At 71.3% G+C, this 57,671-nt stretch carries 46 protein-coding genes and 1 pseudogene (2 of these 47 running past the window's edge); 26 read left to right on the forward strand and 21 right to left on the reverse strand.

Annotation, left to right across the window (positions count from 1 at the left end; translation table 11 throughout):
• On the reverse strand, nucleotides 1-358 hold the 5' portion of the coding sequence (sodN, locus tag ACZ7L9_RS07440; RefSeq protein ID WP_072483792.1) for a superoxide dismutase, Ni. It extends 38 nt beyond the left edge of the window; the window shows 358 of its 396 coding nt (coding positions 1-358); the start codon lies at nucleotides 356-358; the stop codon falls past the left edge of the window.
• Nucleotides 359-538: 180 nt separating this feature from the next.
• On the opposite strand from sodN, the gene sodX reads away from it, so the two are divergent.
• The gene (gene sodX, locus ACZ7L9_RS07445; RefSeq protein WP_471413339.1) at nucleotides 539-997 is read left to right on the forward strand and encodes a nickel-type superoxide dismutase maturation protease; all 459 of its coding nucleotides are present in this window, start codon (nucleotides 539-541) and stop codon (nucleotides 995-997) included.
• Here the strand turns inward: sodX and ACZ7L9_RS07450 are convergent.
• Complete coding sequence (locus tag ACZ7L9_RS07450; RefSeq protein WP_471413340.1) at nucleotides 901-1,530, reverse strand: CGNR zinc finger domain-containing protein; 630 nt, start codon at nucleotides 1,528-1,530, stop codon at nucleotides 901-903. The genes sodX and ACZ7L9_RS07450 overlap by 97 nt on opposite strands.
• An 89-nt stretch (nucleotides 1,531-1,619) precedes the next feature.
• On the opposite strand from ACZ7L9_RS07450, the gene ACZ7L9_RS07455 reads away from it, so the two are divergent.
• Nucleotides 1,620-2,381: a class I SAM-dependent methyltransferase gene (locus tag ACZ7L9_RS07455; RefSeq protein ID WP_471413341.1), complete on the forward strand. Its 762-nt coding sequence runs from the start codon at nucleotides 1,620-1,622 to the stop codon at nucleotides 2,379-2,381.
• Between the two features lie 75 nt (nucleotides 2,382-2,456).
• Here ACZ7L9_RS07455 and ACZ7L9_RS07460 read toward each other — a convergent pair whose 3' ends face one another.
• From ACZ7L9_RS07460 to ACZ7L9_RS07470, 3 genes are read right to left on the reverse strand one after another with little or no spacing between them, the layout of a single operon-like run.
• Complete coding sequence (locus ACZ7L9_RS07460; RefSeq protein WP_471413343.1) at nucleotides 2,457-3,218, reverse strand: amino acid ABC transporter ATP-binding protein; 762 nt, start codon at nucleotides 3,216-3,218, stop codon at nucleotides 2,457-2,459.
• Nucleotides 3,215-4,165: an amino acid ABC transporter permease gene (locus tag ACZ7L9_RS07465; protein ID WP_471413345.1), complete on the reverse strand. Its 951-nt coding sequence runs from the start codon at nucleotides 4,163-4,165 to the stop codon at nucleotides 3,215-3,217. The genes ACZ7L9_RS07460 and ACZ7L9_RS07465 overlap by 4 nt, the downstream gene beginning before the upstream one ends.
• 28 nt (nucleotides 4,166-4,193) lie before the next feature.
• Nucleotides 4,194-5,144 (reverse strand): ABC transporter substrate-binding protein, encoded by a 951-nt coding sequence (locus ACZ7L9_RS07470; RefSeq protein ID WP_471413346.1) that lies wholly within the window; start codon nucleotides 5,142-5,144, stop codon nucleotides 4,194-4,196.
• Between the two features lie 522 nt (nucleotides 5,145-5,666).
• Here ACZ7L9_RS07470 and ACZ7L9_RS07475 point away from each other — a divergent pair.
• Both ACZ7L9_RS07475 and ACZ7L9_RS07480 read left to right on the forward strand, forming a co-directional pair.
• Nucleotides 5,667-6,890: an NAD(P)-dependent malic enzyme gene (locus ACZ7L9_RS07475; RefSeq protein ID WP_471413347.1), complete on the forward strand. Its 1,224-nt coding sequence runs from the start codon at nucleotides 5,667-5,669 to the stop codon at nucleotides 6,888-6,890.
• 265 nt (nucleotides 6,891-7,155) lie between these two features.
• The gene (locus tag ACZ7L9_RS07480) at nucleotides 7,156-8,121 is read left to right on the forward strand and encodes a zinc-binding dehydrogenase (protein WP_471413349.1); all 966 of its coding nucleotides are present in this window, start codon (nucleotides 7,156-7,158) and stop codon (nucleotides 8,119-8,121) included.
• A gap of 88 nt (nucleotides 8,122-8,209) precedes the next feature.
• Here ACZ7L9_RS07480 and ACZ7L9_RS07485 read toward each other — a convergent pair whose 3' ends face one another.
• Entirely contained in the window at nucleotides 8,210-9,196 is a 987-nt protein-coding gene (locus ACZ7L9_RS07485) for a PadR family transcriptional regulator (RefSeq protein ID WP_471413351.1), read from the reverse strand.
• A 1-nt stretch (nucleotide 9,197) separates the two neighbouring features.
• Nucleotides 9,198-10,055 (reverse strand): DUF4097 family beta strand repeat-containing protein, encoded by an 858-nt coding sequence (locus tag ACZ7L9_RS07490; protein ID WP_471413352.1) that lies wholly within the window; start codon nucleotides 10,053-10,055, stop codon nucleotides 9,198-9,200.
• A gap of 271 nt (nucleotides 10,056-10,326) precedes the next feature.
• Here ACZ7L9_RS07490 and ACZ7L9_RS07495 point away from each other — a divergent pair.
• A pseudogene (locus ACZ7L9_RS07495) lies at nucleotides 10,327-10,875 on the forward strand (hypothetical protein); the annotation flags it as partial.
• Between the two features lie 5 nt (nucleotides 10,876-10,880).
• On the opposite strand, the gene ACZ7L9_RS07500 reads toward ACZ7L9_RS07495, so the two are convergent.
• A complete protein-coding gene (locus ACZ7L9_RS07500; RefSeq protein ID WP_003961784.1) occupies nucleotides 10,881-11,063 on the reverse strand; it encodes a DUF6104 family protein in 183 nt (60 codons plus the stop codon).
• Nucleotides 11,064-11,248: 185 nt separating this feature from the next.
• Here ACZ7L9_RS07500 and ACZ7L9_RS07505 point away from each other — a divergent pair, with 185 nt between their 5' ends.
• The 13 genes from ACZ7L9_RS07505 (at nucleotide 11,249) to fxsT (ACZ7L9_RS07565) (ending at nucleotide 33,134) form a co-directional block, all read left to right on the forward strand.
• Nucleotides 11,249-11,935 carry a CU044_2847 family protein gene (locus ACZ7L9_RS07505; RefSeq protein ID WP_471413354.1) on the forward strand — a complete coding sequence of 229 codons (687 nt, stop codon included), beginning with the start codon at nucleotides 11,249-11,251 and terminating at the stop codon, nucleotides 11,933-11,935.
• A complete protein-coding gene (locus ACZ7L9_RS07510) occupies nucleotides 11,932-14,019 on the forward strand; it encodes a VMAP-C domain-containing protein (protein WP_471413356.1) in 2,088 nt (695 codons plus the stop codon). Before ACZ7L9_RS07505 ends, ACZ7L9_RS07510 begins: the two co-directional genes overlap by 4 nt.
• A gap of 103 nt (nucleotides 14,020-14,122) precedes the next feature.
• Nucleotides 14,123-15,154, forward strand: coding sequence for an AAA family ATPase (locus ACZ7L9_RS07515; protein ID WP_471413357.1), 1,032 nt, complete (start codon nucleotides 14,123-14,125; stop codon nucleotides 15,152-15,154).
• Nucleotides 15,155-15,161: 7 nt separating this feature from the next.
• Nucleotides 15,162-18,695: an SAV_2336 N-terminal domain-related protein gene (locus ACZ7L9_RS07520; protein WP_471413359.1), complete on the forward strand. Its 3,534-nt coding sequence runs from the start codon at nucleotides 15,162-15,164 to the stop codon at nucleotides 18,693-18,695.
• Nucleotides 18,696-18,954: 259 nt separating this feature from the next.
• Nucleotides 18,955-19,152, forward strand: coding sequence for an FxSxx-COOH cyclophane-containing RiPP peptide (gene fxsA, locus ACZ7L9_RS07525; protein ID WP_471413361.1), 198 nt, complete (start codon nucleotides 18,955-18,957; stop codon nucleotides 19,150-19,152).
• Between the two features lie 144 nt (nucleotides 19,153-19,296).
• Nucleotides 19,297-20,490 carry an FxsB family cyclophane-forming radical SAM/SPASM peptide maturase gene (locus ACZ7L9_RS07530; RefSeq protein ID WP_471413363.1) on the forward strand — a complete coding sequence of 398 codons (1,194 nt, stop codon included), beginning with the start codon at nucleotides 19,297-19,299 and terminating at the stop codon, nucleotides 20,488-20,490.
• Complete coding sequence (locus tag ACZ7L9_RS07535; protein WP_471413364.1) at nucleotides 20,487-21,899, forward strand: aKG-HExxH-type peptide beta-hydroxylase; 1,413 nt, start codon at nucleotides 20,487-20,489, stop codon at nucleotides 21,897-21,899. Before ACZ7L9_RS07530 ends, ACZ7L9_RS07535 begins: the two co-directional genes overlap by 4 nt.
• 81 nt (nucleotides 21,900-21,980) lie before the next feature.
• On the forward strand, nucleotides 21,981-24,974 hold the full coding sequence (gene fxsT / locus ACZ7L9_RS07540) for an FxSxx-COOH system tetratricopeptide repeat protein (protein ID WP_471413365.1): 2,994 nt from the start codon (nucleotides 21,981-21,983) through the stop codon (nucleotides 24,972-24,974).
• Nucleotides 24,975-25,058: 84 nt separating this feature from the next.
• Nucleotides 25,059-25,472, forward strand: a complete 414-nt coding sequence (locus tag ACZ7L9_RS07545; RefSeq protein ID WP_471413367.1) for a CU044_2847 family protein — start codon at nucleotides 25,059-25,061, stop codon at nucleotides 25,470-25,472.
• Nucleotides 25,469-26,428, forward strand: coding sequence for an AAA family ATPase (locus tag ACZ7L9_RS07550; RefSeq protein WP_471413369.1), 960 nt, complete (start codon nucleotides 25,469-25,471; stop codon nucleotides 26,426-26,428). Before ACZ7L9_RS07545 ends, ACZ7L9_RS07550 begins: the two co-directional genes overlap by 4 nt.
• 7 nt (nucleotides 26,429-26,435) lie before the next feature.
• Entirely contained in the window at nucleotides 26,436-28,292 is a 1,857-nt protein-coding gene (locus tag ACZ7L9_RS07555; RefSeq protein WP_471413371.1) for a hypothetical protein, read from the forward strand.
• The gene (locus ACZ7L9_RS07560) at nucleotides 28,282-29,625 is read left to right on the forward strand and encodes a CHAT domain-containing protein (RefSeq protein WP_471413372.1); all 1,344 of its coding nucleotides are present in this window, start codon (nucleotides 28,282-28,284) and stop codon (nucleotides 29,623-29,625) included. The genes ACZ7L9_RS07555 and ACZ7L9_RS07560 overlap by 11 nt, the downstream gene beginning before the upstream one ends.
• Nucleotides 29,622-33,134 (forward strand): FxSxx-COOH system tetratricopeptide repeat protein, encoded by a 3,513-nt coding sequence (gene fxsT, locus ACZ7L9_RS07565; protein WP_471413373.1) that lies wholly within the window; start codon nucleotides 29,622-29,624, stop codon nucleotides 33,132-33,134. The genes ACZ7L9_RS07560 and fxsT (ACZ7L9_RS07565) overlap by 4 nt, the downstream gene beginning before the upstream one ends.
• A gap of 88 nt (nucleotides 33,135-33,222) precedes the next feature.
• Here the strand turns inward: fxsT (ACZ7L9_RS07565) and ACZ7L9_RS07570 are convergent, their stop codons facing one another.
• From ACZ7L9_RS07570 to ACZ7L9_RS07610, 9 genes are all read right to left on the reverse strand, one after another.
• Entirely contained in the window at nucleotides 33,223-37,053 is a 3,831-nt protein-coding gene (locus tag ACZ7L9_RS07570; protein ID WP_471413375.1) for a multifunctional oxoglutarate decarboxylase/oxoglutarate dehydrogenase thiamine pyrophosphate-binding subunit/dihydrolipoyllysine-residue succinyltransferase subunit, read from the reverse strand.
• A 257-nt stretch (nucleotides 37,054-37,310) separates the two neighbouring features.
• A complete protein-coding gene (locus tag ACZ7L9_RS07575; RefSeq protein WP_471413376.1) occupies nucleotides 37,311-38,387 on the reverse strand; it encodes a HAMP domain-containing sensor histidine kinase in 1,077 nt (358 codons plus the stop codon).
• Nucleotides 38,384-39,121, reverse strand: a complete 738-nt coding sequence (locus tag ACZ7L9_RS07580; RefSeq protein ID WP_471413378.1) for a response regulator transcription factor — start codon at nucleotides 39,119-39,121, stop codon at nucleotides 38,384-38,386. Before ACZ7L9_RS07580 ends, ACZ7L9_RS07575 begins: the two co-directional genes overlap by 4 nt.
• A 222-nt stretch (nucleotides 39,122-39,343) precedes the next feature.
• Nucleotides 39,344-40,066: a spermidine synthase family protein gene (locus ACZ7L9_RS07585; protein WP_471413379.1), complete on the reverse strand. Its 723-nt coding sequence runs from the start codon at nucleotides 40,064-40,066 to the stop codon at nucleotides 39,344-39,346.
• 139 nt (nucleotides 40,067-40,205) lie between these two features.
• Nucleotides 40,206-40,835, reverse strand: coding sequence for a hypothetical protein (locus ACZ7L9_RS07590; protein ID WP_471413380.1), 630 nt, complete (start codon nucleotides 40,833-40,835; stop codon nucleotides 40,206-40,208).
• Nucleotides 40,832-42,133 carry a hypothetical protein gene (locus tag ACZ7L9_RS07595; RefSeq protein ID WP_471413381.1) on the reverse strand — a complete coding sequence of 434 codons (1,302 nt, stop codon included), beginning with the start codon at nucleotides 42,131-42,133 and terminating at the stop codon, nucleotides 40,832-40,834. The genes ACZ7L9_RS07590 and ACZ7L9_RS07595 overlap by 4 nt, the downstream gene beginning before the upstream one ends.
• Nucleotides 42,130-42,930, reverse strand: coding sequence for an ABC transporter ATP-binding protein (locus tag ACZ7L9_RS07600; RefSeq protein WP_471413382.1), 801 nt, complete (start codon nucleotides 42,928-42,930; stop codon nucleotides 42,130-42,132). The genes ACZ7L9_RS07595 and ACZ7L9_RS07600 overlap by 4 nt, the downstream gene beginning before the upstream one ends.
• Before the next feature lie 10 nt (nucleotides 42,931-42,940).
• Nucleotides 42,941-43,891 carry a zf-HC2 domain-containing protein gene (locus ACZ7L9_RS07605; RefSeq protein ID WP_471413384.1) on the reverse strand — a complete coding sequence of 317 codons (951 nt, stop codon included), beginning with the start codon at nucleotides 43,889-43,891 and terminating at the stop codon, nucleotides 42,941-42,943.
• On the reverse strand, nucleotides 43,888-44,493 hold the full coding sequence (locus ACZ7L9_RS07610) for an RNA polymerase sigma factor (RefSeq protein ID WP_471413386.1): 606 nt from the start codon (nucleotides 44,491-44,493) through the stop codon (nucleotides 43,888-43,890). Before ACZ7L9_RS07610 ends, ACZ7L9_RS07605 begins: the two co-directional genes overlap by 4 nt.
• 128 nt (nucleotides 44,494-44,621) lie before the next feature.
• Between ACZ7L9_RS07610 and ACZ7L9_RS07615 the strand changes: the two genes are divergently transcribed.
• Nucleotides 44,622-45,431 (forward strand): rhomboid-like protein, encoded by an 810-nt coding sequence (locus tag ACZ7L9_RS07615; protein WP_471413387.1) that lies wholly within the window; start codon nucleotides 44,622-44,624, stop codon nucleotides 45,429-45,431.
• A 37-nt stretch (nucleotides 45,432-45,468) separates the two neighbouring features.
• Nucleotides 45,469-47,901 (forward strand): endopeptidase La, encoded by a 2,433-nt coding sequence (gene lon, locus ACZ7L9_RS07620; RefSeq protein ID WP_471413389.1) that lies wholly within the window; start codon nucleotides 45,469-45,471, stop codon nucleotides 47,899-47,901.
• A gap of 119 nt (nucleotides 47,902-48,020) precedes the next feature.
• Here the strand turns inward: lon and ACZ7L9_RS07625 are convergent, their stop codons facing one another.
• Both ACZ7L9_RS07625 and ACZ7L9_RS07630 read right to left on the reverse strand, forming a co-directional pair.
• Complete coding sequence (locus ACZ7L9_RS07625) at nucleotides 48,021-48,779, reverse strand: polysaccharide deacetylase family protein (RefSeq protein WP_471413498.1); 759 nt, start codon at nucleotides 48,777-48,779, stop codon at nucleotides 48,021-48,023.
• 228 nt (nucleotides 48,780-49,007) lie between these two features.
• Nucleotides 49,008-49,865, reverse strand: a complete 858-nt coding sequence (locus ACZ7L9_RS07630) for a lysozyme (protein ID WP_471413390.1) — start codon at nucleotides 49,863-49,865, stop codon at nucleotides 49,008-49,010.
• A gap of 226 nt (nucleotides 49,866-50,091) precedes the next feature.
• On the opposite strand from ACZ7L9_RS07630, the gene ACZ7L9_RS07635 reads away from it, so the two are divergent.
• Entirely contained in the window at nucleotides 50,092-50,589 is a 498-nt protein-coding gene (locus ACZ7L9_RS07635) for a MarR family winged helix-turn-helix transcriptional regulator (RefSeq protein WP_471413391.1), read from the forward strand.
• A gap of 65 nt (nucleotides 50,590-50,654) precedes the next feature.
• Here ACZ7L9_RS07635 and ACZ7L9_RS07640 read toward each other — a convergent pair whose 3' ends face one another.
• Nucleotides 50,655-51,440 (reverse strand): hypothetical protein, encoded by a 786-nt coding sequence (locus ACZ7L9_RS07640; RefSeq protein WP_471413393.1) that lies wholly within the window; start codon nucleotides 51,438-51,440, stop codon nucleotides 50,655-50,657.
• A 366-nt stretch (nucleotides 51,441-51,806) separates the two neighbouring features.
• Between ACZ7L9_RS07640 and ACZ7L9_RS07645 the strand changes: the two genes are divergently transcribed.
• The 5 genes from ACZ7L9_RS07645 to ACZ7L9_RS07665 are packed head-to-tail and all read left to right on the forward strand — an operon-like array spanning nucleotide 51,807 to nucleotide 57,493.
• The gene (locus ACZ7L9_RS07645) at nucleotides 51,807-54,671 is read left to right on the forward strand and encodes a sensor histidine kinase (RefSeq protein WP_471413395.1); all 2,865 of its coding nucleotides are present in this window, start codon (nucleotides 51,807-51,809) and stop codon (nucleotides 54,669-54,671) included.
• Complete coding sequence (locus tag ACZ7L9_RS07650; protein ID WP_389983482.1) at nucleotides 54,668-55,150, forward strand: roadblock/LC7 domain-containing protein; 483 nt, start codon at nucleotides 54,668-54,670, stop codon at nucleotides 55,148-55,150. The genes ACZ7L9_RS07645 and ACZ7L9_RS07650 overlap by 4 nt, the downstream gene beginning before the upstream one ends.
• The gene (locus ACZ7L9_RS07655) at nucleotides 55,147-55,560 is read left to right on the forward strand and encodes a DUF742 domain-containing protein (protein WP_266748527.1); all 414 of its coding nucleotides are present in this window, start codon (nucleotides 55,147-55,149) and stop codon (nucleotides 55,558-55,560) included. Before ACZ7L9_RS07650 ends, ACZ7L9_RS07655 begins: the two co-directional genes overlap by 4 nt.
• Nucleotides 55,541-56,191 (forward strand): GTP-binding protein, encoded by a 651-nt coding sequence (locus tag ACZ7L9_RS07660; RefSeq protein WP_471413396.1) that lies wholly within the window; start codon nucleotides 55,541-55,543, stop codon nucleotides 56,189-56,191. The genes ACZ7L9_RS07655 and ACZ7L9_RS07660 overlap by 20 nt, the downstream gene beginning before the upstream one ends.
• A gap of 54 nt (nucleotides 56,192-56,245) precedes the next feature.
• Entirely contained in the window at nucleotides 56,246-57,493 is a 1,248-nt protein-coding gene (locus ACZ7L9_RS07665; protein ID WP_471413397.1) for a styrene monooxygenase/indole monooxygenase family protein, read from the forward strand.
• An 81-nt stretch (nucleotides 57,494-57,574) separates the two neighbouring features.
• On the opposite strand, the gene ACZ7L9_RS07670 is transcribed toward ACZ7L9_RS07665, so the two are convergent.
• Nucleotides 57,575-57,671 carry the final stretch of a C40 family peptidase gene (locus tag ACZ7L9_RS07670; protein WP_471413398.1) on the reverse strand. 1,103 nt of this gene lie beyond the right edge of the window, so only the last 97 of its 1,200 coding nucleotides appear in the window; its start codon lies beyond the right edge, outside the window — the gene reads right to left on this strand; it ends in the stop codon at nucleotides 57,575-57,577.

Raw genomic sequence — 57,671 nt, forward strand, 5'->3', positions numbered from 1 at the left:
GAGCGATGTAGTCCAGTGCCTTCTGGCCCGTCGCCGGGTCCGTGGAGGCCTTCGCGGCCGACAGCGCCTTCAGGGCGTCGTTGACCAGCTGGTGCAGCTCCGGGTACTTCTCGAAGTGCGGGGGCTTGAAGTAGTCGCTCCACAGCACCGAGATGTGGTGCTTCGCGAGCTCGGCGCGCTGCTCCTTGATGACCACTGCGCGGGCCCGGAAGTGCGGGTCCTCGTTGGCCTGGTACTTCTCCTGGACGGCCTTGACGGACTCCGCCTCGATGCGGGCCTGGGCCGGGTCGTACACGCCGCAGGGCAGGTCGCAGTGGGCGCTGACCTTCACCTTGGGGGCAAACAGGCGGGAAAGCATTGAGCTGTCCTTCCTCGTGATCGTCTTCTCAGGTGGGACATTACTCCGTGAGTGACGGGTTTTAGCGGCTGCCCCCATGGGCTTAGGCCAAAAGTCCAGGGTGAGGATGGGTCCGGTGGCCGAATGTACGTAACGCTGTACAGGACGGTGTACGGGACGGACCGGGGAGGTGCCGGAGAGATGCGGGAGGTGCCGGAGGTGCCTGAGCTGACGCAGGAGCAGCGGGGGCGAGGGCTGGCCGGGCGCGTGCCGTTCCAGGTGGTGGAGGTGACGGGGCCGTCGATGGTGCCCACGCTTCATCACGGGGACTGGCTGCTCGTGCAGTACGGGGCGCCGGTGCGCCCCGGGGACGTGGTGATTCTGCGCCATCCGTTCCAGCAGGACCTGCTGGTCGTCAAGCGGGCCGCCGAACGCCGCCGGGGCGGCTGGTGGGTGCTGGCCGACAACATCTTCGCCGGCGGCGACAGCACGGATTACGGGACGGTGCCCGAGGAGCTCGTACTGGCCAGGGTGCGGGCGCGCTACCGGCCGCTGAAGAAGGATCAGCGTTCGGTGTGGGGTGTGGTGACCTGGGCGGTCTCCGCGCTGCGGCCGGTCTCGGCGGCGCGTTCCGTCTCCAGGCGCTTGCGGGCCCGGTAGGCGGCCACGTTGGCGCGGGTCGCGCAGCGGTCCGAGCAGTAGCGGCGGGAGCGATTGGTCGAGGTGTCGAGGTAGGCGTTACGGCACGGCGCCGCCTCGCACAGGCCGAGCCGGTCCACACCGTACGAGGTGAGATGGAAGGCGAGGCCCATCGCCGCGATGGCGGCGTACCCGGCCGTCGCGTTCGACGGGTGGTCGGCCAGGTGCATGTGCCAGTCCGGCTTGCCGTCCTCGTCGCGGAAGTCGTGCCCGGAGATCTGCGGGCTGACCGGGAACTCCAGCAGCAGTGAGTTGAGCAGGTCGACGGCGAGCGTCTCGTCACCGCCGTCGGCCGCCTCGAAGATCGCGCGCAGCCGTGCCCGTACGGACCGGAAGCGGGTCACATCCGCGTCGGTCGCCCGCCGGGCCGCCTGTTGGTTGACGCCGAACAGCTCACGGACCGCCTCGACGGAGGTGAGGGAGTCCTTGTTTCGGGTCGGCTCCTCGGTGTTGACCAGACGCACGGCATAGTCCGAGTAATAGGCCAGTTCCACTTGTAGTCCTTACGGCGTCGGTCTAAAGTGATGCAGCGAACGATGTAATGGGCTTTTCCCATTCCAGGGTATTACATGGGAGGTTCTTCGTGGCGGAGACATCGACAGACACGGACTGGGCGGCCTGGCAGGAGAGCTGGGACCGCCAGCAGGAGTGGTACATGCCCGACCGTGAGGAACGGTTCCGGGTGATGCTGGACATGGTCGAGGCCGTGGTGGGGCCCAGGCCGAGAGTGCTCGATCTCGCATGCGGTACGGGAAGTATTACGGACCGGCTCCTCAAGCGTTTCCCCGAGGCCACCAGCACGGGCGTCGACCTCGACCCGGCGCTGCTCGCCATCGCCCGCGGCCATTTCGACGGCGACGAGCGCGTCACCTTCGTCACCGCCGACCTCAAGGACCCCGACTGGGCAGGGCGGTTGCCGTACGAGTCGTACGACGCGGTTCTCACCGCCACCGCCCTGCACTGGCTGCACACCGAACCGCTCACCGCGCTCTACCGGCGGATCGGCGGACTCGTCAGGGACGGCGGCGTGTTCATGAACGCCGACCACATGATCGACACCGAGACGCCCCGCATCAACGCGGCCGAGCGCGCCCACCGGCACGTGGCCATGGACCGTGCCAAGGCCGCGGGCGCTCTCGACTGGGCGGACTGGTGGGCCCTGGCCGCGAAGGACCCGGTCCTCGCCGGGCCGACCGCCGAGCGGTACACGATCTACGGCGAGCACGCGGACGGCGACATGCCTTCCGTGCGGTGGCACGTCGACACCCTGCGCGAGGCGGGGTTCGGCGAGGCACGAGCCGTCTGGGCGTCCCCGTCGGACAGCCTGGTGCTCGCCGTGAAGTAGCGGCGGACGCAGTGGCAGCGAGCGCAAAGAAGGGGCGGCGCGGACCTGGTCCGTACCGCCCCTTCCCGTGTGCTCCTACAGCACCTTCGACAGGAACGACTTCGTCCGGTCGTGCTGCGGGTTCGTCAGTACGTCACGCGGGTGGCCCGACTCGACCACCACACCGTCGTCCATGAAGACCAGCGCATCGCCGACCTCACGGGCGAAGCCCATCTCATGGGTCACGACGACCATCGTCATGCCGTCCTCCGCGAGACCGCGCATGACGTCCAGGACATCGCCCACCAGCTCCGGGTCGAGCGCCGACGTCGGCTCGTCGAAGAGCATCAGCTTCGGCTCCATGGCCAGGGCGCGGGCGATGGCCACCCGCTGCTGCTGGCCGCCGGAGAGCTGGGAGGGGTAGTTCTTCGCCTTGTCGGCCAGGCCCACCCGGTCCAGCAGCCGTTCGGCCCGGGCCCTCGCCACGGCCTTCGGCTCGCGCTTGACCTGGACCGGGGCCTCCATGACGTTCTCGATCGCCGTCATGTGGGGGAAGAGGTTGAAACGCTGGAAGACCATGCCGATGTCCCGGCGCTTCAGCGCGACTTCGCTGTCCTTGAGCTCGTAGAGCTTGTCGCCCTTCTGGCGGTAGCCCACCAGGTTGCCGTCGACGTACAGCCGGCCGGCGCTGATCTGCTCCAGGTGGTTGATGCACCGCAGGAAGGTCGACTTGCCGGAACCGGACGGGCCGATCAGACAGAAGACCTCACGCGGGGCGACCTCCAGGTCGATGCCCTTGAGGATGTGCGCGGCGCCGAAGGACTTGTGGACGCCCTCGGCCTTCACCATGGCGGTCATGCCATGCCTCCCTTCGGGCGGCCCAGGGACAGCAGATTGGCCCTGACCTTCTGCAGCGGGGTGGGCGGCAGGCTGCGGCTCGACCCGCGTGCGTAGTGCCGCTCCAGGTAGAACTGGCCGATGCTCAGCACCGACGTCATGATCAAATACCAGGCCGCGGCCAGGAAGTACATCTCGACCGGGGCTCCGGACGACTGCCCGATGTCCTGGGCGTACTTGAACAGTTCGTAGAACTGCACGGCCGCCACCAGCGACGTCGTCTTGAGCATGTTGATGACTTCGTTGCCCGTCGGCGGCACGATCACCCGCATCGCCTGCGGGATCACGACGCGCCGCAGGGTCTTGCCGTGACTCATGCCCAGCGCGTGCGAGGCCTCCGTCTGGCCCTCGTCGACCGAGAGCAGACCGGCACGGCAGATCTCCGCCATGTAGGCGGCCTCGTTGAGGCCCAGGCCGAGCAGCGCCGTCAGCAGCGGCGTCATGAAGCTCGACCAGTAGTCCTTGTAGATCGGCATGAGGTTGATGTACTCGAAGACCAGGCCCAGGTTGAACCAGACGAACAGCTGGACCAGGACCGGGGTGCCGCGGAAGAACCAGATGTAGAACCACGCGATCGACGAGGTCACCGGGTTCTTCGACAGCCGCATGACGGCCAGCAGGACGCCGCCGACGACGCCGATCACCATCGACAGAGCGGTCAGCAGCAGGGTCTGGCCGACGCCCTTGATGATGCGGTCGTCGAAGAAGTAGTCGGGGACCGCGCCCCAGTTGATCCTGCCCTGGCTGAACGCGTAGACGATCGCGGCGAGTGCGGCGATGGCGATGACGGCCGAGACATACCGGCCGTAGTGCCGTACCGGAATGGCCCTGATCGCCTGCGGTCCGGTGGGCGGGGCGGGGGGCGCGGCCGGATTGTCGGCCGGGCCCGTCTTCTGGATGTCAGTCACAGGAGAAACCTTTCAGCGCCGAGCCTTCTCAGGATCCGCCGTTCACTTTGGCCTCGGTGACCGCGCCGGCCTCCACACCCCACTTGGCGACGATCTTCCCGTACTCGCCGTTCTTGATGATCGCCTCCAGGGCCGCCTGGACGGCCTTGGTCAGCTGGTCGTTGCCCTTGGCGACGGCGATGCCGTAGGGGGCGGCCTCGACCTGCTCGCCGACGATCTCGAAGTCCTTGCCGCCGCCCGAGGTCTTCACCGCGTACGCGGCCACCGGGAAGTCGGAGGAGACGGCGTCGGCGCCACCGCTGCGCAGCCGGGTCTGGGCCTCCAGGTCGTTGTCGAACGTCTCCATGGCGATCTTCTTGCCGCCCGTGCACTTCTTCGACTCGGACTTGGCGAGTTCGTGCGAGACGGTGCCGCGCTGGACGGCGATCTTCTTGCCGCAGAGGTCGGCCCAGGTCTTGATCCCCTGGTCGTCGCCCTTCCTGGTGTAGATCGAGACACCGGCCGTGAAGTAGTCGACGAAGTCGACCCCCTCGCCGACCTTCTTCTTGGTGTCGGAGTCGATGCCCTCCTGGCGGTCCTTGGTGTCGGTCATCGCCGACATCGCCAGGTCGTAGCGCTTGGAGCGCAGGCCGGTGATCAGCGTGTCGAACGTGCCGTTCTCGAACTGGAACGTCACGCCGAGTTCCTTGCCGAGCGCGGCACCGAGATCGGGGTCGATGCCGACCGTCTTGCCCGACTTGTCCTTGAACTCGACCGGCGGGTACGCGATGTCGGAGCCGACCTTGATGACGCCCTTGGCCTTGATCTCCGGCGGCAGGAGATCGGCGGCCGCGGAGCTCTTCGTCGAGCCGGAGCTGTTGTTCCCGCTCTTGGTCTGGTCGCCGCAGGCGGTCAGCAGCATGGTGCCGGCGACCGCGATGGCGCCGACCGCTGCAATCCGGGACTTCGCGGCCGTACGACGAGTGGTGCTTGCGGTCATGATCGGGTTCCTCCGGCAGACGAGGGTGGTGGTGCGAGGCGGTGCGGACACCCGACGCCGGATGCCGCCGCCCTGTGCGATTACGGCATCTTGCCATTCGGACTGGTCCATTCAGGGGGCCAGTCATGTCAAAATCGGGTAACGGGCGATCCCCGAACCCCAGGGGCCGGTACACCAGGGCTGGACCATCTGCGGGGTTTTCATCTTTGCGCCGGAGGATCTGCGGTGCGTCTCGACAGGTGGACATTTTTCGCCGCTTGGTCGACTTGTCCAGGTATTCGACTATGAGTCACGTCACCGCGCCGATTTGGACTCGTCCGTAATGCGGTCCGTCCGGTAAGAAAGACCTTTACACCCCTCATCCGGGGCTCAGGGCGCGTGTGCGGCGCGCCCGCGCGTATGTATCTCTCCCTGCCGGGGCGGGCCAACCGCCGGGCGCAGGGGACGTACGCGGTGCCCGCCCACCCCTCCTCAACCAGGAGTGGCCACCCTCAAACGATGAAGACTTAAGGGGTCAACACCATGGCAGCGGAGATCGTCAATCCTCGCAGCGACAGCACCACTGACAGCACCACAGAAACCACCACCGATGCGCCGTTCGACCCGGCCTTCGCACTCCACCGCGGCGGCAAGATGGCTGTGCAAGCCACCGTGCCCGTCCGTGACAAGGACGACCTGTCCCTCGCGTACACGCCCGGCGTCGCCAAGGTGTGCAGCGCCATCGCCGAGAATCCCGAGCTGGTCCACGACTACACCTGGAAGTCGCAGGTCGTCGCCGTCGTGACGGACGGCACCGCGGTGCTCGGCCTCGGTGACATCGGACCCGAGGCGTCCCTCCCGGTGATGGAGGGCAAGGCGATCCTGTTCAAGCAGTTCGGCGGCGTCGACGCGGTGCCGATCGCGCTCGCGACCACCGACGCGGACGAGATCGTCGAGACGGTCGTCCGGCTTGCGCCGTCCTTCGGCGGCGTGAACCTGGAGGACATCTCGGCGCCGCGCTGCTTCGAGATCGAGCGCAAGCTCCAGGAGCGGCTCGACATCCCGGTCTTCCATGACGACCAGCACGGCACCGCCGTCGTGACGCTCGCGGCCCTGCGCAACGCCGCGAAGCTGTCCGGCCGGAGCCTCGGTGACCTGCGCGCGGTGATTTCCGGCGCCGGTGCGGCCGGGGTCGCCATCGCCAAGTTCCTGCTGGAGGCGGGGCTCGGCGATGTCGCAGTGGCCGACCGCAAGGGCATCGTCAGCCGGGACCGCAAGGACCTGACTGACGTCAAGCGCGAGCTGGCCGAACTCACCAACCGGGCCGGGATCTCCGGTTCGCTGGAGAGCGCGCTGGCCGGTGCGGACGTCTTCATCGGCGTCTCCGGCGGTACGGTGCCCGAGGCGGCCGTCGCGTCGATGGCGCCCGGTGCGTTCGTCTTCGCCATGGCCAACCCGAACCCCGAGGTCCACCCCGACGTCGCGCACAAGTACGCGGCCGTCGTGGCGACCGGGCGGTCGGACTACCCGAACCAGATCAACAACGTGCTGGCCTTCCCCGGCATCTTCGCGGGCGCCCTCCAGGTCCGGGCCTCCCGGATCACCGAAGGCATGAAGATCGCCGCGGCGAACGCGCTGGCGGATGTGGTGGGCGATGAGCTCGCGGCGGACTACGTGATTCCGTCGCCGTTCGACGAGCGGGTCGCACCTGCGGTGACTGCCGCTGTGGCCGCGGCGGCGCGGGCGGAGGGCGTGGCCCGGCGCTGAGGTTCGGGGCGGGGCGGGGTACGAATGCCCGGGTGCGGGGTGTGTGCCCGCGGGTGATCCGGTCGCGGGGTGCGCCTGCGGCGGGCCTGTTCCCTTCCCCGCCCCTTTTCAACCGGGGCGCTGCCCCCGACCCCGATCCTTCCGGGTCGGGGGCAGCGCCCCCGACCTCCGGTCCTCAGGCCGCCGGAGGGGCTGATTCCTTCACGGTGCGCGTCACACCCGTGGCCGGTTACGCCGGTCCGCGCCCCGGCCTATCGTCGAGGCCATGTTCGCCGCCTACGCATCCCGTATCGACCGCGACCAGCCCCTGAACGGCCTTGAGCTGGGTGAGCGCCCCACCCCCGAGGCGCGTCCCGGCTGGACCACCGTCAGCGTCCGGGCCGCCTCACTCAACCACCACGACCTCTGGTCCCTGCGCGGTGTCGGCCTCGCCGAGGACAAACTGCCGATGATTCTCGGCTGCGACGCCGCCGGGATCGACGAGGACGGCAACGAGGTCGTCCTGCATTCAGTCATCGGGCAGACCGGGCACGGCGTCGGCCCGAAGGAACCCCGGTCCATCCTCACCGAGCGCTACCAGGGCACCTTCGCCGAGCAGGTCACCGTCCCCAGCTGGAATGTGCTGTCCAAGCCGAAGGAGCTCACCTTCGAGCAGGCCGCCTGCCTGCCGACCGCCTGGCTCACCGCGTACCGGATGCTCTTCACCAACGCCGGGGTGCGCCCGGGTGATTCGGTCCTCGTCCAGGGCGCGGGCGGCGGCGTCGCCACCGCCGCGATCGTGCTCGGCCGGGCCGCCGGGCTGCGGATCCACGCCACCAGCCGCGACGAGGCCAAGCGCAAGCGCGCCGTGGAACTCGGCGCGATCGAGGCGTACGAGCCCGGCGCGCGGCTGCCGGAGCGCGTCGACGCGGTCATCGAGACCGTCGGCGCCGCCACCTGGTCGCACTCGGTGAAGTCACTGCGCCCCGGCGGCACGCTCGTCATCTCCGGTGCGACCAGCGGTGACCAGCCCTCGCACGCCGAGCTGACCCGGATCTTCTTCCTGGAACTGAAGGTCGTCGGCTCGACCATGGGGTCCAAGGACGAGCTGGAGGACCTGCTGGCGTTCTGCGCGACGACCGGCGTACGGCCCGTCATCGACGAGGTGCTGCCGCTGGACCGGGCCCGCGAGGGGTTCGAACGGCTGGCCGCGGGCGACCAGTTCGGGAAGATCGTGCTCACCTGCTCCTGAGGACGGGGACGGGGCGGTGGCGACACCGCCCCGTCCCGCGTTTGATACCCGAGAGTCGAGGGCCGGTGAGCCGGGGCGGGGCCCCGGTTCACTTCTCCGCGCCGTCGTCCTTCCTCAGCAGCGCCCCGATGTGGGCCGCCGCCGTGGACAGATGGCGGCGGGCCTCCGTCAGTTGCTCCTCCGTGACGCCCCGGTCCCGGGCCGCGTCGCGAATGTCGTCGCGGAAGCGGTCGAGCAGGCGGTCCAGGTCGCGGGCCGGGTCTTCGGTGCGGGCGGTGTCCTTGCCCCATTCCGGGTCGGCATCGGCGGGCTCCGGCTTGACGTACGGGGGCCAACTGCCCGTCCTGGCGAAGTTGCCGAGCTGGCCGGTGAGCTCGGCCAGCCCGTCCCGTACCCCCGAGGGCCAGTCGCCCCGCGCGAAGTGCTCCTGGACCTGGCGGGCGGCGTTCTGCATCTGCTCGCGCGCCTTGTCCTGGGCCTCCTTGGCCTGCCGGCGGGCCTGCTGGGCGTCCTCGCGGGCGCGGCGGGACTCGTCCTTCGCCCGGCGGGCCTGCTCCTTCCACTCCTGTTTGGCCTTGCGCAGCTCCTCCTTCGCGGCCCGCCACGACTCCTTGTCGCCGAAGTCCGTGAAGTCGCCGAAGGGGAAGTCCCGGTCGCTCCGGCCGCCGGTGGAACCGGTGGGGGCCTGCCTGGTCTCGTGCGCCGCGGCCCGCATCTCGCTGCGCAGCTTCCCGGCGGCGCCGCGGACGTCGTCCCGGATCTCGGCGGCCAGTTCGGAGACGGATTCCCTGATCTCCAGTTCCAGATCGGCCAGCTCGCCCGTGCGGCCCGCCAGCTCGGCGCGGCCCGCGTCGGTGATCGAGTAGACCTTGCGGCCGCCCTCGGTGGCGTGGGTGACGAGGCCCTCGGCCTCCAGTTTGGCCAGGCGGGGATAGACCGTGCCCGCCGAGGGCGCGTACAGCCCCTGGAAGCGCTCCTCCAGGAGCCGGATCACCTCGTAGCCATGGCGAGGGGCCTCGTCGAGCAGCTTCAGCAGATAGAGGCGGAGGCGGCCGTGGGCGAATACGGGGGCCATGTCAGAGCACCTTTCCAGTCGGCTCGGCGTCGTACGCGTCGTCCTCGGCCGGTGGGCGGCGCAGCAGGGCGATCGAACCCGAGACGGTCGTCGCCCGCAGCTGCCCGGTCCCGGCGCCCAGCGTGCCGGTGATCTTTTTTGCCCCCCACTGGCCGCTGACCCGCAGATCCTCGAAGCCGTTGGAGACGGCGCCGCTCGTGGTGTTCGCCTCGACCGTCGCGTCCGCCGGGTGCGGCAGCCGGATGGCGACCTCGCCGGACACCGTGTTCAGCCGGATGTCCGTGGGCTTCCCGCTCGGGTCCAGATCCAGCACCATGTTCCCGCTGACCGAATCCGCCCGTACCGAGGCCCCGGCGCCGTCGACGACCGTCAGATCGCCCGAAACCGTCTGGAAGCGCAGCTCGCCGGTGACGGCCTGGGCCTCCACGCTGCCGGAGACCGTCTCGGCCCGGACCGGACCGGCGAGCCCGACGAGCGTGGAGTCGCCGGTGACGCCACGCACGTCCGTACGCCCCCGGATTCCGGACACGACAGCCCCGGCGCCGACCACGCCGACCTCCACCGCCGCCCCGGCGGGCACGGCGAGCGAGACGACCGCGCTGCGGTGCCAGCCCTTGAGGTCGAACCACTTGAGGAAGCCGTTCCAGGGCAGGCCCTCGTACGCGACCGTGAGGGTGCCGCCCTCCTGGGTCACGATCAGCGGCGGGCCCTCGATCGCGGAGACCTCCAGCCGGGCGGTCGGTTCATCGGTGCCGACGACATTGACCGCGCCCCCGACGATGCGCACATTGAGCGACGTCACGGGATCGTCGAAGGTCAGCTTCCGGGGCTCGTTGACGGCCCATGTCGATGCAGGCATGGATCTGACCTCCAGGGGAGCACGGAATGACACAACATATCGCGTCTCTTGCAGAACACGATATATCGCGGATCGGGGAAGTCAAGGGATGTCGTGGTGGCATTGCCGATGCGGGGAGGGTGAATGCGTCAGACATGAACAAATTGCCCTGGCGGTGAGGCGTGAACGCGACATCCCCCGCCGGGGCGCTGCTGCCGTGCCGTGCCGTGCCGTGCCGTGCCGTGCCGAACCCGAGACCGTACGGCCGGTGGCCTGTCTGTTGCGCGAACGGATGCTGCTCGCGCCCGCCGGAGACGAGTGGTGCGTGCTCGTGCCCGAGGGAAAGCCCTGGCGGGACGGTGGCTCCGGAGGTGCGGACGCGGAGCCGGTCGACCGGGTCGCGGCCGACTGGGCCGCCGGGCTCGCGGACGGTTCGACCTGGCCCGACCTCGCCGTGTGGTGGGACGGCGACCGGGGCGGTTGCGCGCTCGCGTCCGGTTTCCGCCGACCGGCCGGCTACGTGTGGCTCGCGGACGGCACCCCGGCCGGTGAGGACGAGGCGATGCGTACGTTCGCCGAGCGGCTCGGGCTCGACCCCGTACTGGACGTCCAGCCGCTCGACGAGCTGATCCGCCCGGACCCGGACGCCGATGCCCGCGTCCGGCTGCGCGGGCTGCTCGCGGTCCTCACCCGCATCGGACTGGCCCTCCCGCCCGGCCCGGAACCGGAGACGCCCGGCGGCCGTCTGTACGCGGCGGCCGACGAACGGCCCGAAGCGGAACCGGTCGTCTGGACCGGCTGGCGCGATGCGGTGTCGGGCCGGTCCGACCGGTCGTCCTCCTGCTCCTACTCGTCCTCGTCCTCGTCGTCGAGGCGGGCCAGCCAGGTGGCGAGGCGCTCGACCGGCACCTCGAAGTCGGGATTGAGATCGACGAACGTACGGAGCTGCTCGGCGAGCCACTCGAAAGTGACCTCTTCCTCGCCTCGCCGCTTCTCCAGCTCCTCGATACCGCGGTCGGTGAAGTACATGCGGAAAGCCTAATGCCTGGTGACAGCTCCACGAAGGCCGGGAGCGGGACCCCGGGCCGCGGTTCCCGGGAGCTGCGCGACCCCGCCGAGAACCGGCTCGCACCACGCCCGCGTCTTGCTCCATGTGTCTCGCATCGGCCGCGTACTGCCGTTAGCCTGCGGGTAGTTGGGGAACGGGGGGTTTCATGGGTGACAGCGGGGCCCGTATCACGCGCATCGAGATGCCGGACGGCACACCGGTCTGGGCGCGGATCTCCGGGGCGGAGGAGCTGGCGAAGCCCGCCCGGGGTCCGGCGTTCACGGACATCGGGTACGGGGACTTCGCCGAGCAGGTGCAGGCCCGGGTCGAGAGCCTGCAGGCCGTCGTGACCAGCGTCGCGCGCTCGCTCGCCGAGCCGCTGCGCGCGGTGCGGCCCGACGAGGTCAGCGTCGAATTCGGCATCGAGCTCACCGCGAAGGCGGGCAAGGTCGTCGGCCTCCTCGCCGACGGCGAGGCCAAGGGCGGCATCAAGGTCACCCTGACGTGGAACGGCGGGGGCCCGCCCGCCGACCCGCCGATTCCGGCGCAGAGCGGGGCGCGCGGGGCGGGACAGACAGCGCCGGATCACGGTTCCGGGGCGCGGGCCGCCGGCCACCGGGTGGGGTCGACGCCACCGCACCCCGCCCCGCACATGCCGCCCCCGCCCGCCTCGCCGCCCGTGCACCCGCCCGCACCCCCGACGCCACCGACGGCGCCTCAGGCGTCCCCGGGCGGCGCGTCCGCAGGCACTCCGGACACCGGCGCGTCCGCAAGGAATCCGGGCGCCGGGGCATCCACCGGCGCACCGGTGCGTCCGGACGGGGCCGGGCCCGGCGCCGGAAGCGGGTCATGACGCAGCCGCCGGGCAGGGGCGCAGGAGGCGGCTCGGAGGGTGCGCACCGTGCGCTGGTGGGCCTCGTGATGGCGGCGACCGTGCGCATCCATCGGCCGGAGCCCGGGTATGCCCCGGACGGATCCGACAGAGGTTTTCTGGGGAGCGGCTTCTTCATCGCCCCGAGCTGGGTCCTCACGTGCGCGCACGTGGCGATGGAGGGGGAGGGGCGGCACGTGAACGTGGTCTTCAAGCCGGATCCCGGAAGCGCCGAGACCGCGGTCGAGGGCGCCGTGGTCGCCGCCCTGCCCGAGAGCCGGCCCGGCGCGTCCGGGGCGGGCGGCTGGCCCGCGCCCGACCTCGCGCTCATCCGGCTGCTGCGGCCCGTCGCGCACCCCTGTGTGTACGTCACCGAGCGCCCGGCGGGAATGTTCGGCGGCGGCTCGGTCCTCTACGCCGGCTGGACCGACGGCGGGTCGGGGCAGCTGACCCGGTTCAGCGGGCGGTGCCAGGTGATGGGCACCTTCGGCGACTGGGCCGAGGACGACGAGCAGATGCGGCTCGACGGCGACCGGATGTACCCCGGCCTGTCCGGCGGCCCCGTGGTGGATCTGGCCCGTGGCGAGGTCGTCGGCGTACTCAAGTCGCGTTCCGACGGCGCGACCGGCGGGACTTCGATCGGCGTCGAGCGGCTGCGTACGCTGCCCGTGCCGCCCGGTGCGGTCTCCGCCGAGTCCGACGACCCCTACCAGGCGGTGTTCCACGCCCACGACCGCTACCACGCCGACCGGCACATCAGCTCTGTCGGCACGGAGCGGACCTGGGCCGATGTCCAGCGTGAACTGGGTGCCGGAGCAGGGCTCGCCCTCAGCCCCCAGCAACGGGTCGACCTGCTCGGCCGGCTCGCCGAACTCCCGCCCCCGCTCAGCACCCGCAGCCTCCTCGGCCTCCTGGACCGGCTGCCCGACACCCACCCGAGCGAGCACCACGCCGCCCCGCGCGGCTGGCGCGACGGCCTGGGGGCGCTGTACGACGCCCCCGGCGGCGACGGCGCGCTGGAACTGATCCTGCGCTACTGCATGAGTGCCATCTCCGCCGAACGTCCCTACATCCTGCCGTCCGCCCAGGACGCCGAGGCGGCCCTGTGGGACTGGGTGAAGCGGATCGCGGAGGAGCGGCTCTCCCGCAAGTTCCGGCACGAGCTCGCCGGGCTCCGGTACAACGACCGGCACGCCCCCGGCCGCGAACACGTGCGCACCCCGGCGCCGACGCTCGAACCCGCCAGGACCCGAAGCGCCCCGTTCGTCCTGCTGGAGCTGGAGCCGCGCGGCTGGGAACCGGACCGCTACGACTGGCGGATCGGCGTCGATCGGCACGCCGGGGACGTCCTGCCCGTCGCCGAGGACAGCCGGGGCACCGCACTGGAAGCCCTCCCCGCCCGGCTCGCGGGCCCGTTGGCGGAGGCGTTCCGGCGGTGCGACGAACCCGACAGCCCCGCCGTGCTCCAAGTCGTCGTGGACCGGAGCCTCATGGACCTGGAGGTCGACACATGGCGGGTGCCGCCCGACGGGCGGCCGCTCGGGGTGCTGCGCCCCGTGGTCATCCGCTGCCCGGACCGCGGTCGGCTCCTGGCCGACGACGGGAGCGACGAGCGCGAGGCACGCTGGAACCGGACCGTGTCCGCCGCGATGCGGGCCGCCGTCGTCGATTGCGAGGACGGAATGCGGGTACCCGTACCGGTGGTGGAGGAACTGCGCGGACTGGCGTACGAGACCGTCCCGGTGCTCTGCCGTCATGGCGACCGGGCCCATCCGGAGGCCGCGGCCGGTCTCGGGCGGGTGCTCGACGCCGGTTTCGGAGTGGCCCTGTGGCGGCGCCGGGCGGCCGAACCGGCCGCGGTCTGCACGGAATTCCACCGGAGCGCCGCCCGATCCGTCATCGAGGCCGGCACGGCCGATCAGCTGCCGCGGAAGATCCATCGGCTGCGGCAGGGGGTGCACGCGGGGCGTGCGGAGATGTTCTGGTCGGAGGGCGTCGCCCTGCTGTACCAAAATCCACATCATCCACTGCCCGGCTCCGGCGACGATTTCTTGGAGGCGCCGTGAACGCCCGGGTCGGCCGGCCCCTTACGGGGCATACGGTGGATCGCTACCGTGATGCACGTTCGACTGCTGCCCCTGGCGGACGAGTGACGACGAGGAACACGCTATGAGTGAACCCAGCGAGTGGCTCATCTACCGAGGGGCCGGCGAGCCGCACGAAGGCATCGAGCAGTTGCCACCCCCGCCGCCCTGGCGGGATTTCGCGGGCCGCGGCGCCCCGGCCCCCGGCGAGCAGGACGGGGACGGATCCGCCGACCGCCGTCTCGGCGGCTACCGGCACATCGCCGAACTCCACCGGCCGGGTGCCGAAGAGCTCGAAATGATCAATGCCGCGCTCTATCTGCGGCGTCCGCTGCTGGTCACCGGCAGCCCCGGCGCCGGAAAGAGCACGCTGGCGCACTCCGTCGCCCACGAGCTCGGGCTCGGCCGGGTCCTGCGCTGGCCGATCGTCAGCCGCTCGGAGCTCCAGGACGGCCTCTACCACTACGACGCGATCGCCCGGCTCCAGGACGTGCAGATCGCCGCGCACGGCGCGGTGGCCGGGGCGACCGGCGCCGAATCCGCGGAGAGCGTCGGCAGTTACATCCGGCTCGGGCCGCTCGGCACCGCGCTGCTGCCCTCGGACCGGCCGCGCGTCCTGCTCATCGACGAGCTCGACAAGAGCGACATCGATCTGCCGAACGACCTGCTCAATGTGCTGGAGGAGGGCGAGTTCGGCATTCCCGAGCTGGAGCGGATCGCCGACCGGCTGCCCGACGGAGAGGCGCAGGTCCTCGACGACGACGGCAACAAGGTGAAGGTGAGGGGCGGCCGGGTGCAGTGCCGGGCCTTCCCGTTCGTGGTGCTCACCAGCAACGGTGAGCGGGACTTCCCGGCGCCCCTGATGCGCCGCTGCATCCACCTGGAGCTCGGACGCCCCGACCACCAGCGGCTCGCGACCTTCGTCCGCGCCCACCTCGGTGACGAGGCGGCGCGCTCCGGGGACGATCTCATCGCCCACTTCCTGGAACGCTCCCGGAGCGAACTCCTCGCCACCGACCAGCTGTTGAACGCGATCTACCTCACCGACGCCGCCGCCCCGGCCGGCCGCGACCGCCTCGCCGACCTGCTCATCCAGCGACTCGACCGGCCGAGGTGATGCGCTGATGTCCAGGGGCGCGCCACGCCACGGACCGGACGAGGAAGGCGGCCACGACAGCGGCGCGGGCGAGGCTCCGGAGCCTCGCGACCACGACGTCCTGGACGGGGGCGGTACGTCGCGCGAGGCACCGGCGGCGGGAGGCGCACCGCCGTACGACGGGGGCCTGCTGCCCGCGTTCGTCGCCCGGTTACGGGAGGCCGGGCTCGACCCCGACGTCGAGCAGCTCTGCGACGCCCTCTGGCTGGCCCGTTGGACCCGCGACCCCGACGCGCCGGACGACGAGAGCGACGTGACCGCGCCGCTGCCCGCCGACCCGGCCGGGGAGGGCCGGCCGGGCGGACGCCCCGCACCGCCGGAGGCCGGGGGCGACGAGGTCCCGGATCCCGCACCGGACGGCGACGACGCCGTGCGGAAGCAGGACCCCGGGGACGCGGACCGGCGGATCGCCCTCTACCCCGTACCCCGTACCGGGCCGTCCGGCGGCCCCCGCCAGGACGGCCCCGCAGGGCGCGGACGGAGCGCCGGCCGGGGCGGCCGGGCGCGCGCCCTCACCCTGGGCGTGCCCGCCGCCCCCGCCCTGCCCGCACCGCTCGAACTCCAGCGAGCCCTGCGCCCGTTGCAGCGCTATCGCCCGGCCGCACCGCCACTGCGCCGCACCCTCGACGAGACGGCGACCGCCGAGCTCAGCGCCCGGGCCGGCGGGATGATCATGCCGGTGTTCCGGGGCGCGTCCCGGGGCGAGGCGCTCCTGCAGTGCGTCATGGACGCCTCGTCCTCGATGCTGGTGTGGGACCGGATGTTCGGTGAACTCCAGCAGATCTTCGGTCAGTTGGGTGCCTTCCGGGATGTCCAGGTTCGCTATCTGCACCAAGGGCCCGACGGTGCGGCGGCGGTGAGCCGCAGCCGGGATCCGGCCGCCGCGCCGCTGAACTCCGCGGACCGGCTGAGCGATCCGACCGGCCGGCGCGTCACCGTCCTGATCAGCGACTGCGCCGGTCCGCTCTGGCACAGCGGCCGGGCCCACCGGCTGCTGCACCAGCTGGCCGGGCAGGCCCCGGCCGCCGTGCTCCAGCCCCTGCCGCAGCGGATGTGGAACCGGACCAGGCTGCCGGTGACCTACGGTTCGCTGTCCCGGGGCGAGGGGCCCGGCGGAGCCGCTGTACTGAAGGTCACGGAGCACGCCGGAGCGGGGCCCGCCGTGCACCCGGGCGCGCTCGCGATCCCCGTACTCCCGCCGGTGGAAGGCGCGTTGGCGGCCTGGGCGAGACTGCTCTCCGGCACCGGTGCGGGGCAGATCTCCGGCGCCGTCGGCTGGGTACGGGCCGATCAGCCGGCAGCGGCCGCGCAGCGCCCCGGCGACGGGCTGTCCTCGCTCCAGCTGGTCAGCCGCTTCCGTTCGGCGGCCTCCCCGGCCGCCGGACAACTGGCCGTCTACCTCGCGGCAGCCCCGCTGTACCTGCCGGTGATGCAGCTGGTGCAGCGCACGATGCTGCCGAACTCCGGACCGTCCGAACTCGCCGAGGTGCTGCTGAGCGGACTGCTGACACGGAGCAGGAGCCAGGACGGGAGCGGTACCGGCGAGGACGGCGGTCAGTGGTACGAGTTCGCGCCCGGTGTCCGCGAGGCGCTGCTCGGTCCGCTGGGCCGCGACGAGGCACTGCTCGTACTCAAACACTGTTCGCAGTACATCGAGCAGCGGTTCGGGAAGGGCGGGCCGAATTTCCCGGCCCTGGCCTTCGCCCAGCTCGGCGAGGGCCGGTACGGGCCGTCGCGGATCACCCCCACCCCGGACTCTCTGGCGAACGGCTCGCCCGACGAGGACATCGAAGAGAGCGACGAGAACGGGGAGAGCGGCGCAAGCGGCGGGCCGCGCGTCCCTCACCCCTTCGCCGAGGTCGCGGTCCGCGTACTGGAGCGATTCATGCCCATGCCCGAGCAGTTCGTCATCCAGGCCGACCGGGACGGCCACCGCAGCCCCGTCCAGACCCCGAACGCGGCGGTGGAGAGCGCCCGCGTCCTGCTGCGGCACTTCGAATCGGACAACATGGTGCAGTACCTGATGGACGCCGTGCAGTTGCTGCGGGGCGCCACCGAGCGCGAGGAGCAGCCGGACGCCGACCCCGAGCTGTGGGCGGAGTACTCGCGCTGCGTCCTGCGACTGTGGGAGGTCCAGGGCGATGCCGAACTGCTCCGCGAGGCCGAGTACGCCGCCGAACGGGCCGCCGCGCACCCCGGCGCGGTACGCGAACGGGCCGTACTGGCAAAGGTGTTGCATGCCGCAGCCGACGACCGTCGGCGCCGCGGCGACCGGCGCGGCGCACTGGAACTGCTCCGCCGCGCCGACCGCGAGTACACGGCCGCCTGCTCGGACCCGGGTCTGGAACCCGCCGAAGCCCTCCGGCTCACGCTGGAGCGGGTCCGGGCCCTGGAGGCGCAGTGGCGGCTCGACGGCGACACCGTCCTGCTCCAGGCCGCGTGCGGCATGCTGGAGGCATTCGCCGACGTCTGGCCCGACCAGGAGAACCGCCCCACCGCCCTGCCGCTGGCGCACGGCCGTACGCTCCTGAAACTGGCCGGCGCCACCGTCGACGCCGAACAGTCCCGCGTCTACGCCCGCCAAGCGGCGCGCTCCTTGCGTACCGCGTTCGAACAGGGCGGCGGCCGGCACACCATGGGCACCGAGGTGCGCATCCTGCTGGACCTCGTGGACGCCCTGCTCGGTTCCGGCGACGAGCCCGACGAGGCGGGCGCCCTGATCGAGCAGGCGCTGGAGACCGTACGGGAACAGCGGCTGCGCGCCTCGCTCCAGACCCGGGCCGCCCGGGTCCGTATCGCCCGCTACGAGCACACCGGAAATCCGGACGAACTGGTGGCGGCGGCCGACTGGTTCGCCCGCGCCGCGCGCGGCGTCCCGCGCGACTCGCAGGCCCACGCCGATCTGCTCGCCGAGTGGGGCGGCACCCTGCTGCGCCGCGCCCAACTGCCCGACGGGCGCGCGCACATCGGTGCCGCGGTACGGGTGCTGCGCGACTGCCGTACGGAGACGGCGGCGGGCGGCAGGCGCCAGGCCGAGCGGCTGCTGATGCTGGGCCGGGCACTGATGCTGCGGCACCGGGCCACCGACGACCGGGTCGACCTGCGGGAGGCCGAGCACCTCTTCGGTCTCGCGGCCCAGGAGGCGACCGACCCGCTGACCGAGGCGCGCTGCTGGCTGGAACTGGGTCGCTCCCACCTCGACGCCTCCCGGGTGCTGCACCGTCCGGCCCGGCTCGACGAGGCGGCCGAGGCGTTCCGGGACGCGGCCGAGGCGGCCGGGACGGCGGAAGCGGAGCTGGACAGTCCGCAACAGGTTCATCAGGCCGTCGAGTTGGGTGCTACAGCCAACCATTGGCGGGGTATGACATACGAGAGGGCGGGCCGCCCCCGGGCCGCACGCGAGGCGTACCGGGCGGCCGTCCGGCAATGGAGAAAGCTGCCGGACGGCGGCGGCTCGGCGGGCGAGTCGACCGCCGAGCGGCTGGCGGAGCTGGAGCGCTGAGTTGCTCGAAGGAGAGCACCCGGCGGTGCGGTGCGGCCGGTGCGCGGGTGTCCCGCCGCCGTACGGCCGGCGGACGGCATACTTCACGAGGCGTAGGCCCGAGCGTGCGGGGCATCCGTACATGGGCGACCGGTGCGGGCGGGGTCCGTGCCGGCGCACAGGTCAGGACGCGGGCTGGACGGGGTGTGCTCAAGGGCGAGCACACCACGAGCACGATCGAGCACACCACGAGCACGATGCGGTGTTACGGGGAGGAACGATGAGCGAGACGGCACACAAGGGCATACCGGACGGCGGACCGTCCACTGGACCCGGCGCGCTGCCGGATCTGCTGGGACTCGATCTGGAGTCGCTGCGAACGCTGGACCATCCGGTGCTCGCCGAGGTGGTCGCGGATCTTCGGGGGCGGGCGGAGCAGCCGCGGGAGATGCTGTGGGGATTCACCAACGCCTTCTGAGGCCGCATGATTTCGGTCCGGGGCCCGGTTGAACAGGACATCATGGTGAGGGGCGGGTTTGCCGGTACGGCAGGCCAGGGATACTCGCCTCGGGACGGCGACGGGGGCCGTACCGTCGGATGTGAACGGCGCGGGGGTGCGGGAGTGTCTCGACAGGCGACGCCGAAACCGCTCCCGCGTGCTGAGGACGGCCGATTTCCGTTCTCCTTCGGGCAGTTCATCGTCAAGGTGCACGGCCGCTGCAATCTCGCCTGCCGTTACTGCTACCTCTACGAGGGCCCCGACCACACCTGGCGCGACCGTCCGGCCGCCGCCGCACCCGCTGTCCTCGACCGCACCGCGCACCGCATCGCCGAACACGCGGCGACCCACGGGCTGCGGGACGTCGCGCTCGTCCTGCACGGCGGCGAACCCCTCCTCGCGGGCGCCGACCGGCTGGCCGCCTTCGCCGACCGGGTGCGCGGCCTGACGCCCGAGGGCTGCACCGTCCACACCACCGTCCAGACCAACGCCACCCTCCTCACCGAGACCCGCGTCGCCACCCTCGCGCGGCACGGCATACGCATCGGCATCAGCCTCGACGGCGGCCGGCCCGCCCACAACAGCCGGCGCACCGACCACGCCGGACGCCCCTCCTGGCCCGCCGCCTCGCGCGGCGCCCGGCTCCTCGCCGACCGGCACCCCGACGCGTACGCGGGCATCCTCACCGTCGTCGATCCGGACACCGACCCGATCGAGATGTACGAGTCGCTGCTCGAACTGCACCCGCCGGCCCTGGACCTGCTGCTGCCGCACGGCAACTGGACGACCCCTCCACCGGGCCTGCAGCTCACCGGGCCCGGTCGCCCGACCCCGTACGGCGACTGGCTCACCACCGTGTTCGACCGCTGGTGGCAGGCCGGACGGCGGGAAACCCGGATCCGGCTCTTCGAGGAGTGCGTCGCCCTGCTGCTGGGCCTGCCCGGCGCCACCGAGTCCCTCGGCCTCGACCCGGTCAATGCGATCGTGATCGAGACGGACGGGGCGATCGAACAGGTCGACTCCCTCAAGTCCGCCTACGACACGGCCGCCGCTACCGGGCTCGACGTCTTCCACCACACCTTCGACGACGCCCTGCGCCACCCCGGCGTCGCCGCCCGTCGGGCAGGCGCCGACGCACTCGCCGCAGCGTGCCGTACCTGCCCGCTGCTGACCGTCTGCGGCGGCGGCCACTACGCACACCGCTACCGCGCAGAGAGCGGCTTCGCCAACCCGTCCGTCTACTGCGCAGACCTCGAACGGCTGGTACGCCATGTCGCCGCCCGGCTGTCCGACGCAACCGCAGGAGAACGCCGATGACCCCCCGACTCCCGGACCACATGCTGCGCCAGCTCGGCCGCACCGAGGGCGACGCCGACACCCTCCACGTCCTCGTACGCGATCAGGACACCCGCCGGCTCCTCCTGCTGCGGGCCCTGCTGGATGCGGCCGAGGCGGCCCCCACGGCCCTCTGCCCGCCCCGGGCGCTCGACCGCCTGCGCCAGGACTGGGCGCTGCTGGAGTCGGCCGAGCGCGCCGACCGGACCGCCGTACGCACCGTCCTGCTCCACCCCCTCGCCGGGCCCTGGGCGCAGCGCTGCCTGCGCGGCCTCTCCGGCTCCGGCTCCGCCACCGGTCCCGGACCCGAACTCCGCGCCGATCTCGACCACTTGGGTGCCCTGGCCGCCGCGGCCGCGATCCGTGCCGGAATCCCGTTCACGACCCGGCTCACCGCACGCGACGGACTCCTGTCCCTGCCCACCCTGGGCGCCCTGCGCACGGCATCCGAAACATCCGCAGCGGTCGTCATCGACTTCTCCGACAGCGAACTGACGCTACGTGAGGGTGGGGACGGGGCACCCCTCGTCGCACACACGCAGCCGGACGGGTCGACCGGCTCGGCCGACCCGCGCTGGCTGCAGGTGCTCACCCTGCCCGCCGTGCGGTCGGGCATCGGCCCCGTGCCCCTGGACGACGTCGATCCGTACCGCACCGACGGCAGCGGACTCCAGCCGCACGGACTGAGCGCCGCCACCCACATCGACGACCGCGAACGCAAGGCGTGGGCCGAGTCCTGGGCCGGCGTGGCACCACTGCTCGGCATCGGCGGCGAACACCGCCTCACCGAAGCGGCGGTCCTGCTGCGCTGCTTGGTCCCGCTCGGCCCGCCGCCCGGCTCCGGGCCCATCGGCGAGGGCGCGGCACATTGCAGCGGCACCAGGCGCGAGGCGTTCGGAGCCGTCCTCAGCAGCAAACCGGCCACCCCCGCCTACTTCGCCTCCACCCTCGTCCACGAACTCCAGCACACCAAACTGGCCGCGCTCGGCGCCCTCGTACCGCTGCACCACGAGGACCCGGAGCCACGCCACTTCGCACCGTGGCGCTCCGATCCCCGCCCCTTCGACGGTCTCCTCCAGGGCGCCTACTCGCACGTCGCGCTCGCCGACTACTGGCAGCGGTTCGCGCTCTCCGCGCGGCGCGTCACCCATCGCGACCTGGCCTGGGCCGAGCACGCCCGCTGCCGCGAACAGGTCGGGGCGGTCCTGCCCGTGCTGGCCGGATCGGCGGCACTGACCCGCGAAGGCCGGGTGCTGGTCAACGAGATGATCACGCTCTACCACCGTCTGGACGATTGCCCGCCTCCTACGGGGCACCTCGCGCGCGCGGAGGCGTACGTGGCCACCACCAAGGTGATATGGCAGCAGAGGAACGGCCCGCGGAGGCCATGAGAGACCCCGGGATTGTCCGCCGGAACGACCATGCTCCGGTGTATGTTGACAAGGCTCGAATCGAGGCAGGGAGACGGTTGAATGCCCGGAACGCGTAGGCAAGTTGGAGCAACCGGGGCGCAAACCGTCACCATCAGTTTCGCCGGTTTCAACCGGGCCTGGGCGACATGGATCGGTGACCGCCTGGAGCGGCGTGGGGTGACGGTCGTCCAGCAGCGCTGGGACCCGTCGGTGGAGGTCCCGCTGGAGGAGTCCCTGCGGGACCTGACGCTCTCCCGTGGCCGCGTCCTGGTGATCCTCAGCGACTGGTACTTCCAGCTCGGCCCGCGCAGCCACGACGAGTGGAACAGGGCGCTGCGCGAGGTTGTCGCCCCCGACCTCGACCGCTTCACCGCCGTCTGCGTCACCACGTCCGCGCTGCCCGGCGCCACGGCGGCCTTCGGCGCGGCCGACCTGACCAACGTCGGCGCCGAGGAGGCCGAGCGGCGGCTCCTGGTGCGCCTGGGCCTGCCCACCGACCCGCTGCCCGACCCCGTCGAGGCCAGGCCGGGGCCCCGGTATCCGGCCGACGTCCCCGAGGTGTGGGGCGGGGTGCCACGCCGCAACACCCGGTTCACCGGCCGCGAGGAGCTGCTCAGCAAGGCGTACCAGGCCCTCCAGGACGCCGGACCCGGTGCCGCGGTCGTGACCCTGCACGGCATGTCCGGCGTAGGGAAGACGCAGCTGGCGGCGGAGTACGTCTACCGGTTCGGTTCCGAGTACGACGTCGTGTGGTGGGTGCCCGCCGACCGCCGCGCCCTCTACCGCCAGAAGCTCGCCGAACTCGCCCCCGAACTGGGCCTGTCCACGGGTGCCGAGTACGGGGAGCGGCTGCGCGCGGTCCGGGACGCGCTGCGCCGCGGCGAACCGCACTCCCACTGGCTCCTGGTCCTGGACGGCGCGGACGAGCCCGAACACATCTGGGACCTGGTGCCGACCGGCCCGGGGCATGTGCTGATCACCTCCCGCAACCCGGAGTGGAGCGAGCACAACAGCAACCTCGTCGAGGTCCCCGTCTACGAGCGCGAGGAGTCGGTGGCCTTCATCCGCCGCCGCGCACCACGCCTGACCCCGAACGACGCCGACCAGCTCGCCGAGGCTCTGGAGGACCTCCCGCTCCTCCTCGACCAGACGGCGGGCTGGCTCAACGACTCCGACATGTCCGTCGAGGAGTACATCGAACTGCTCGAAGGCGGCATCGACCAGGACGTCGTCAAGGTCTCCGCCGACTTCCCGCTCGCCTTCCAGACCGCCTGGTCGATACTGCTGAACAAGCTCAAGGAGACCGTCCCGGAATCCGTCGACCTGCTGCGCCTGTGCAGCTTCTTCGCACCCGGCTCCATCCCCGTGCGGCTGCTGAGGGAAATGCCCCCCGGCGAACTGCCGGAACAGCTCTCCGGCCTGATGAACGACCCGCTGCTGTGGAACAAGGCGATCGGCCAGCTCCGCCAGTACTCCGTGGTCCGTCTGGAGTCACACGAGGTGGCCGGCGAGGAGGCCTCGTCCGGCGAATCGCTCTACATGCACCGCATGGTCCACCAGATCGTCGGCAAGGACATGCCGGAACGCGACCGGAACGAGTTCATCGACGTGGTCCGCAGGGCCCTCGTCGCCGCGGACCCCGGCCGCCCCAACGATACCCGGCTGTGGCCCGCCTACGCCGAGATCACCCCACACCTGAAGTGGGCCGACGTACTCAACAGCACCGACCCGGCCGTGCACACCCTGGTGCTCAACTGCCTGCGCTACATGTACCTCTCCGGCGAGTACCGGGCCGGCATCAAGCTGGGCGAACGCGCTATGAAGGCCTGGCGGGAACTCCTCGGCGAGGACCACCCCAGGGTCTGGGACCTCAGCTACAACTACGCGAACGTGCTGCGGGCCGTCGGCGACTACGCCGGCACGGAAGCCATCGAACGCGCCGCCGTCGACCACCTCCGCGCCGAGCGCGGCGCACGGGACCTGGAACACCTGCGCGCCGCCGGTGGCCTCGCCGCCGACCTGCGGGGCCTGGGGCGGTACGACGAGGCACTGGAGATGTCGACCTGGATCCTCGCGGCGTACCGCGAACTGCTGGGCGACCAGGACCCGCGCACGCTCAGCGCGCAGAACAACCTGGCCATGTCGCTCCGGCTGCTCGGCAGATACGAAGACTCCCTGGAGCTGAACCGGCGGACAATGGAGTCCAGGCGGCAGGTGTTGCGGCCACGCCACAGCTGGACGCTCTACTCCGAGACCCACTACGCCACCGACCTGCGTCTGCTCGGCCGCTACGGCGACGCCCTCTCGCTCCAGAACCAGAGCGTCCGGGTGCACCGGCTGGTCATGGGACCCGACAACCCGCAGGCCCTGCGCGCCGAACACAATCTCGCGCTCTGCCAGTACCGCTCGGGGGAGCGTGCCAAGGCCGCGGCCCTGTTCACCCGCGTTCTCGAACGAAGCGAGCGGGTGCTCGGCGAGAACGACCCGCTGACCATGATGTTCGCGGCCAGCCAGAGCTTCTTCGCCCGCGAGCACGCAGACATCGACCAGGCCAGGGCCATAAGCGAGAAGGTGGTCGACGGCTATGTGGACATGCTCGGCGAGGAGCACCCGTACGTGGCGGGAACCCGGGCCAACCATGCCCTGATCCTCCGCAACGTGGGCGAACGCGACCACGCGCACGCCGTGTTGGAGGAGGCGCTCGCGGACATGACGCGGGCTGTGGGCGAGCACCACCCCTGGACCCTGGGCTGCGCGGTGAACGCCTCGGCGCTGCGCAACTTGGTGGGCGACCCGGAATCCGCGTCCGCGCTGACGGACGCGGTCATCGCCCGGGCCACCGAGGTCCTCGGCCGGACCCACCCGCTGACCCTCTCCGCCCGGATCGCCCACGCCGCGGACCTGCGCGGCACCCGTGACCGCGAGCGCGCGGAGAAGGTCGAGCGGGAGGCTTTGGGCGACCTGGTCGCGACGCTGGGCGCCCAACATGTCCACACGGTGTCGGCCCGTTCCCGCAACCGTCCGTACTGGGACTTCGAGCCGCAGATGATCTGATTCGTTTCAGGAAAGCCACTCAATAAGTGAGTGACCGTCAGTATCCTTTCGGAATACGTCGGTCGCGATGCAACGGGGGAGCGGATGACGGTCATCGTCGGGTCCACGACACCGGGGGAGGACGACCCGATCCCGGTCGTCGTGGATGCCGAGGCCTTCACGACGGAACCGGCGCTGACCGGGGACGGCGAATCCTTCTACGGTTCCGGTGACACCAGGGGCGGCGCGGACGCTGCCCGGCGCGTCCTGAGCGGCGCCGGTGATCTGTACGGCGACGGGCTCGATCTGGCGCGACGCTGCGCCGCCCAGGCGATGCGCAGGCTCGGGGAACTCGGTGACGGAATGCGGCCCGACGAGATCGAACTCCAGGTCGGGATCACCTTCGAGGCCGGCATGGCGGCTGTGGTGAAGGCCGGAGCCGAGGCGCAGATCCAGGTCACCTTCCGCTGGCAGCCCGGCAACGAGGGGCAGGCCACTGCCACGGCGACACCCTCATGAGCGAGTCACTGTCCGTGGCCGCCGCCCCGGCGGCCCGGGTGCCGATCCTCCCGTACAGCCGGATCGTCGGGCAGGAGGAGCTCAAGCTGGCCCTGGAGCTCAACTTCGTCTCGCCGAGGATCGGCGGGGTGCTGATCGCCGGGCAGCGGGGCACCGCCAAATCCACCGTTGTCCGCGCCTTCGCGCTCATGTCCGGCGGCGAACTGCCCGTCACGCTGCCGATCAACGCGACCGACGACCGGGTTGTCGGCGGCTGGGAACTGGACTCGCTGATGCGGGGCGTGGCGAAGCCGCAACCCGGCCTGCTCGAAGAGGCCGACAGAAAGGGATTGCTGTACATCGACGAGGTCAACCTGCTGGACGACCACCTCGTCAACATCATCCTGGACGTCGTCTCCACCGGTGTGCTGTCCGTCCAGCGCGAGGGCATCGACATGGCCAGGCAACTGTCGTTCGGACTCGTCGGCACCATGAACCCCGAAGAGGGCAGCCTGCGGGCCCAACTGCTCGACCGCTTCGGCCTGATGGTGGCGGCGTCCGAGCTGGATCTCGCCGAGCGCAGGCGGATGATCACGACCGTGCTCACCTTCGAGGAGGAACTGGAGACCGAGGACTCCGCCTGGCTGCGCGCCGCACAGCACGAGGACGACACACTGCGTACCGCGCTCCTGGCGGCGAGGGACCGGCTCAAGGACGTCCGGCTCGACGAGAGCGTGAGCGGGCTCTGCGCCGAGGCGGCGGAACTGTTGGGCGCGATCGGGCAGCGCGGTGACCTCCTCGTGGCGAAGACCGCCCGTGCGCTGGCCGCACGGGACGGGCACCGGCAGGTCGAACCCGACCACGTCCGCCGTGTGCTGCCGCTGGCCCTGCGCCATCGCAGACCGGACTCCGCCCACGGCGCCGCCCTCACCTGGGGGCCGGACGAGGACGACCGCGTCAGCGCCCTCTTCGGCTGAGCCGCCGATGCCCGCATCCGTGCCACCGCCCGTGCCCGCCGCGGACGCCGACGAACTCCCCCGGCGGCTGCTCACCGCACTGGTCTGCGCCGCCGTCGAGCCGAAACTGTCCGGGGTGCTGCTGTTCGACCTTCCCGACGCGCACCTCGCCACCGTCGCCGCCGTGTGGGAACGGCTGCTCGCCGGTCCCACCGGCACACCCGTCCCCCGCACCGCCCTCACCGCCGCCACCACGGACGAGGACCTGTGGTTACGGCCCCGGGTGAGCCGTGGTCCGCACGGCATCGACTTCGCCCTGGACCCCGGACCGCTAACCGAACCCGTGCCCGGACCCTCCATCGTCATCGTTCCCGACCTCGCCAGGCTCAGCGTGCCGGGGAAGCGGGCAGCCATACAGCTCCTCGGCGCCGATGTCGCCACCGTCGAACAATCCGGGCTGAGACGCCGTTGGCGGCCGCAGGCCCGCTGGCTGGCCGTCTGCCGCACGGAGGACGTCCAGCGCGTCTCTCCGCACCTCCTGGACCGCTTCCCGCTCCGCCTCACCGTCCCGGGGCTGCGCACCCGACCGGGCGACGCCCCGCTCGGCCCCCTCCCGACCGCCTGGGCCACAGCCCTGGACCGGGCCCGTTCCACCGGCCCCAGGCCGCCCCTCCGGCCCGCCGCCGGTTTCGCGTCCCGAGTACTGGAACTCCTCGACGACCAGGACGGCACCGGGCAGCGCAGACCCCTCGCCCTCTCCCGGACCGCCCGCGCCCTGGCCCGGCTCGACGGTGCCGAACGGATCACGGCCGATCACGCCGAAGCGGCCGCCCGTCTCATCCGCCTGCGCAGCGTCCGGCGGCCGACCGTCGAGCCACCTTCCGAGTCCGGCACCATCGACACCGGCCGGGGCGCTCCCCGCATCGTCTCCGAACCACGGCCCGGCACCGACCCACGTCCGTCGCCCGGCACGCCCGTCCTGGAACCCGGGCCCGCCGAGCACATCGGGTCAGGACTCGCGGCCGGCCCCTGGCCGACCGCCGACACCCCGTACCCGGAAGACACCTCCGGACCGCCACCGGAGGACGCGGCCCTGCGCACCCCGGGCCGCCGCACCACCGGCCCCCGGGCCGCCCGCGGCCCCGTCGTCGGCGTACGCCCTGCCCGGGACCTGTGGGACCTCGCGGCGGTCCGCACGGCGATGGAGGCGGCCAAGTACCGGGCGGTACGGGAGCGGAGCGACCGTCTGGTGATCATGCCGCGCGATCTGCGCGGGTACGTCCGGGCACCGGAACCGGTCCGGATGCTCACCCTCGTCCTGGACCACACCTGCCGCGAGGACTGGGACTGGCACGCGGCACTCGACCCGTACCTGCAATGGGCCTATGTCACCCGCGCCCCGGTGCACGTGGTCGAAGTGGGCGGGCGCGGGGCACCGAACGAGGTACGGGCCGAGTCCTTCACCGCCCTGTCCACCCGCTCCCCGCGGATCACCGCGGCTCTGAACCGGCCGCCCGGCCGGGCCACCCCGCTCGCCCACGGACTGAATCTGGCCGAACAGACCCTGCGCCGGGCCTTCCAGCACCACCGCGCCGGCCTGGTGGAAGCGCTGCTCGTCGTGGTGACCGATGGGCGCGGCAACGTTCCGCTCGCCGCGAGCCGGCGCGGCGAGGCCGGACGCGGCGCCGTGGGCCGCACCGGCATCGACGACGCGCTCGCCGCGGCCGGCCGGATCAGCGGTATGGACCGGACCCGGCTGCACAGCCTGGTCGTCGACCCGGGGCGACAGCCGTACCCGGAGCTTCCGCACCTGCTGGCCGAGGCCCTCGACGGCAGAGTGGTCATGGGCAGGCCGGAGCACGAGGCGGCCGACCGTGGGCGGTGAATCCGCGGGGCTCCGCCGCCTGCTGGAGAACTCCGTGGCCACGGGGCGACGGCTGGCCAGGACCCCCGTACCGGCCGGGGTGCGCCCCGGACGGCGCGAACGGGGGCTCGGGCTCACGGAGGCCGATGCCGACAGCCGGCCCCCGCCGCACACCGCCCGGATCACGGTCGTCCCGCACCACGACTGCCACGGCGGCCCCCAGACGTTCGGGGTCAGCGCCTGGTGCGGCGGGGTGCCCCCGCTTCCGTACACCACCGGGCCGACCCAGCTGCGCCCCACCGGCATCGGCCTGGGCAACGCCCTGGGCGACGGCCCCGCCCCCTCCCAGCTGCTCCGCGACATCCGGCACTGGTCCCGGAACCAGCAGCGGCTCGCCGCCTGGATCAACCGGGCCCGCGCGGTGCACGGCGACGCGCTCCAGGTCACCATCCACGACGACACCGGCTACGAGATCCCCTGGGAGGCGTTCTGGCTGCCGGCCGATCCAGCGAACGGGCTGGGCGAGGGGCTGCTCGGAACCCTGGTCGCGGTCACGCGGTGGCTCACCATCCGCAGCACCGAACTGGTGCTGCCCGAAGCGTCCGTATCGGCCGCGGGCGACGTGCTCGGTTACTACTTCCACGACGCGAACGCGGCGCGCGTTCACCGCAGCGGGGTACGGCACATCCATGACATGCGGGCCGACATGGCGGTCTTCCAGGGGTACGCGCACCGCCCGCACGTGACGATCGACGGCTTTCTCGACGAGCTCGACGCCTGCCCGGCCGATCCCGTCGGCCTCGTCTACATGGCGGCCCACGGCACCTACGACGATCGGGTCGACGCGCTCACCCTCGCCGAGGTGACCTGGGCCGAGTACGACGACCGCCCGATGACGGTGCTCGACAAGGACCACTCGATGGTTTGTCTCAACGCCTGCCACTCGGCCAGGTTCGTCCGCAACACCGGGCTGGGGGAGACGGACCTGCGGGGTTTCACCGAACTTTTCCTCCGCAAGGGCGCCGGAGGCTGCGTCGTCGCGGCCGGACAGGTCGGCGACAGCGAGGCACGCGAACTCATCCGGCAACTGGTCGGCACCCTGGCTGCCGAACCCTGGCGGCCGGTCGCCGACTCGCTGCGCCTCTTCCGGGCCCGTGCGCTCGACGAGTTCGGCCCCTTGACGAACCTGCCGCGCGCCCGGCACGAAGGACGGTTGAACGTGGACGGACAGAGGCCCGTCCTGCGTCTGCTGTACAGCCTCATGTTCCAGTACTACGGGCATCCGCTCAGCACGCTCAGCCTGACCGGACCACGCCCCGACACGGCGATGAGCGGGGAAGGAGGCGCACCGTGAACGGCGACGATCCGACCCTGCTCATCGAACCCGTCGTCAGCCGGCCCCGCGAGGCCGAGGCGGGATGCGCCTATCTCGTCACCGTCGACCTGCGCGGTCCGCTCGGGCCGCAGGGCGAGGAGGACCCGGGGGCCTGGCCGTACCAGGACGAGGAGTTGACCTTCACCGTCGCACTGGACGGTGGCCGGCACTTCGTCTGCGAAGTGCTCGACGACCCCGCGCTCGTACTGCACCGTTACGGGGGTACGTACGGCCCGGCCCGGTTCGTCGTCACGGCGGGCCGGGCCACCGGGCCCGCCGAGCTGTGGCTGACCATCACCAACCAGTGGGGGACACCGGTCCGCAAGGCTGCTCTGCCCTGCCGGATCACGCAGTCGGCGGGGGACGGCTCGGGGCGGACCGCTCCGGTCGCCCGATACGTGCCCGCTCGGCCACCCGCCTCGGAGGAGTATGGACCCGAGGACCCGGCACTGTCCGGGTGGCCGGAGAGTGATGTGGCCGACGCGCTCTGGCCGGCACGCCAAGCGGGGGAGACGGAAGGGGCCGAGGAGACCGGGCAGGAGGAGGAGCAGACAGGGGCCACTGGAGACGGCGCGGAGGACGCCGGGGGCCTCGCGCCCGTTGAAGCGCTCGCGGTCCCGCGCACCACGCCCGGTCCGGTGGACCACGTCACCATCAGTTTCGCCGGTTTCAACCGGGCCTGGGCGGCGTGGATCGGGGACCGTCTGGAGCGGCGCGGGGTGACGGTGGTCCAGCAGCGCTGGGATCCGTCGGCGGAGGTTCCGCTGGAGGAGTCGCTGCGGCACCTGACGCTCACCCGCGGCCAGGTTTTGGCAATCCTCAGCGACTGGTACTTCCAGCTCGGCGAGCGCGGCCACGAGGAGTGGAACAGGGCGCTGCGCGAGGTCGTCGGCGCCGACCCCGATCGTTTCGCCGCCGTCTGCGTCACCACGTCCGCGCTGCCCGGCGCCACGGCGGCCTTCGGTGCGGCCGACCTGACCAACGTCGGTGCCGACGAGGCCGAGCGGCGGCTCCTGGTGCGCCTGGGCCTGCCCACCGACCCGCTGCCCGAGCCCGTCGGGGCCGGGCAGGGGCCCCGGTATCCGGCCGACACCCCCGAGGTGTGGGGCGGGGTGCCGCGCCGCAACACCCGGTTCACCGGCCGCGACGAGCTGCTCACCGCGACGTACGAGTCACTGCACGGGGCCCGGCCGGGCGCCGGGGTCGTGGCCCTGCACGGGATGCCGGGCGTGGGCAAGACGCAGCTGGCGGCGGAGTACGTCTACCGGTTCGGATCCGAGTACGACGTGGTGTGGTGGGTGCCTGCCGACCGCCGGTCCCTCTACCGCCAGAAGCTGGCCGAGCTGGCGTCCGGGCTGGGCCTGTCCACGGGCGCCGAGTACGGGGAGCGGCTGCGCGCGGTCCGGGACGCGCTGCGTCGCGGCGAACCGTACGCGCACTGGCTGCTGATCCTGGACGGCGCGGACGAGCCCGAGCACATCTGGGACCTGGTGCCGACCGGCCCCGGACATGTGCTGATCACCTCCCGCAACCCGGGATGGGGCGAGCACCACAGCAGCCTCGTCGAGGTCCCCGTCTACGAACGCGACGAGTCCGTCGCCTTCATCCGCCGCCGCGCACCGCGCCTGACCCCGTACGATTCCGGCCGGCTCGCCGAGGCCCTCGAGGACCTCCCGCTCCTCCTCGACCAGACGGCGGGCTGGCTCAACGACTCCGACATGTCCGTCGAGGAGTACATCGAGCTCCTCGAAGGCGGCATCGACCAGGACGTCGTCAAGGTCTCCGTCGACTTCCCGCTGACCTTCCGCACGGCCTGGTCGATACTGCTGAACAAGCTCAAGGAGACCGTCCCGGAATCCGTCGGTCTGCTGCGCCTGTGCAGCTTTTTTGCCCCCGATTCCATCCCCCTGCGACTGCTGCACGGGGTCGCCTGGGACACCGTCGGCGGCCTGGAGGCGTTCACGGACCCGGACCGGCTCGACCAGGCGGTCCAGCAACTGCTGCGCTACTCGGTCGTCAGACTGGAGACCGCGGTGCCCCCGGGCCGGGGGGCGGCGGACCCGCACAGGGCTCTCCACATGCACCGCATGATCCACCGCATGGTGCGGGGCGAACTGACGGCGGCCGACCGCGCGACCTGCGCCGTCGCGGCCCGTGGCGCGCTGGCCGCCGTCGACAGGGGGCGGCCCTCCGACGTTCGGACATGGACCACGTACGCTGCGCTCACCCCGCACCTGAAGTGGGCGGAGGTACTGGAGAGCACCGAATCCGCGGTGCAGGACCTCGTCCTCGACTGTCTGCGCTACATGTACCTCTCGGGCGAGTACGGCAGCGGCATCCGGCTCGCCGGACCGGCCAGGACCTCCTGGACGGCCCTGCTCGGTGATACCCACCCCCGGATCTGGGACCTCGGCCACCACTACGCAAATCTGCTCCGTGCCGTCGGCGACTACCGGACGAGCGAACGTCTGGAGCGTGCGGCGGCCGACTACCTCGGGGCCGAACGCGGCGAACACGACCTGGAACACCTGCGCGCCGTCGGCGGCCTCGCCGCCGACCTGCGGGGCCTCGGCCGGTACACCGAGGCGCTGCGGCTCTCCGTCTCGATCAGGGACCGCTACCTCACCCTCCTCGGCCAGGAGGACTACCGCACACTGAACGCGGACAACAACCTCGCGGTGTCGCTGCGGCTCCTCGGCCTGTACGGCGAGGCGCTGGAGCAGGACCGGCACACGCTGGACCTGCGGCGATCCGTGCTGGGCGGACAGGCCCCCGCCACCTTGTACTCGGAACTCAACTGCGCCATCGACCTGCGGCTGCTCGGACGCCACCGCGCAGCCGAGGAGGCCCTGGGGCAGACGGTCCGCCGGCATCTGGCGGCGATCGGCGCCAACAATCCGCAGACCTTGCGCGCCCAGCACAACCTCGCGCTGTGCCGGTACCTCGCGGGTGACCCGGCCGCCGCCCGGCCCGCACTTGCCCGGGTGCGGCGGGACTGTCTGCGGCTCCTCGGCGAGCACCACCCGCTCACCCTGCTGATCACGGCGAGTGCGGCCTGCGCGGAGCGGCGGGCGGGGGACCCGGACCGGGCATTGCTGCTGCACGAGCAGGTGGTGGCGGGGTACAGATCGATGCTGGGCCACGAACACCCGTATACCATCGGCGCGGAGGGGAATCTCGGGCTGATGCGCTGGGCGCTGGGGGAGCTGGACACCGCGAGCCAGGAGATCGAGCGGGCCCGCTCGATGATGGCCGGGGCGGTGGGCGAAGGACACCCCTGGGCGCTCGGTTGCGCGTTCAACGCGGTGATCGTCCGGACGCGCAGCGGGCGGACCGACGAGGCGCACGAGCTGGGCCGGGTGAACGGCCCGCGGACGACGGCGCTGCTGGGGGCGGACCACCCCCTCACCGCTGCCTACCGGCAGGCGGAGGACCCGGCACGTGCCGAGCGCCTGCACTTCTGGGACTTCGAACCCCTGATTGTCTGAAGGGTCTGCGTCCCGCCCGTACGCCGAAGGGCCCGCCCCCGCGATCGTCTCGCGGGGGCGGGCCCTTCGGCGTGCGTACAGCGACCGGTCAGGCGTCGAAGACCTCGGCGACCAGCTGAGCCTGCTCGGCCTGGTGGCGCTTGGCCGAGCCGACCGCCGGGGACGAGCTGTGCGGCCGCGAGATGCGGCGCAGGCGCTCACCGTGCGGGATGTCGGCGCCGACGGCCAGGTCCAGGTGGTCGATCAGGTTCAGGGCGATGAACGGCCAGGCGCCCTGGTTGGCCGGCTCCTCCTGGGTCCAGAGGTACTTCTCGGCGTTCGGGTACTTGGCGATCTCGGCCTGCAGCTCGGCACCCGGCAGCGGGTAGAGGCGCTCCAGACGGATGATCGCCGTGTCCGTGGCGCCGCGCTTCGTACGCTCGGCCTCCAGGTCGTAGTAGACCTTGCCGGCGCAGAACACGACCTTGCGGACGTCGTTCGCGTTCACCGAGTCGTCGCCGATCACCGGGCGGAAGCCGCCGGTGGTGAACTCCTCCACCTTCGACGCGGCCGCCTTGAGGCGGAGCATCGACTTCGGGGTGAAGACGATCAGCGGCTTGTGGTGCGGGTTGTGCACCTGCCACCGCAGGAGGTGGAAGTAGTTCGACGGCAGGGTCGGCATGGCGACCGTCATGTTGTTCTGCGCGCACAGCGTGAGGAAGCGCTCCGGACGGGCGGACGAGTGGTCCGGGCCCTGGCCCTCGTAGCCGTGCGGCAGCAGCAGCGTGACGCCGGAGGTCTGGCCCCACTTCTGCTCGGCCGAGGAGATGAACTCGTCGACGACTGTCTGTGCGCCGTTGACGAAGTCACCGAACTGGGCCTCCCAGATGACCAGCGACTCCGGACGGGCCAGCGAGTAGCCGTACTCGAAGCCCATCGCCGCGTACTCGCTGAGCAGCGAGTCGTAGACGTTGTAACGGGCCTGGTCGTCGGAGAGGTAGAGCAGCGGGGTGTAGTCCTCGCCGGTCACCTGGTCGACGAGGACCGCGTGCCGCTGGCCGAAGGTGCCGCGGCGGGTGTCCTGGCCGGCGAGCCGGACCGGGGTGCCCTCCATCAGCAGCGAACCGATGGCCAGGGTCTCGCCCATGCCCCAGTCGATCGTGCCGTTCTCCACCGAGGACGCGCGGCGCTGCATCTGCGGCATCAGGCGGGGGTGGACGGTGATCCGGTCGGGGATGTTGACCTGGGACTCCGCGATGACCTTCACGACCTCCTGGGAGACCGCGGTGGTCACGGCGACCGGGAACTCGGGCTGGACCTCGGGGGTGTGCGCCGGAGCGGGCAGCGAGGTGGCCTCACGGACCTCCGCGAAGACCTTCTCCAGCTGGCCCTGGAAGTCCTGGAGCGCCTGCTCGGCCTCTTCCAGCGTGATGTCGCCGCGACCGATGAGGGACTCGGTGTAGAGCTTGCGCACCGAGCGCTTCTTGTCGATCAGGGTGTACATCTGCGGGTTGGTGAACTCCGGGTTGTCGCCCTCGTTGTGACCGCGGCGGCGGTAGCAGATGAGGTCGATCACGACGTCCTTGTTGAACGCCTGCCGGAATTCGAAGGCGAGCCGGGCGACCCGGACGACGGCCTCGGGGTCGTCGCCGTTGACGTGGATGATCGGCGCCTCGATCATGCGCGCCACGTCCGTGGCGTACATCGAGGAGCGCGAGGACTCCGGGGCGGCGGTGAAGCCGACCTGGTTGTTGATCACCACGTGCACCGTGCCGCCGGTGCGGTAGCCGCGCAGCTGCGACATGTTGAGCGTCTCGGCGACGACGCCCTGGCCCGCGAAGGCCGCGTCGCCGTGGAGCGCGACGGGCAGGACGGTGAAGTCCGTGCCGCCCTTGTTGATGATGTCCTGCTTGGCGCGGGCGATGCCCTCCAGAACCGGGTCGACCGCCTCCAGGTGCGAGGGGTTGGCGGCCAGCGAGACCTTGATCTGCTCGCCGTCCAGACCGGTGAAGGTGCCCTCGGCGCCCAGGTGGTACTTCACGTCGCCGGAGCCGTGCATCGACCGGGGGTCGAGGTTGCCCTCGAACTCGCGGAAGATCTGCGCGTACGACTTGCCGACGATGTTCGCCAGCACGTTCAGCCGGCCACGGTGGGCCATGCCGATGACGACCTCGTCGAGGCGGGCCTCGGCGGCGGAGTCGATGACCGCGTCGAGCAGCGGGATGACGGACTCGCCGCCCTCCAGCGAGAACCGCTTCTGACCGACGTACTTGGTCTGCAGGAACGTCTCGAACGCCTCGGCGGCGTTCAGCCGGCGCAGGATGCGCAGCTGCTCCTCGCGCTCGGGCTGCTGGGCGCGCGGGCGCTCCACCCGGTCCTGGAGCCACTTGCGCTGCTTCGGGTCCTGGATGTGCATGAACTCGATGCCGGTGGTGCGGCAGTACGACTCACGCAGCACACCGAGGATGTCGCGGAGCTTCATCATCGACTTGCCGGCGAAACCGCCGACCGCGAAGTCCCGCTCCAGGTCCCACAGGGTGAGGCCGTGCTCGGTGATGTCCAGGTCGGGGTGCTTGCGCTGGCGGTACTCCAGCGGGTCGGTGTCGGCCATGACGTGGCCGCGGACCCGGTAGGAGTGGATCAGCTCGAAGACCCGCGCGGCCTTGGTCACGTCGCTGTCGTGCGAGGCGTCGATGTCCGTGAGCCAGCGGACCGGCTCGTACGGGATGCGCAGCGACTTGAAGATCTCGTCGTAGAACTCGTTCTCACCGAGCAGGAGCTGGGCGACGATCCGCAGGAACTCGCCGGAGGCGGCGCCCTGGATGACCCGGTGGTCGTACGTCGAGGTCAGCGTCATGACCTTGGAGATGCCCAGCTTGTTCAGGGTGTCCTGGGAGGTGCCCTGGAACTCGGCGGGGTAGTCCATCGCGCCGACGCCCATGATGAGGCCCTGGCCGGGCATCAGGCGGGGCACGGAGTGCACGGTGCCGATGCCGCCGGGGTTGGTCAGCGAGGCGGTGACTCCGGTGAAGTCGTCCATGCCGAGCTTGCCGTTGCGGGCGCGGCGGACGATGTCCTCGTAGGCCTGCCAGAACTCGAAGAAGTTGAGCGTCTCGGCCTTCTTGATGGCCGCGACGACCAGCTGGCGGTCGCCGTTCGGCTTCACCAGGTCGATGGCCAGACCGAGGTTGACGTGCTCCGGCTTGACCAGGGTCGGCTTGCCGTCCTTCACCGCGAAGGAGTGGTTCATCGCCGGCATGGCCTTGAGGGCCTGCACCATCGCGTACCCGATGAGGTGCGTGAAGGAGATCTTCCCGCCGCGGGCGCGCTTGAGGTGGTTGTTGATGACGATGCGGTTGTCGAAGAGCAGCTTCACCGGAACGGCGCGGACGGACGTGGCCGTCGGCAGTTCCAGCGAGGCGTTCATGTTCTTCGCGACGGCGGCCGACGGGCCGCGCAGCGTCACGTACTCAGGGCCGGCCGGGGCCTCGGTGGCCGGAGCCACCGCAGCCTTCACCGGGGCCTCGGCGGGCTTCGCGGCCGGCGCGGCCTTCGCCGGTGCTGCCGGGGCAGCGACGGCGGGAGCGGCCTGTGCGGGCGCCGGAACCGCGGGCGCCGGGGCCTTCGCGGCCGGAGCCGGGGCCTGCGCCGGAGCGGCCTGGGGTGTGGTGGTCGGTGCGGTGGCGGCCGGGGCCGGGGTCACCGCAGCCCCCGCGGCTGCGGCACCGGGAACGGGCTTGTCCGCCGTGCCGGACGTACCCGGCTTGTAGTCGGCGAAGAAGTCCCACCAGGCCCGGTCGACCGAATTGGGGTCCTGGAGGTACTGCTGGTAGATCTCGTCGACGAGCCACTCATTGGGGCCGAAAGCCGCAGCCGGGTCGGAACCCGGGCTGGCTTGGTCGGTCGAGATGCTCGAGTTACTGGGGGACTGAGACGACACGGCGGCAACCGCCCTCTTCCGCTTCACAAGGTGATGGACAGCGGAAATCAAGGCTACGCCTCCCGAGCCGTTCCATGCAGGCCGGGCCGGTCTTCGTCGTGCAAGTCACATCGGAAGGCGCGTTTCGGCGCACGAAATGGCGGGAAACAAGCGTGGTTCCGCTGCACTTCGGGTACGCAGGGCCGCAGCTACGGCCCCTTGGACCGTACCCCTGAAAGAGAACACGCAGAACGTTCCCTTCCGGTTCGAACCCTATGTCAACCTCGCGGTTGCGGGATTCCCGGAAGAGTGACCTGGATGCGGCAACCGCGAGCGGATTCGGCCACGCCGATTCGTCCGCCGTGCAGATCCACCGCCCAGCGGGCGATGGCCAGGCCCAGGCCCGTACCGCCGTCGCTGCCCGGACCGTGCGGGGACGGCACCTCGCCGCGGTTGAAACGCTCGAAGACCCGGTGCCGCTCGGACTCCGGAATGCCCGGGCCCTCGTCCAGGACCTCCAGTGCCAGGGATTCCGGTCCGGCCCCGCGCCGGGCCAGCACGGTGACCCTGCCGTGCGGCGGGCTGTGCTTGACAGCGTTGTCGATCAGATTGGCCACGACCTGGTGCAACCGTTCCGCGTCCGCGTGCGCGGTCAGCTCGGGTGGCGACACGTCCAGATGCAGATGGACGTCCTTGCGGGTGTGATTCCCGGAGCCGGAGGACAGCCGACGGTGCGAGGCGGCGAGGTTCGCCTCCTTCAGCACACCGGACAGATACGGCCACACCTCGAAACGGCGGGCCTTCAGCGTGACCACCCCGTTGTCCAGACGGGACAGGTCCAGCAGCGTCTCCACCAGCCTGCCGAGCCGCTCGGTCTGCTTCAGGGCCGTGCGCATGGTCTCCGGATCGGCCGAGGACACCCCGTCCACGACGTTCTCCAGCACGGCTCTCAGCGCCGCGATGGGTGTCCGCAGTTCATGGGACACATTGGCCACCAGCTCCTTGCGGTGCCGGTCCACGGCCTCCAGATCGTCCGCCATGAGGTTGATCGTCTGGGCCAGGTCGCCGAGCTCGTCACGCCGGCCGGCGCCGCTCACCCGTCTGGTGTAGTCGCCGTGCGATATCGACCGGGCCACGGTCGTCATCTCGTCCAGCGGTGCCGTCAGGCCGTGCGCCACGAACTGGGTGATCAGCAGGGTCGCGATCACCGAGAACACCGTGATGAAGCGCAGCTCCGTCCTGGTACGCAGGGCCACCATCAGGAGCCCGGTGGTGATGAACACCGAGACCACCACGAGCGTGCCCAGCTTGGCCTTGACCGAAAAGGGACGCAGTCCGGAACCGGGCCGGGTCATGGAGCCGGGGTCTCCAGGGCGTAGCCGACACCGTGCACGGTACGGATCCGCTCCGCACCGATCTTCCGGCGCAGCGCCTTGATGTGGCTGTCGACGGTGCGGGTGCCGGAGGCGTCCGCCCAGTCCCAGACCTCGGCCAGCAGCTGCTCCCGGGAGAGCACCGCGCGCGGCGTATTGGCCAGGCAGACCAGCAGATCGAACTCGGTCGGCGTGAGGTGGACGTCATCGGAGCGCACCCGGACCCGGCGCTGCGCGTGATCGATCTCCAGCTCGCCGAGGCGCAGTATGCCGCTGCGCGGAGTGACCGCGGCCAGCGCCGCACGCTCGACCCGGCGCAGCAGGACATGCACCCGGGCCGCCAGCTCGCGCATCGAGAACGGCTTGGTCATGTAGTCGTCGGCGCCGACCCCGAGGCCGACCAGCATGTCGGTCTCGTCGTCCCTGGCGGTCAGCATCAGCACCGGCACCGGCCGCTGGGCCTGCACGCGGCGGCAGACCTCCAGGCCGTCGAAGCCGGGGAGCATGATGTCGAGCACCATCAGATCGGGCTGCCACGCCTCGGCCGCGTCCACGGCCGCGGGCCCGTCGAGTGCGGTCTGCACCAGAAAGCCCTCGGCCCGCAGCCGGGCGGAAATGGCATCGACGATCGTGGCGTCGTCCTCGACCACCAGCACCCGGCGCTGCGCGCCCGGGGTGGCCGCGACACCGTTGTGGGTGGTGTGTGTCTGTTCCATCGCCCCGCCCCTGCCCGTTCTCACGGGGGCCATTCCCCCGGAGGCACGGTCTTCGCTTGTGGATGTCATGGGTGATCCCGTCACCGGTCAGCAGCGTAAAGGCAGCGGACTGCTCTCGGCTACGCAGGGTGTAACGGCTTGGGTGCGGCGAAGTGGCGGAGTGTCGGCCTTGTGGCGCTTGGCCCCCGGGCGTCCGGGGTCATGGATACCCGGTGGGGGCTCTCAGTCTGTCCGAAGTGCGAGATGCACCACGTCGGGAACACCTCGGGCAACACGGATCTCTTCGGTTCTTACCCCACTGAATCCGGCATTCCGCAAGGCTTGTTCGAAGTCGGCGGACGGCTGTGCGGACCACACCGCGAGAACGCCGCCCGGGGTCAGCCGCTCCCGGCAGTCCGCGAGACCGGCGGGGGAGTACAGGCTCGTGTTGTCCTCGGTGACGGTCCAGTCCGGCCCGTTGTCGATGTCCAGGCACAGCGCGTCGTAACGGTCCGTAGTCGTGCGCAGATACGCGACGAGATCCGTCGTCAGGATCGCGGTCCGCGGATCCGCGAGCGCCGCACCGGAGATCCTCGCCAGTGGCCCTTCCCGGTGCCAGTCCACGATCGCCTGCTCCCGCTCGACGACGGTGATCCGCCCCCATCGTGGCTCGGCGGCGGCCCGCACGAGCGAGAACCCGACCCCGAGCCCTCCGATGAGCACCGCCGGCGTCGTCCGGCCCGCGGGCAGCGCGGCCAGCGCCGCGTCGATCAGCAGCCGCTCGGACCGCCCGTCCGAGGTGTCCATGAGGAAGCATCCGTTGGCGATGATCTCGAGGCCGTCACCCCGCTCCCGCAGGACGACCTCGCCGTACGGGCCTTCCCGGCGGTCGAGCGTGACGGGGGCGAGGGGGTCGAGGCCGTGGATCACGGGGCTGTGGAACGCGGGGCCGTGGATTTCGGGCATGGTGCGGGTCTCCGGTGGATGACGGATGCGGTTGACGGACACGGTCCCCGCCATCCTGGCCGGTCGGCGCGGCCGGAGGCCAATGGATTGCCGGATGCGTCGGATCCGCTCTGTCCGACCTGGGGCGTGCGACGGCGCGTTACGTGTTCTCCGGACGTGCGCCGCGCACCGCGAGGAGGGCCGCCCCGGCCGCGTACGCCGTCAGCGCCACCGCCCACGCCCCGGCCTGCGGTCCCGGCTGCATCGGCCAGGCCCACATCGCCGCCGCGCCGCCGGGGGTGTGGGGCGCCGCCAGATAGACGGCGCCGCCGTAGACCGTCATCGGCAGCCAGCTCAGCCGGGCACCGATCAGCGCGGCGGAGGCCGCGGCCACTCCGGTCGCGCCGAGCGCGTTGCGCACCATGGCCGGCCCGCCGAACGCCTCCGGGTGCCCGGGGACCGCCAGCGCGAGCGCCCCGGTCGTCAGCACGGTCAGGATCAGCAGATGCAGCAGCCGGCGCGGCCACCAGCGGCGTACGGCGGTTCGGTCCAGCTCGTCGCTCTGCGCGTGCAGGCTGGTGCCGATCGCGGCGGAGGCGAGCAGCGGGGCGAGCACGACGACCGGGATGCGGGCGGTGTGGTCGAAGTACGGCCTGGTTTGCAGCCAGTGGGCCGCGCCGGCGGCTACCAGAACGATGCCGGTCAGGGCGACGGCGGTGAGCGGGAGGGCGCGGGAGCGGATATAGAGGACGGGCACGGGCGGTGCGGCGTGGGTCGGCCGGTGGCTCACAGGACCGGGACCTCCGCGGGTGTGCAGTCCGCCGGGACGGCCAGGAATCGGCCGAGCCAGACCTTGCGCTCGGCGTCCGGCATGGCCTTGAGGCGGGCGAGATGCGGCGAGTTCGGATACCGCAGCGAGTCCTCGCCGCTCAGCCAGCTGATGACCGCGTCAGCCGTGCGTGCCATCCGCTCGCCCTCTGCCCGGCCCTTCTTGTCCGTGCCGGCCGAGCAGTCGCGGTTCACCAGACCGAGGGCGGTCTCCTGGACGTACCTGTGGGGATCGGTCAGCCGGTTCCGGGTGATGCCCCAGCCACGACTGATGAGCGCGAGTGTGGCTTCGCCGTCCTTCGGGCCGGACCCGTTGTCCACGTATCCGAGCGGTGCTCCCGGCACGCCGTCCAGTCGCAAGAACATCCCCTGCAGTGCCTCGGACACCTGTGGGAGCACCTGGGCGTCGGAGGCTCTCACGCAGATCTGCGGTGTGCCGGGGGCGGCCTTCGTGCACACCCTGCGCGCCACGGCCGGATCAACCCGGAACAGGTCCTCGCCCGTGTGCGCGATCACCGTTCCGGCCGCGATCGCCAGGGCGAGCGGAACAACGGCCAGGTGGCGCCGCCGCGCCGCGTACCCGAGCAGCACGGCGCAGGCGATACCGCCCGTCCACGCCACCAGGACCGGGGCGAACCACCACACCGGTGCGTACCCGTCCAGGGTGACCTGCTGCGCCGGGTTCAGGAATCGGGCTGCCACGTCCAGGTAGGCCGGGAACCCCAGGACGACATACGCGCACGCCGCCGACACCGGCGCGATCAGCCGCCACCGCACCAGCCTGCCGACGACGAAGCCCACGAAGCCGATGGACAGCAGGAAGCCGAGATCCGCGGCGACGATCGCGACGGACGGACTGCCGGCTCCGGTGTACGGGGCGGTCGCCGCGAACGCCGCGGCCAGCGCGACCAGATACCCGGCCGCCGCCCACAGCACGATCGGCGCGGCGGCCGCCGTCACCTGCGCGAGCCGTCCGCGCGGCACCGAGAGCAGCAGCTCGGCAGTGCGGCGGCGATGCTCCCGGCCGCCCTGCCAACAGGCCGCCGCGGCGACGAGCGGACCGCCGAGCAGCGCCGCCGCCGAGTGCACCTGGCTCTGCGTCTCCCCCCAGCTGCCCTGCCACTGGGACGCCTTGCCCCACAACGGAACGAGGACGGTGAGGGCGACGGCGAGCCCGGTCCAGGGAGCGATCCCGCGCCGGAGCTCGGCCGGCAGCGCGCTGTGCGCCGGAAGGCGTACGGGTGCTTCGGAGCCGGTCATCGGTGCGCCACCGCCGCCCGGTGCGCCCGGAGCGCTGCGGTGTAGCCGCGCTCGATCGGGTTGCCGTCCGGCCCGTCCGCTCCGGTGTCCTCGCCGCCGAGCGCCGTCAGCTCCCGCGGCGTACCCCGGTACGCGACCCGCCCCGCCTCGATCAGCGTCACATCGGTGCAGGCCGCCGCGACATCCTCGACCAGGTGGGTCGAGACGATCACGGTGGACGTGCCGCCCAGCTCCCGTATCAGCGCCCGGAATTCGACCCGCTGCTCGGGATCGAGACCGGCGGTCGGCTCGTCGAGCAGCAGCAGGTCCGGATCGTTGACGATCGCCTGGGCGATGCCTACCCGCCGGACCATGCCGCCCGACAGGGTCTTCACCCGGGCGTCGATCCGGTCGGTCAGACCCACCCGGTCCACCGCGCGCTCCACGGCCCCGGGGGCCGCCGCCGCGTCCATCTCCTTGAGCCAGGCCACATAGGCGACGAACTCGCGGACGGTGAAGCCCGGGTAGTACCCGAACTCCTGCGGCAGATAGCCGAGCCTGCGCCGGACCGCCGCCCGGCTGCGGTGGTCGGACCGCGCGCCGACCTCGTTGCCGAACAGCTCCACCCGGCCGCCGGACGGCGCGGCGACCGTCGCGAGCACCCGGATCAGTGAGGTCTTGCCCGCCCCGTTCGGCCCGAGGAGCCCGTGCACACCGGGAGCGAAATCGAGATCGACGGCGTCGAGCGCGGCCGTTCTGCGGTGCCGGACGGTCAGTTCCCTGACCGTGACCGTGCTCATGGCAGTGATGTCGCTCATGCGTTCACGCTCACAACGTCTCCAGATGGTCGAAGGATCTACGGCGTACGGCGAGCAGCACGGCGCACCCCAGTGCCCCGGCCGCCCAGCCGCCCTGTGCGACGGGCCCCGCGAAGTACCGCGCGGCCTCGGCCGCCGGGGCGGGGATCCCCGGCGCGGAGGAGGTGGCGAAAGCGGGCAGGAGCACGGCGGCCGCCCACGCCACGGCTACGGACGAGGCGCCGGTACGGCAGCCGACGTACGAGCCGAGGGCGAGCGACGCCAGCGTCATCGCCAGCCCCGGAAGCAGCCAGGCCGCCGGGCCCGGCCCGCCCGCCGACGGGGGCAGCGCGGCCCCGGCGAGGGTGAGCGCGGGAATGCTCGCGCCGAGCACCGCGGCGGTTCTGGTCAGCAGCAGCCGAAGCCCGCCGGACGGGGTGGCGGCGGCGATCTCGTGCATCGGGTCCGAGTGCCGTCCGTAGGAGACGACGACCCCGGCGAGCGGCAGCACCGGGGCGATGACGAGGAGCAGCGGCCGCGTGGCGGCGCCGAGCCCGGCCCCGTATGCCAGAGCGAGGGCCCCGATGGCCACCAGCACCAGCGCCAGCAGCCACGCACCACGCAGCGCTGGCCCGGCGGCCCACAGCAGACGCCCGGTGCGGGAGGCGGAGACGGGGAACCGGACGCGACGGTTCGGGGCGGGCCTCCTGCCCGGAACTTCCGTGTCGCCCCGGACGGGCACCCTCTCCGGACGCACCTGCGACGCGACCGCGGCCAGCACCCCCGCCCGCACCCCGTCCAGCAGTGCCGCCGACTCCCGCCGCGCCCGTACCGCCGCGGAGACCCGTGCCGCGCACCCCTCGCACGTCTCCACGTGCTTCTCCAGGGACCAGGCGTCCGTCTCCGCCGCCGAACCGGAGGCGTACCGTCCGGCCAGTTCGTCGCCCACGTGCCAGTGGGGCAGTCCGCTGCCGTTCCTCATGCCGTGCCTCCCAGCGGTCCGGCTTCCGGCGCCAGTAGTTCCAGCGCGGCGCGCAGCTCGCGTCTGGCCCGCATCGCCCGGGTCTTGACCGTGCCTTCGGGTATGCCGAGGAGCCGGGCCGTCTCGCGGGTCGTGAGTCCGTCGATGACCGTCGCGCGCAGGACCTCGCGCAGCTCGGGCGAGATCCGGTCGAGCGCGGCGCCCACATCCCCGTACTCCAGATCGGCCAGCACCCGCTCCTCGGCGGACGGCGCCACGGCCGCCCACTCCTTGCTCCCGGCCCGCTCGGCCTGTGCGGCGAGATCGGTGCGGGCACGGACCCGCTGGGCGTCCACCAGCCGGCGAGAGGCGATCACCCAGAGCCAGCCGCCGATCCGCGTACCGCGGTGCGAACCGGCGGAGCGCCAGGCGGTCACGAAGGTGTCCTGGAGGACTTCCCGTACGGTCTCGGGGTCCGGGCACCGTCTGTTCAGCCGGGCGAGCAGCCAGCCCGCGTGCCGGTCGTAGAGCGTCGCCAGGGCCGCCGTATCCCCCTGTGCGACGGCGCGCAGCAGGGCGTCGTCGTCATTTCGGTCCTCCCCCGAGGGGCGCAACAAACTCACACCCCTCTATCGGGCACCGGGCCCGGGTCGGTTCATACGTCTCATGTGGCTCAGGTCATGGACGGTGTGGGGGACGATCGCGGAGGGTGGGACATTGTCCGGGGGGCTTGTGCGGAAAGGGGCCTCGCGTGGTGCATCAGGCTACGGACAGGGCGGTTCGGGAAGAACACCGCGCGGCGCCACTGCTCGACGCCGAACCGCGGCAGCGCCGTACGGGCGAGAGCGCCGCTCCTGCGGTCCGCAGGACCCGTGAAGCCCGCCGGTGGCTGCGGCTGCTGCCGACACCCCTGAGTACCCCGTTCACCTTCGGGTATCTGCTGGTGCTCGTCGCCACGTCCCTCTTCATGGAGTACGCCGATCCGGCCACCGTCTCCGCCATGCTGCGCGAATCGAGCACGGATGTCGCGCATCTCGGCGATACCCCGCTGCTCGTCCTGGCCACCAGCGCGTTGTGGGTCGTCGGTGGGCTCAGCTCCCCGTACGTCTTCGGCTTCGCTCTCGTGCTGACCGCACTGGAACGCCGCATCGGCGGATGGCGCACCGCCGGGGTGTTCCTGCTCGGCCACGTCGTGGCGACGCTCGCCACGGAGATCCCGGTCGGGCTGTCGGTGGTGGCCGGTCATCTGCCGGAGTCCTCGCTGCACCGGCTCGACTACGGCATCAGCTTCGGGCTGATGGCGAGCGTGGGTGCGCTCGCCGGGCTGCTCACGCCTTGGCCGCGGGTGCTGGTGCTCGGTGGGGTCGGCGCGATGCTGCTCCGTGATCTGTTCGAGCTCAGCAGCCCCCTCACCGACTGGGGGCATCCACTGGCGCTGCTGCTCGGCGTGGCCTGCTGGCCGCTGCTGCGCAGCGCCGACTGCCAGGCGTGCGCACAGCGTCCAGTTGATCGCTCACAGCGAACACACTCCGGGGAACAACGCGCGGCTCACAAGCATTGAGTCTGGATAGCTCAACTTGACTGCCGAAGGGGAGATCATGGCTACCGAGTCCAATGCGGTCACTCCGCTCGCCCTACCCGTGTTGCCGCTAGACGACGAGGTCGTGCTGCCCGGGATGGTGGTGCCTCTGGACCTGTCCGACACCGATGTACGCGCCGCCGTGGAAGCCGCACAGGCCGCAGCCCGCGAGGGCGGCGGCAAACCCGAGGTGCTGCTTGTGCCACGGGTCGACGGGACGTACACCGGCACCGGTGTCATCGGCACTGTCGAGCAGGTCGGACGGCTTTCGGACGGGGATCCGGGCGCGCTCATCCGCGGCCGTGGCCGGGTACGGATCGGAGCCGGGACCAGCGGACCGGGCGGGGCGCTCTGGGTGGAGGGCACACGAATCGACGAGGCCGTCCCCGCCCCGCTCCCCGGAGCCGCCGCCGAGCTGGTCAAGGAGTACAAGGCACTCGCCACCAGCTGGCTGAAGAAGCGCGGCGCCTGGCAGGTCGTGGACCGGGTCCAGCAGATCGAGGACATCTCCGCGCTCGCCGACAATTCCGGTTACTCACCCTTCCTCACCACCGCCCAGAAGGTGCAGCTCCTGGAGACCGTCGACGCGGTCGCCCGGCTGAAGCTCGCCATCCAGTGGCTCGGTGAACACCTCGCCGAGCAGGACGTCGCCGAGTCCATCGCCAAGGACGTCCAGGAGGGCGTCGACAAGCAGCAGCGCGAATTCCTGCTGCGGCGCCAGCTCGAGGCCGTACGCAAGGAGCTTGCCGAGCTCAACGGCGGACCTGGCTCCGGCGCAGACGAATCCGACGACTACCGGGCGCGCGTCGAGGCCGCCGACCTTCCCGAGCACGTCCGCGAGGCCGCGCTCAAGGAGGTCGACAAGCTTGAGCGCTCCTCCGACCAGAGCCCCGAGGGCTCCTGGATCAGGACCTGGCTCGACACCGTCCTCGAACTGCCGTGGACGGAACGGACCGAGGACGCGTACGACATCCGCGGCGCCCAGGAGATCCTCGACGCCGAGCACGCGGGCCTGCAGGACGTGAAGGAGCGGATCACCGAGTACCTGGCGGTCCGCAAGCGGCGTGCCGACCGCGGCCTGGGCGTCGTCGGCGGGCGGCGCGGCGGTGCCGTGCTGGCGCTCGTGGGGCCTCCGGGTGTCGGCAAGACCTCGCTCGGTGAATCCGTCGCGCACGCCATGGGCCGCAAGTTCGTCCGTGTCGCGCTCGGCGGGGTGCGGGACGAGGCGGAGATCCGCGGCCACCGGCGTACGTACGTCGGTGCCCTGCCGGGACGTATCGTCCGGGCCATCAAGGAGGCCGGTTCGATGAACCCGGTCGTCCTGCTCGACGAGATCGACAAGGTCGGCTCCGACTTCCGGGGCGACCCGGCGGCCGCGCTGCTCGAAGTCCTCGACCCGGCGCAGAACCACACCTTCCGCGACCACTACCTGGAGGTCGAACTCGACCTCAGCGACGTCGTCTTCCTGGCGACGGCCAATGTGCTCGAAGCCATCCCGGAGGCGCTGCTCGACCGGATGGAGCTGGTCAGGCTCGACGGCTACACCGAGGACGAGAAGGTCGTCATCGCCCGTGACCACCTGCTCCCGCGTCAGCTGGAGCGGGCCGGCCTGGCGAAGGACGAGGTGACGCTCGACGAGTCCGCCCTGCGCAAGCTGGCGGGCGAGTACACCCGCGAGGCGGGCGTACGGAACCTGGAGCGGGCCGTCGCCCGGCTGCTCCGCAAGGTCGCGGCCCAGCACGAACTGGGCGAGCGGAAGCTTCCGTTCACGGTCACCGAGGCGGATCTGCGCGGTCTGATCGGACGGCCGCACCACGTCCCCGAGTCCGCCCAGGACCCGGCCGAGCGCCGCACCGCGGTGCCGGGCGTTGCCACCGGCCTCGCGGTGACCGGTGCGGGTGGCGATGTGCTGTTCGTGGAGGCGTCGCTCGCCGACCCGGAGACCGGGGGGTCCGGACTGACCCTCACCGGTCAGCTCGGCGACGTCATGAAGGAGTCCGCGCAGATCGCGCTGAGCTTCCTGCGGTCGCACGGCGCGGAGCTGGAGCTGCCGGTCGCGGATCTGAAGGACCGCGGCGTGCACATCCACTTCCCGGCGGGCGCGGTCCCCAAGGACGGCCCGAGCGCCGGCATCACGATGACGACGGCGCTGGCCTCGCTGCTCTCCGGACGGCTGGTCCGTACGGATGTGGCGATGACCGGTGAAGTCTCGCTGACCGGAAGGGTGTTGCCGATCGGCGGCCTGAAGCAGAAGCTGCTGGCCGCGCACCGGGCCGGGATCACCACCGTGGTGATCCCGAAGCGGAACGAGGCGGACCTGGACGATGTCCCGGCCGAGGTCCTGGACACCCTTGAGGTCCACCCCGTGACGGATGCGCGCCAGGTGCTGGAGATCGCCCTCGCCCCGGCCTCCGCGGCCAGGCCCGAGGAGAGGATCCCGGCTGCGGCGTAGGCGTCACGGCGTGACGGACGTGGCACCACGTGCGCGACCGGTACGGACGGCCCGCCCTCCCGGCAACGGGTGGGCGGGCCGTTCCCGCGGTCCGGCCGTACGGGGCCGGGAAGCGCGGGTCAGGGGCGGTAGACGGTCCCCGGGACCGGCTCGGCGGGTGCCATCAGCTGGGGGACGGTGACGAAGGTGTAGCCCTGCTTCTTCAGCGCGTCGATGATGCCGGGCACGGCGGGTACCGTCCCCTTGTAGATGTCGTGCAGCAGGATGACGCCGTCCTTGCTCGCCTGGTCCAGGATGCGCTTCGTGATCAGCGCCGAGTCGTTCGTGGAGTAGTCCTTGGCGGTGGCGCTCCACAGCACCTGGGAGAGTCCCAGGTCCTTGCTGATGTCGGAGACGGTGTCGTCGGTGCGGCCCTGCGGCGGGCGCATCAGACGCGGCTTCTTTCCGGTGATCTCCGCTATCGCGTCCTGCGTCTTCTCCAGCTCGGCGCGTATCTCGGCGGGCTTCCTGTCCGTCAGGATCTGGTGCGTCCAGGTGTGGTTGGCCACCTCGTGCCCTTCGGCGGCAAGCCTGCGCACGGTGTCGGGGTACTTCTTGACGTGGTTCTTGCCGAGCAGGAAGAAGGTCGCGTGCACCTTCTTCTCCTTGAGGATGTCTAGCAGATGCGGGGTGTCCTCGCCCGGTCCCGCGTCGAAGGTCAGGGCTATGCACTTCGCCTTGCGGCAGTCCACCGGGCCGAAGGAGCCCTTGGCGTCGGAGCCCGCGTCGCCGCGCGCCGAGGCCGGCGCGGTGGTCTGCATGGAGCAGCCGCTCAGCATCAGGGTGAGTGCCGTCACAAGGGCGGCGGCCAACCCCGTACTGATCGACTTCGTCTTCATGGGCAAGGCGGGTCACTCCTCCGTCGCTGAACCAAGGCACGTGATGTGCGGCAGGGAAGGACTATACATACGAGGTATACACCGAGTGCATAGGGGGCTTCGGTGTCGGCTCGGAAGGTGAAGTACCCGGTCAGGGGCGTGAACGGGGTGGAGCCCCCGGTGACTGGGTGCGTCACCGGGGGCTCGGCCGTGCGGCGGGGTGACCGGCGCGGGCGCGGCGGGGCGGGCTCAGCCGTTGGCGAGCGCCTGTACGCGGTCGAGGGCACCGTTGAAGTGGTTGTGGTCGCCCACGTACGGGCCGGACTCGGTGTACTGCCACATCGTGTAGTAGCCCCAGCCGGCCGGGAGTTCGCCGACCGTGGAGTTGTAGCGGGCCACCCACAGCGGGTTGGTGGTGCCGAAGCTCGCGTTGTTGCCGGTGCAGCTCTGCCACCAGCTGGTCGAGGTGTAGATGACCGCGTCGCGTCCGGTGCGAGCCTTGTAGGTGTTCACGAAGTCACGGATCCAGGACACCATGCCGGCCTGGGTCTTGCCGTAGCACTGGGCGCCGTACGGGTTCCACTCGATGTCCAGGACGCCGGGCAGCGTCTTGCCGTCCCGCGACCAGCCGCCCCCGTGGTCCACGAAGTAGTTGGCCTGGGTGGCGCCGCTCGTGGTGTCGGGGGTCGCGAAGTGGTACGAGCCCCGGATCATGCCTACGTTGTACGAGCCGTTGTACTGCTGGGCGAAGTAGGGGTTCGTGTAGTACGTCCCCTCGGTCGCCTTGGTGTAGGCCCACTTCACGCCGCTGTTCCAGAGGGTCGCCCAGTCGACGTTGCCCTGCCAGCCGCTGACGTCCACGCCTTCGGTCTGGGCGACCAGGGTTTCGGCCGGCAGTCCGCCCCGGCCGTCATGGGCGACGACGCCCATGCCCATGGTGGCCGTGCCCCGGGCGGGCTTCTTGGCCGCCGCGGCGGCGTCGTGGGTGCCCGCGGCGCTCGCCGCGCCGGGCAGGGTGAGGAGGAGGGAGAGGGCGGCGAGCAGAGTCCCGGCGGCAGCGAAGCGCGAGCGACGGGAAGTTCTGGAAGCGGATCTGAGCACGGGCATGTGAGTGCCTCCGAGGCCTTGGTGGGGGGACGCGCTGATCCCAGGGGCACGGGGAGTACCCCTGTCGGGATGACATGGTGTGAACATGCCATGCATGACGCTACGCACGTAGACCCGTGCTGCGGAAGGGGGCCTTGGCGCTGCCGTTGGTCTACGCCTGCGAAATACTGGCCGAGCTGCGGCGATGAACCGGCGGCGAAAGAAACTTTCAGCGGCAGGAAAGCTCATGAGGGGTGTTGACGTGCACGGGAGCGAAAGCGGTAGTGAACCCGGCGCGACCGGAGAAAGTGGTGTGGACCACGCATTCCTTGCCCTGGAGCGGGAGTTGGCCGTCTTTCTGCGCCGGGCGCGGGCCAACTCCGGCGAAATGGCGCGCGAGGTCCACCCCGAACTGGAGTCCGCCGCCTACGGACTTCTCGTACGGCTGGAGTCGGCCGGGCAGCAGCGGGCCACCGATCTGGCAGCCTACTTCGGGGTCGGCAAGGCGACGATGAGCCGTCAACTGCGGGCCCTGGAGAACCTCGGACTGGTGGCACGCGAGCCCGATCCGGCCGACGGCCGGGCCTTTCTCGTCCACCTCACCGCCGAGGGGCTGGCCCGCTACCGCAGCGTCCGCGACGCCCGCCGCGACCGTTATGTGCGCAAGCTCGCCGACTGGGACCGGGCCGAGGTGGCCGAACTGGCTCGGCTGCTGCACCACTTGAACGCCCGCGCGGAGGACTGACGCCCGGCCCCGGCTCGGGCTCCGGCCCCGGCCAGGCTCCAACTCCCGCCCCGGGCCCGTCCCCGTCACAGCAGCGCGTAGACCGCCGTCGCGTCGTCATGCGTCTTGCCGCGGCGCAGAAACGTACGTTCCGTGTCTGCGTCCTCCAGCGCCCTGACCCGGCCGATCAGCCCCTGAGTCCCCTCCTTGTGGAGCACCCCGAGGCAGTCCGCCCAGTCGCCCTCGTGGAACATCTCCGTCCAGCGGGCCGCCCCGTCGGTCATCGCGGCCAACGCCCGCACCCGGTCGAGCGGGGTGCGTCCGGTGACCGCGCGGGCCGCCACGGCGGGATCGGCGGCGGCCGTGAAGAAGCCGCCCTCCTTGTTCCGCACCGTGGCGTCGGCGATCGCGTCACTGGCCAGCGAGCCCGGCGGCAGGCGGTCCAGCCGGTCGTCGAGGAGGGGGTGCACGGTCCCGTCCGGAGCTTCGAGCAGCAGTACGGAATCGGAGAGCACCAGGTGTTCGACCTCGCGTTCGTCCCAGCGCGCCATGACGACCGTCGCCTGTGGCGTCCGCACGTGAGAAAGGTCACATGTGGAGCGGTGTGCGCCGGCGGTGCGTCGAATGGACTCGGCCAGTATCTCCTGGAGGGTCAGATCCCGTCGCGAACCAGACAGTTCGACCAGTGAGCCACCCAGTCGTGTGGTGAACCAGGGGACCGAGTGCACACAACCGTCGTCACCCGGTGGCGGGGTCACGCCGTCGAGCAGGACCAGCGCCCCGCCCTGGCCGGAAGCGGGTAGGGCGGTCGCGGCCCAGTCCTCGTTCGGGCGTTCGGGGGTGCCGGGGGCGGTCGCGAGTTCCATGCGCATACAGCCAGTCTGCACGACGCCTTCACGAGCCCTGCACCGTCCGGTGTCGGCCTGTACCGGCAGGTCAGGCGGATGTCGGGAGCGGAAGGAATGGCTCCGTACGGCATGCGGGCGGGCATCCTGCCAAAGCCCGGGCGGAAGTTCCAGCCGACGGGCCAGGTGTGCCGAGCGCGTTCCGAGGGGAGACTTGTTCGTCAACTCCGGAGTGATGTTCACTCGTTCAGGTGGCGGAGTGGTTGATGCGCGCCCCCCTCTCAAAAGCACTGGAATGGTCAGAAGCCGTACCAGCGGTCGGGGGCGCTCGTTCATATGTGACCGTGCGTCACCTCTGCTTCAAGGGCGGACGAGTCAAGATTGCGAGCACCGGTGCAGAAGAAGCGGCCTCGGAGCAAGGGCAGTAGAAACAGCGGTTCCGGGGTGACGCCTCCGGCGCCCGCCGGGAGCGAGCGCACCCGGCGCACGGTGCGGGTACGCAGCCGGCTGGTCGCCGGTGTCGCGGTCGTCGGTATCACCGTCATCGCCGCGGGCGCGCCCGCGGCCCTCAGCGCCTCCGCCGAGCTGAAGGACTCGCAGCGGCTGGTCACCCTCGCCGAGCTGAACCAGCAGGCCGTCGCGCTGGCCCACGCCCTCGCCGACGAACGTGACGAAGTCACCGCGTACATCGCGGCCGGCCGTGACGAGGAGTCCGGCCCGGCGGGCGAGGGCAAGGGCGACCCCGGCAGCCGGAGCGCCCGCGTCGACCAGCGGGTGGACGAGATCAGGGACGCGGCCCCGGCCGCGCTGCGCCGCGACCTCTCCACCATCCCCTCCCTGCGCCGCGACGCGCTCAGCGGCAAGGGCACGGCGCTGGCCGCCCATCAGGCGTACTCCGAGATCATCGCCAAGCTCCAGGACCTCGCCGACGAACTCGCCGAGAAGACCCCGCCGCGCGCCGCCGAGGCCACCCGCGCCCCGCTCGCTCTCGGCCGGGCCACCGAGCAGGCCTCCGCCACCCGCGGACTGCTCCTCGCCGCGCTCGCGGTACCCCGTACCACTGCGAACCCGCAGACCGACCCGATCACCGGACTGCCCGTTCCGACCCAGGACCAGGGCAGCAGCAAGGACGACCGCACCCGTGACGAGCTGAGCGCAGCCGCCCAGCAGGCCCGGGTCCGCGAACTCGCCTCGCTCGCCGACTTCGACCAGGCCGCGGGCTCCACCGCCCGCGACAAGCTGTCGTCCACCGTCACCGGGCCCGAGGTCAACAGCGCGGAGAAGTACCTCAACTCCCTCACCGACCGCCCCGAGCTGTCCGAGTCCGACCAGCGGACCAGCAGCAAGAAGGTCGAGGCGGCCCTCTCCGCCCGGATCGACCGGATGCGGGGCGTCGAGTCCGCCCTCGGCACCGCGCAGGTCCAGCACCTGGAGCAGCTCCGCGACGACGACGTCACCGCGCTCGAGCTGCGGATCGCGCTGCTCGGCGGCTGCCTGCTGATCGCCGTCGGCGTCTCCACCGCCGTCGCCCGCACCCTCACCCAGCCGCTCGCCGTCCTGCGGATCGGCGCCGCCCGCCTCGTCGCGGAGCCCGACAACGCCGAACCGGTCCGCTACACCGGCCGCAACGACGAGTTCGCCCAGGTCGTACGGTCCATCAACGCCCTGCACGGCAAGCTGCACGGACTGCTCCACGAGTTCAACGGCCGCTTCGAGAGCCTGGAGACCGAGCGCGGCGAGCTGATCGCCGGACGCGAGGCGCTCACTCTCCAGCGTGCCGAACTCCAGGTCATGGCGTCCGACCTCACCGCCCAGCTGGAGCGGCTGAAGAACACGGTCCACCACACCTTCGTCAACCTCTCGCTGCGCACCCTCGGCCTCGTCGAGCGCCAGCTCGGTGTCATCGAGAACCTGGAGGAGCGCGAGCACGACCCGGAGCGGCTGGACACCCTGTTCAAGCTCGACCACATGGCCACGGTCATGCGCCGGCACAGCGAGAACATGCTGGTCCTCGCGGGCGCCGAGCACGGGCACGGGCACGCGGGCCCGATCCCGCTGGTCGACGTGTTGCGCGCGGCCGTCTCCGAGATCGAGCGGTACGAGCGGGTCACCATCCAGTCCCTGCCGCCGCACGCCCAGATCGCCGGCTTCGCCGCCGACGACCTCAGCCACCTCGTCGCCGAACTCCTGGAGAACGCAACCTCCTTCTCCCCGCCGGACTCCCATGTCCAGCTCTCCGGCTGGCTGCTGGAGACCGGCGAGGTGATGCTCTCCGTCCAGGACGAGGGCATCGGGATGTCGGCCGTACGGATGAGCGAGCTCAACACCCGGCTCGGCGACCCCACCTTGTTCGACGCGGGGGAGCGGGACGACAAGGGGGCGCCCGGCGCCGGGCTCGGCCTCCAGGTCACCTCGCTGCTGGCCGCGCGCCACGGCGTACGCGTCCAGCTGCGTGACCACAACGGCAGCGGGGTCACCGCGGTCGTCGTCCTGCCCCCGGCCCTGCTGCCGAAGGCGCCACCGGCCGCCACGCCGCCACCGCTGAAGGTCCCCGGCGACTCGACCGCGCTGAACCTTCCGGGATCGGTCGCCGAGGCCAACTCCAACGCGCTGCCGACGCGCACGCTCGCCCTGCCCGGCGACCCGCTGATCGCCGCGGCCGAGCAGACGATCCGCGAGTCCGGGGCGGCCGTTTCCGAGCCCGATTTCGAGCCCGTCTCCGAGCCCGGGCACGCGGTGGACAACGCCCCCACCGAGGCCGAGGCCGAGACCACGATGCAGGTCCGGCTCCCGGTGGTGCCGGAGTTCGCCGACGTCCCCGAGTTCAGGGCTCCCGACCCGTACACCATCGGTCCCGACCGCCACGAGCGCACCGCCGACGAGTCCCCGGCCCCCGCTCCCGTCGCCGACGCCCTGCCCGGCCCCCGCACGGCGGAGCCGCAGGAGCGCATCACGGACAAGGGGCTGCCCAAGCGCACCCCCAAGGTCGTCAAGCCCACCACGGCATCCAGCGCGGAGCGCAAAGGCAGCCTGGACAAGGAGGCGCTGCGCCGTCGGCTCGGCGGCTTCCACCAGGGTGCCAAGAACGGCCGCCGGGACGTCGAAGCGGAGATCGCCGAGATCACGGCGACCCAGCCGTTCCCCGCGGCCGCGGCTCACGCCGGGCGCCCGGCGCATACCGAGCACAGTGACCCGGCCGAGCGCAACGACGGCCGGACCGATGAGACGGGGGACACAGTCGAGGAGGCACGCAGTTGACTGCGCCCAGCACATTCGGGCTGAGTACCGAAGCCCGGAACCTTCACTGGTTGCTGAGCAATCTGGTGGAGGAGGTGCCAGGGGTCCACTCGGTCACCGTCGTCTCGTCCGACGGACTGATGCTGCTCTCCTCCGACCCCGGCCATCTGATCACCCACGAGGCCACCGGTCGGCAGGACGGCCCCAGGGGCTCCAGCGCCGACCTGGCCACCATCGTCTCCGGCATCGGCAGCCTCACCGTCGGCGCCGCCAAACTGATGGACGGCGGCGGCGTCAAGCAGACCATGGTCGCCATGGACGAGGGCAGCGTCTTCGTCATGTCGATCAGCGACGGCTCGCTGCTCGGTGTGCACGCCACCCCGGACTGCGACATGAGCGTCATCGCGTACCACATGGCGCTCTTCGTCGGCCGAGCCGGACACGTACTCACCCCCGAACTCCGCAGTGAATTGCGCAAATCGATGGAGAGCACCCAGTGACGCCCGCTGCTGAACCCGCCCGCAGGCTACCCGTCCGCGGGTCCGACCGAAGGCCCGCACGGGTCCGCCCGTACTCACTCACCGGCGGTCGCACCCGATTCGGCCACGTCCTGCTCGTCGAGACGTTCGTCGCCGCGCTCGAAGCGCCCGAGGAGCGCCGCGAGCTGACCAACGGCAACCTGACCACCCGGGTCATGCCGGAGCTTCAGGCCATCGTCGAGATCTGCCGCCGGATGCGTACGGTCGCGGAGATCTCCGCCCTGCTGAAGATGCCGCTCGGCGTGGTACGGGTGCTGATCAGCGACTTGGCCGACCAGGGAAAGATCCGCGTGTACGGGACCGGTCACGGCACCGGCCAGCCCGACCGCGCACTGCTCGAAAGGGTGCTCAATGGACTCCGCCGTCTCTGAGTCGCCGCTCTTCGCCCCGCGCCAGCCGGGAGCCCGGGACCAGGCCGAAGAATCGCTGCAGGCCTGGCAGTTGGACCACACCAGGGCCCCCATCGCCACGAAGATCGTGGTCGCGGGCGGGTTCGGCGTGGGCAAGACGACCTTCGTGGGGTCCGTCTCCGAGATCACCCCGCTGCAGACCGAAGCGATGATGACCCAGGCCAGCGAAGAGACCGACGATCTCTCCGCGACGCCCGACAAGCTCACCACGACCGTCGCGATGGACTTCGGCCGACTCACGCTCGACGACGACCTCGTGCTGTACGTGTTCGGCACACCGGGCCAGCAGCGCTTCTGGTTCATGTGGGACGACCTGGTGCGCGGCGCGATCGGCGCGGTCGTGCTCGCGGACACCCGGCGGCTCGCCGACTGCTTCCCCGCACTCGACTACTTCGAGAGCTGCGGCCTGCCGTACATCGTCGCCGTCAACCACTTCGAGGGAACACCGGGGTTCGAGCCGGAGGACGTCCGGGAGGCCCTGACTGTCCCGCCGCAGGTGCCTGTTGTGATCATGGACGCGCGAAACAAGATCACCGTTGTCGAGTCGCTGCTGGCCCTGGTGGGCCACGCCCTCGACGCCACCCCGGCATAGGAGGGCTCTTCAGCGCCCTCCTGGCTCGCACGTAACACGTAACGGAGAACCGCGATGCGGAAGATACTCATAGTCGGAGCCGGTCAGTCCGGTCTCCAGCTCGCCCTCGGACTGCAGTCCAAGGGGTACGAAGTCACCCTGATGTCCAACCGCACCGCCGACGAGATCCGGTCCGGCCGGGTCATGTCGACCCAGTGCATGTTCCACACCGCGCTCCAGTACGAGCGTGACTACCAGCTCAACTTCTGGGAGTCCCAGGCCCCGCGCATCGAGGGCCTCGGCGTCTCGGTCGCCGCGCCCGACTCCTCGCGCGCCGTCGACTGGGTCGGCAAGCTGGACGGCTTCGCCCAGTCCATCGACCAGCGCGTGAAGATGGCCGGCTGGATGGAGACCTTCGCCCAGCGCGGCGGACAGCTCGTCATCCACGGTGCCGCCGTCTCCGACCTGGACTACTTCTCCCGTACGTACGACCTGGTGATGGTCTCCGCGGGCAAGGGGGAGCTGGTCTCCATGTTCGGCCGGGACGCGTCCCGTTCGCCGTTCGACGCCCCGCAGCGCGCCCTGGCCGTCGCGTACGTGCACGGAATGGGTCCGCGCCCCGAACACCCCGAGTTCGACGCGGTCCGCTGCAACCTGGTCCCCGGCGTCGGCGAGCTCTTCGTGATGCCGACCCTGACCACGTCCGGCCGCGCCGACATCCTGTTCTGGGAGGGCATCCCCGGCGGCCCGCTCGACGCGTTCCAGGGCATCAAGGACCCCTCCGAGCACCTCGCCAAGACGCTGGAGCTCATGGAGCGGTTCCTGCCGTGGGAGTACGCCCGCGCCACCAAGGTCGAACTGACGGATGCCAACGGCACCCTGGCGGGCCGTTACGCCCCGACCGTCCGCAAGCCGATCGGCCGGCTGCCCAGCGGCGGGCTGGTCCTCGGCGTGGGGGACGTGGTCGTCGCCAACGACCCGGTCACCGGCCAGGGCTCCAACACGGCCTCCAAGTGTGCGAACTCCTACCTGAACTCGATCATCGAGCACGGCGACCGCGAGTTCGACGCGGAGTGGATGCAGGCCACGTTCGACCGGCACTGGGAGAACACGCAGCACGTCGTGAAGTGGACCAACGCGATGCTCGGCGTACCGCCGGAGCACGTGCTGAACCTGATCGGCGCCGCCGGCCAGCTCCAGCCGGTCGCCGACCGCTTCGCCAACGGCTTCAACAACCCGGCGGACTTCGAGAACTTCTTCTTCGACCCCGAGAAGGCCAACGCGTACCTCGCCGAGGCGTCCGGCGCCGCGTCGGCCGCCTGACCGCGGCAAACGGGCCGAGTGCCGTAGGGAACCAGACGGCGCTCGGCCCGGCTGCCATATGCGGCCCTCGCGGCCCGGGGACTACTTCCCGGGTGCCGAGGACGAGCTGTACCCCGCGTCCGATCCCGCGGACGCCCCCTGCGGAAGCTGCGGCGCCTCGTACGCGGACAGCGACACG

This window comes from Streptomyces sp. NPDC111516 (genome assembly GCF_055635345.1).

Bases quoted from the DNA above. Each gene is read 5' to 3' on its own strand.
- ACZ7L9_RS07550 (WP_471413369.1), top strand. From the start codon at position 25,469: ATGAGCGAGTCACTGTCCGTGGCCGCCGCCCCGGCGGCCCGGGTGCCG.
- ACZ7L9_RS07490 (WP_471413352.1), bottom strand. From the start codon at position 10,055: ATGCCTGCATCGACATGGGCCGTCAACGAGCCCCGGAAGCTGACCTTC.
- ACZ7L9_RS07635 (WP_471413391.1), top strand. From the start codon at position 50,092: ATGAGGGGTGTTGACGTGCACGGGAGCGAAAGCGGTAGTGAACCCGGC.
- ACZ7L9_RS07505 (WP_471413354.1), top strand. From the start codon at position 11,249: ATGGGTGACAGCGGGGCCCGTATCACGCGCATCGAGATGCCGGACGGC.
- ACZ7L9_RS07595 (WP_471413381.1), bottom strand. From the start codon at position 42,133: ATGACCGGCTCCGAAGCACCCGTACGCCTTCCGGCGCACAGCGCGCTG.
- ACZ7L9_RS07605 (WP_471413384.1), bottom strand. From the start codon at position 43,891: ATGAGGAACGGCAGCGGACTGCCCCACTGGCACGTGGGCGACGAACTG.
- ACZ7L9_RS07580 (WP_471413378.1), bottom strand. From the start codon at position 39,121: ATGGAACAGACACACACCACCCACAACGGTGTCGCGGCCACCCCGGGC.
- ACZ7L9_RS07500 (WP_003961784.1), bottom strand. From the start codon at position 11,063: ATGTACTTCACCGACCGCGGTATCGAGGAGCTGGAGAAGCGGCGAGGC.
- ACZ7L9_RS07460 (WP_471413343.1), bottom strand. From the start codon at position 3,218: ATGACCGCCATGGTGAAGGCCGAGGGCGTCCACAAGTCCTTCGGCGCC.
- ACZ7L9_RS07585 (WP_471413379.1), bottom strand. From the start codon at position 40,066: ATGCCCGAAATCCACGGCCCCGCGTTCCACAGCCCCGTGATCCACGGC.
- ACZ7L9_RS07545 (WP_471413367.1), top strand. From the start codon at position 25,059: ATGACGGTCATCGTCGGGTCCACGACACCGGGGGAGGACGACCCGATC.
- ACZ7L9_RS07520 (WP_471413359.1), top strand. From the start codon at position 15,162: ATGTCCAGGGGCGCGCCACGCCACGGACCGGACGAGGAAGGCGGCCAC.
- fxsT (WP_471413365.1), top strand. From the start codon at position 21,981: ATGCCCGGAACGCGTAGGCAAGTTGGAGCAACCGGGGCGCAAACCGTC.
- sodX (WP_471413339.1), top strand. From the start codon at position 539: ATGCGGGAGGTGCCGGAGGTGCCTGAGCTGACGCAGGAGCAGCGGGGG.
- ACZ7L9_RS07485 (WP_471413351.1), bottom strand. From the start codon at position 9,196: ATGGCCCCCGTATTCGCCCACGGCCGCCTCCGCCTCTATCTGCTGAAG.
- ACZ7L9_RS07535 (WP_471413364.1), top strand. From the start codon at position 20,487: ATGACCCCCCGACTCCCGGACCACATGCTGCGCCAGCTCGGCCGCACC.
- ACZ7L9_RS07630 (WP_471413390.1), bottom strand. From the start codon at position 49,865: ATGCCCGTGCTCAGATCCGCTTCCAGAACTTCCCGTCGCTCGCGCTTC.
- lon (WP_471413389.1), top strand. From the start codon at position 45,469: ATGGCTACCGAGTCCAATGCGGTCACTCCGCTCGCCCTACCCGTGTTG.
- ACZ7L9_RS07515 (WP_471413357.1), top strand. From the start codon at position 14,123: ATGAGTGAACCCAGCGAGTGGCTCATCTACCGAGGGGCCGGCGAGCCG.
- ACZ7L9_RS07555 (WP_471413371.1), top strand. From the start codon at position 26,436: ATGCCCGCATCCGTGCCACCGCCCGTGCCCGCCGCGGACGCCGACGAA.
- ACZ7L9_RS07470 (WP_471413346.1), bottom strand. From the start codon at position 5,144: ATGACCGCAAGCACCACTCGTCGTACGGCCGCGAAGTCCCGGATTGCA.
- fxsA (WP_471413361.1), top strand. From the start codon at position 18,955: ATGAGCGAGACGGCACACAAGGGCATACCGGACGGCGGACCGTCCACT.
- ACZ7L9_RS07665 (WP_471413397.1), top strand. From the start codon at position 56,246: ATGCGGAAGATACTCATAGTCGGAGCCGGTCAGTCCGGTCTCCAGCTC.
- ACZ7L9_RS07625 (WP_471413498.1), bottom strand. From the start codon at position 48,779: ATGAAGACGAAGTCGATCAGTACGGGGTTGGCCGCCGCCCTTGTGACG.
- ACZ7L9_RS07510 (WP_471413356.1), top strand. From the start codon at position 11,932: ATGACGCAGCCGCCGGGCAGGGGCGCAGGAGGCGGCTCGGAGGGTGCG.
- ACZ7L9_RS07640 (WP_471413393.1), bottom strand. From the start codon at position 51,440: ATGCGCATGGAACTCGCGACCGCCCCCGGCACCCCCGAACGCCCGAAC.
- ACZ7L9_RS07575 (WP_471413376.1), bottom strand. From the start codon at position 38,387: ATGACCCGGCCCGGTTCCGGACTGCGTCCCTTTTCGGTCAAGGCCAAG.
- ACZ7L9_RS07600 (WP_471413382.1), bottom strand. From the start codon at position 42,930: ATGAGCGACATCACTGCCATGAGCACGGTCACGGTCAGGGAACTGACC.
- ACZ7L9_RS07660 (WP_471413396.1), top strand. From the start codon at position 55,541: ATGGACTCCGCCGTCTCTGAGTCGCCGCTCTTCGCCCCGCGCCAGCCG.
- ACZ7L9_RS07480 (WP_471413349.1), top strand. From the start codon at position 7,156: ATGTTCGCCGCCTACGCATCCCGTATCGACCGCGACCAGCCCCTGAAC.
- ACZ7L9_RS07475 (WP_471413347.1), top strand. From the start codon at position 5,667: ATGGCAGCGGAGATCGTCAATCCTCGCAGCGACAGCACCACTGACAGC.